The sequence below is a fragment of the Rossellomorea vietnamensis genome, assembly GCF_008180615.1.
Taxonomy (GTDB): Bacteria; Bacillota; Bacilli; order Bacillales; family Bacillaceae_B; genus Rossellomorea; species Rossellomorea vietnamensis_D.
Map to the genome: position 1 here is coordinate 230,687 of NZ_VTEH01000002.1, position 57,671 is coordinate 288,357.

At 43.1% G+C, this 57,671-nt stretch carries 51 protein-coding genes and 1 pseudogene (2 of these 52 running past the window's edge); 19 read left to right on the top strand and 33 right to left on the bottom strand.

Annotated features, from left to right (window positions below; genetic code table 11):
- The 5 genes from accA to dnaE all read right to left on the bottom strand — a co-directional run.
- Window positions 1-57 carry the 5' end (the start) of an acetyl-CoA carboxylase carboxyl transferase subunit alpha gene (accA, locus tag FZC79_RS04420; RefSeq protein ID WP_148945631.1) on the bottom strand. 924 nt of this gene lie to the left of the window's left edge, so the window shows 57 of its 981 coding nt (coding positions 1-57); the start codon lies at window positions 55-57; its stop codon lies off the left edge, out of view.
- Window positions 51-920, bottom strand: coding sequence for an acetyl-CoA carboxylase, carboxyltransferase subunit beta (gene accD, locus FZC79_RS04425; protein WP_148945632.1), 870 nt, complete (start codon window positions 918-920; stop codon window positions 51-53). Before accD ends, accA begins: the two co-directional genes overlap by 7 nt.
- 323 nt (window positions 921-1,243) lie before the next feature.
- Window positions 1,244-1,858 (bottom strand): FadR/GntR family transcriptional regulator, encoded by a 615-nt coding sequence (locus tag FZC79_RS04430; RefSeq protein ID WP_148945633.1) that lies wholly within the window; start codon window positions 1,856-1,858, stop codon window positions 1,244-1,246.
- Between the two features lie 8 nt (window positions 1,859-1,866).
- On the bottom strand, window positions 1,867-3,105 hold the full coding sequence (locus FZC79_RS04435) for an NAD(P)-dependent malic enzyme (RefSeq protein ID WP_148945634.1): 1,239 nt from the start codon (window positions 3,103-3,105) through the stop codon (window positions 1,867-1,869).
- Window positions 3,106-4,490: 1,385 nt separating this feature from the next.
- The gene (gene dnaE, locus FZC79_RS04440; RefSeq protein ID WP_148945635.1) at window positions 4,491-7,844 is read right to left on the bottom strand and encodes a DNA polymerase III subunit alpha; all 3,354 of its coding nucleotides are present in this window, start codon (window positions 7,842-7,844) and stop codon (window positions 4,491-4,493) included.
- 208 nt (window positions 7,845-8,052) lie between these two features.
- On the opposite strand from dnaE, the gene FZC79_RS04445 reads away from it, so the two are divergent.
- The 3 genes from FZC79_RS04445 to FZC79_RS23955 all read left to right on the top strand — a co-directional run bounded on the left by FZC79_RS04445 (window position 8,053) and on the right by FZC79_RS23955 (window position 9,369).
- The gene (locus FZC79_RS04445) at window positions 8,053-8,388 is read left to right on the top strand and encodes a YtrH family sporulation protein (RefSeq protein ID WP_148945636.1); all 336 of its coding nucleotides are present in this window, start codon (window positions 8,053-8,055) and stop codon (window positions 8,386-8,388) included.
- The gene (gene ytrI / locus FZC79_RS04450) at window positions 8,385-8,891 is read left to right on the top strand and encodes a sporulation membrane protein YtrI (RefSeq protein WP_148945637.1); all 507 of its coding nucleotides are present in this window, start codon (window positions 8,385-8,387) and stop codon (window positions 8,889-8,891) included. The genes FZC79_RS04445 and ytrI overlap by 4 nt, the downstream gene beginning before the upstream one ends.
- 355 nt (window positions 8,892-9,246) lie before the next feature.
- Window positions 9,247-9,369 carry an NADH-quinone oxidoreductase subunit K gene (locus FZC79_RS23955; protein ID WP_148945799.1) on the top strand — a complete coding sequence of 41 codons (123 nt, stop codon included), beginning with the start codon at window positions 9,247-9,249 and terminating at the stop codon, window positions 9,367-9,369.
- Window positions 9,370-9,754: 385 nt separating this feature from the next.
- Here FZC79_RS23955 and FZC79_RS04460 read toward each other — a convergent pair whose 3' ends face one another.
- Together FZC79_RS04460 and FZC79_RS04465 are read right to left on the bottom strand one after the other, a co-directional pair.
- The gene (locus tag FZC79_RS04460; RefSeq protein WP_148945638.1) at window positions 9,755-11,731 is read right to left on the bottom strand and encodes a stalk domain-containing protein; all 1,977 of its coding nucleotides are present in this window, start codon (window positions 11,729-11,731) and stop codon (window positions 9,755-9,757) included.
- A 1,062-nt stretch (window positions 11,732-12,793) separates the two neighbouring features.
- Window positions 12,794-13,732: a DHH family phosphoesterase gene (locus FZC79_RS04465; RefSeq protein WP_148945639.1), complete on the bottom strand. Its 939-nt coding sequence runs from the start codon at window positions 13,730-13,732 to the stop codon at window positions 12,794-12,796.
- Between the two features lie 112 nt (window positions 13,733-13,844).
- Here FZC79_RS04465 and FZC79_RS04470 point away from each other — a divergent pair, with 112 nt between their 5' ends.
- On the top strand, window positions 13,845-14,150 hold the full coding sequence (locus FZC79_RS04470) for a YtpI family protein (RefSeq protein ID WP_148937930.1): 306 nt from the start codon (window positions 13,845-13,847) through the stop codon (window positions 14,148-14,150).
- Window positions 14,151-14,382: 232 nt separating this feature from the next.
- Here FZC79_RS04470 and FZC79_RS04475 read toward each other — a convergent pair whose 3' ends face one another.
- From FZC79_RS04475 to ald, 4 genes are all read right to left on the bottom strand, one after another.
- On the bottom strand, window positions 14,383-15,702 hold the full coding sequence (locus FZC79_RS04475; RefSeq protein ID WP_148945640.1) for a CBS domain-containing protein: 1,320 nt from the start codon (window positions 15,700-15,702) through the stop codon (window positions 14,383-14,385).
- Between the two features lie 83 nt (window positions 15,703-15,785).
- Window positions 15,786-16,031, bottom strand: coding sequence for a hypothetical protein (locus FZC79_RS04480; RefSeq protein ID WP_148945641.1), 246 nt, complete (start codon window positions 16,029-16,031; stop codon window positions 15,786-15,788).
- 279 nt (window positions 16,032-16,310) lie between these two features.
- The gene (locus FZC79_RS04485; RefSeq protein WP_148945642.1) at window positions 16,311-16,991 is read right to left on the bottom strand and encodes a metal-dependent hydrolase; all 681 of its coding nucleotides are present in this window, start codon (window positions 16,989-16,991) and stop codon (window positions 16,311-16,313) included.
- 557 nt (window positions 16,992-17,548) lie between these two features.
- The gene (ald, locus tag FZC79_RS04490) at window positions 17,549-18,667 is read right to left on the bottom strand and encodes an alanine dehydrogenase (RefSeq protein WP_148937937.1); all 1,119 of its coding nucleotides are present in this window, start codon (window positions 18,665-18,667) and stop codon (window positions 17,549-17,551) included.
- Between the two features lie 713 nt (window positions 18,668-19,380).
- Between ald and FZC79_RS04495 the strand changes: the two genes are divergently transcribed.
- Together FZC79_RS04495 and FZC79_RS23960 are read left to right on the top strand one after the other, a co-directional pair.
- Entirely contained in the window at window positions 19,381-20,715 is a 1,335-nt protein-coding gene (locus FZC79_RS04495; RefSeq protein WP_148945643.1) for a purine-cytosine permease family protein, read from the top strand.
- Window positions 20,716-20,846: 131 nt separating this feature from the next.
- Window positions 20,847-21,017, top strand: a pseudogene (locus FZC79_RS23960) (stage II sporulation protein P); the annotation flags it as partial.
- A gap of 51 nt (window positions 21,018-21,068) precedes the next feature.
- Here the strand turns inward: FZC79_RS23960 and FZC79_RS22965 are convergent.
- Window positions 21,069-21,227 (bottom strand): hypothetical protein, encoded by a 159-nt coding sequence (locus FZC79_RS22965; protein ID WP_187442643.1) that lies wholly within the window; start codon window positions 21,225-21,227, stop codon window positions 21,069-21,071.
- Between the two features lie 108 nt (window positions 21,228-21,335).
- On the opposite strand from FZC79_RS22965, the gene FZC79_RS04505 reads away from it, so the two are divergent.
- The gene (locus FZC79_RS04505) at window positions 21,336-21,782 is read left to right on the top strand and encodes a universal stress protein (RefSeq protein WP_148945645.1); all 447 of its coding nucleotides are present in this window, start codon (window positions 21,336-21,338) and stop codon (window positions 21,780-21,782) included.
- A gap of 427 nt (window positions 21,783-22,209) precedes the next feature.
- Here the strand turns inward: FZC79_RS04505 and FZC79_RS04510 are convergent, their stop codons facing one another.
- The 6 genes from FZC79_RS04510 to FZC79_RS04535 form a co-directional block, all read right to left on the bottom strand.
- Window positions 22,210-23,049 carry an EcsC family protein gene (locus FZC79_RS04510; protein WP_148945646.1) on the bottom strand — a complete coding sequence of 280 codons (840 nt, stop codon included), beginning with the start codon at window positions 23,047-23,049 and terminating at the stop codon, window positions 22,210-22,212.
- A gap of 347 nt (window positions 23,050-23,396) precedes the next feature.
- Entirely contained in the window at window positions 23,397-24,584 is a 1,188-nt protein-coding gene (locus FZC79_RS04515; RefSeq protein WP_148945647.1) for an acetate kinase, read from the bottom strand.
- A 314-nt stretch (window positions 24,585-24,898) separates the two neighbouring features.
- Complete coding sequence (locus FZC79_RS04520) at window positions 24,899-25,885, bottom strand: class I SAM-dependent methyltransferase (RefSeq protein ID WP_148945648.1); 987 nt, start codon at window positions 25,883-25,885, stop codon at window positions 24,899-24,901.
- A gap of 323 nt (window positions 25,886-26,208) precedes the next feature.
- On the bottom strand, window positions 26,209-26,709 hold the full coding sequence (tpx, locus tag FZC79_RS04525) for a thiol peroxidase (protein ID WP_148945649.1): 501 nt from the start codon (window positions 26,707-26,709) through the stop codon (window positions 26,209-26,211).
- A gap of 232 nt (window positions 26,710-26,941) precedes the next feature.
- The gene (ytfJ, locus tag FZC79_RS04530) at window positions 26,942-27,427 is read right to left on the bottom strand and encodes a GerW family sporulation protein (protein WP_148945650.1); all 486 of its coding nucleotides are present in this window, start codon (window positions 27,425-27,427) and stop codon (window positions 26,942-26,944) included.
- Between the two features lie 101 nt (window positions 27,428-27,528).
- Window positions 27,529-28,236 carry a DUF2953 domain-containing protein gene (locus FZC79_RS04535; protein WP_252183243.1) on the bottom strand — a complete coding sequence of 236 codons (708 nt, stop codon included), beginning with the start codon at window positions 28,234-28,236 and terminating at the stop codon, window positions 27,529-27,531.
- Window positions 28,237-28,394: 158 nt separating this feature from the next.
- On the opposite strand from FZC79_RS04535, the gene FZC79_RS04540 reads away from it, so the two are divergent.
- A complete protein-coding gene (locus tag FZC79_RS04540) occupies window positions 28,395-29,180 on the top strand; it encodes an SRPBCC domain-containing protein (protein ID WP_148945652.1) in 786 nt (261 codons plus the stop codon).
- Window positions 29,181-29,217: 37 nt separating this feature from the next.
- Window positions 29,218-29,655 (top strand): SRPBCC family protein, encoded by a 438-nt coding sequence (locus FZC79_RS04545; RefSeq protein ID WP_148945653.1) that lies wholly within the window; start codon window positions 29,218-29,220, stop codon window positions 29,653-29,655.
- A gap of 151 nt (window positions 29,656-29,806) precedes the next feature.
- Here FZC79_RS04545 and FZC79_RS04550 read toward each other — a convergent pair whose 3' ends face one another.
- Together FZC79_RS04550 and sppA are read right to left on the bottom strand one after the other, a co-directional pair.
- Window positions 29,807-30,319, bottom strand: a complete 513-nt coding sequence (locus tag FZC79_RS04550) for an RDD family protein (protein ID WP_148945654.1) — start codon at window positions 30,317-30,319, stop codon at window positions 29,807-29,809.
- A 20-nt stretch (window positions 30,320-30,339) separates the two neighbouring features.
- Window positions 30,340-31,350, bottom strand: coding sequence for a signal peptide peptidase SppA (gene sppA / locus FZC79_RS04555; RefSeq protein WP_148945655.1), 1,011 nt, complete (start codon window positions 31,348-31,350; stop codon window positions 30,340-30,342).
- A gap of 209 nt (window positions 31,351-31,559) precedes the next feature.
- Between sppA and FZC79_RS04560 the strand changes: the two genes are divergently transcribed.
- The 6 genes from FZC79_RS04560 to FZC79_RS04585 all read left to right on the top strand — a co-directional run bounded on the left by FZC79_RS04560 (window position 31,560) and on the right by FZC79_RS04585 (window position 37,735).
- On the top strand, window positions 31,560-32,360 hold the full coding sequence (locus FZC79_RS04560) for an NAD kinase (protein ID WP_148945656.1): 801 nt from the start codon (window positions 31,560-31,562) through the stop codon (window positions 32,358-32,360).
- A 1,228-nt stretch (window positions 32,361-33,588) separates the two neighbouring features.
- Window positions 33,589-34,314 carry a hypothetical protein gene (locus FZC79_RS04565; protein WP_148945657.1) on the top strand — a complete coding sequence of 242 codons (726 nt, stop codon included), beginning with the start codon at window positions 33,589-33,591 and terminating at the stop codon, window positions 34,312-34,314.
- 12 nt (window positions 34,315-34,326) lie between these two features.
- Window positions 34,327-34,716 (top strand): GntR family transcriptional regulator, encoded by a 390-nt coding sequence (locus FZC79_RS04570; protein ID WP_148945658.1) that lies wholly within the window; start codon window positions 34,327-34,329, stop codon window positions 34,714-34,716.
- Window positions 34,713-35,585 carry an ATP-binding cassette domain-containing protein gene (locus FZC79_RS04575; RefSeq protein WP_148945659.1) on the top strand — a complete coding sequence of 291 codons (873 nt, stop codon included), beginning with the start codon at window positions 34,713-34,715 and terminating at the stop codon, window positions 35,583-35,585. Before FZC79_RS04570 ends, FZC79_RS04575 begins: the two co-directional genes overlap by 4 nt.
- Window positions 35,578-36,513, top strand: coding sequence for an ABC transporter ATP-binding protein (locus FZC79_RS04580; protein ID WP_148945660.1), 936 nt, complete (start codon window positions 35,578-35,580; stop codon window positions 36,511-36,513). The genes FZC79_RS04575 and FZC79_RS04580 overlap by 8 nt, the downstream gene beginning before the upstream one ends.
- A complete protein-coding gene (locus tag FZC79_RS04585) occupies window positions 36,506-37,735 on the top strand; it encodes an ABC transporter permease (RefSeq protein ID WP_148945661.1) in 1,230 nt (409 codons plus the stop codon). Before FZC79_RS04580 ends, FZC79_RS04585 begins: the two co-directional genes overlap by 8 nt.
- A 254-nt stretch (window positions 37,736-37,989) precedes the next feature.
- Here the strand turns inward: FZC79_RS04585 and rarD are convergent, their stop codons facing one another.
- From rarD to FZC79_RS04625, 8 genes are all read right to left on the bottom strand, one after another.
- Window positions 37,990-38,925 carry an EamA family transporter RarD gene (rarD, locus tag FZC79_RS04590; protein ID WP_148945662.1) on the bottom strand — a complete coding sequence of 312 codons (936 nt, stop codon included), beginning with the start codon at window positions 38,923-38,925 and terminating at the stop codon, window positions 37,990-37,992.
- Between the two features lie 695 nt (window positions 38,926-39,620).
- Window positions 39,621-41,219 (bottom strand): amidohydrolase, encoded by a 1,599-nt coding sequence (locus FZC79_RS04595; RefSeq protein WP_148945663.1) that lies wholly within the window; start codon window positions 41,217-41,219, stop codon window positions 39,621-39,623.
- A 184-nt stretch (window positions 41,220-41,403) separates the two neighbouring features.
- Complete coding sequence (gene mbcS, locus FZC79_RS04600; RefSeq protein ID WP_148945664.1) at window positions 41,404-42,987, bottom strand: acyl-CoA synthetase MbcS; 1,584 nt, start codon at window positions 42,985-42,987, stop codon at window positions 41,404-41,406.
- Between the two features lie 295 nt (window positions 42,988-43,282).
- Window positions 43,283-43,822 (bottom strand): hypothetical protein, encoded by a 540-nt coding sequence (locus FZC79_RS04605; protein ID WP_148945665.1) that lies wholly within the window; start codon window positions 43,820-43,822, stop codon window positions 43,283-43,285.
- A gap of 320 nt (window positions 43,823-44,142) precedes the next feature.
- Complete coding sequence (locus FZC79_RS04610; RefSeq protein WP_148945666.1) at window positions 44,143-44,349, bottom strand: alpha/beta-type small acid-soluble spore protein; 207 nt, start codon at window positions 44,347-44,349, stop codon at window positions 44,143-44,145.
- An 85-nt stretch (window positions 44,350-44,434) separates the two neighbouring features.
- A complete protein-coding gene (thiI, locus tag FZC79_RS04615) occupies window positions 44,435-45,646 on the bottom strand; it encodes a tRNA uracil 4-sulfurtransferase ThiI (RefSeq protein ID WP_148945667.1) in 1,212 nt (403 codons plus the stop codon).
- The gene (locus tag FZC79_RS04620) at window positions 45,643-46,791 is read right to left on the bottom strand and encodes a cysteine desulfurase family protein (RefSeq protein WP_148945668.1); all 1,149 of its coding nucleotides are present in this window, start codon (window positions 46,789-46,791) and stop codon (window positions 45,643-45,645) included. Before FZC79_RS04620 ends, thiI begins: the two co-directional genes overlap by 4 nt.
- 374 nt (window positions 46,792-47,165) lie before the next feature.
- Window positions 47,166-47,852, bottom strand: a complete 687-nt coding sequence (locus FZC79_RS04625) for a glycosyltransferase (protein WP_148945669.1) — start codon at window positions 47,850-47,852, stop codon at window positions 47,166-47,168.
- A 405-nt stretch (window positions 47,853-48,257) separates the two neighbouring features.
- On the opposite strand from FZC79_RS04625, the gene brnQ reads away from it, so the two are divergent.
- Window positions 48,258-49,592 (top strand): branched-chain amino acid transport system II carrier protein, encoded by a 1,335-nt coding sequence (gene brnQ / locus FZC79_RS04630; RefSeq protein WP_148945670.1) that lies wholly within the window; start codon window positions 48,258-48,260, stop codon window positions 49,590-49,592.
- A 43-nt stretch (window positions 49,593-49,635) separates the two neighbouring features.
- Here brnQ and ezrA read toward each other — a convergent pair whose 3' ends face one another.
- Window positions 49,636-51,333, bottom strand: coding sequence for a septation ring formation regulator EzrA (gene ezrA / locus FZC79_RS04635; protein WP_148945671.1), 1,698 nt, complete (start codon window positions 51,331-51,333; stop codon window positions 49,636-49,638).
- Window positions 51,334-51,557: 224 nt separating this feature from the next.
- Here ezrA and hisJ point away from each other — a divergent pair, with 224 nt between their 5' ends.
- On the top strand, window positions 51,558-52,349 hold the full coding sequence (gene hisJ / locus FZC79_RS04640; RefSeq protein ID WP_148945672.1) for a histidinol-phosphatase HisJ: 792 nt from the start codon (window positions 51,558-51,560) through the stop codon (window positions 52,347-52,349).
- Here hisJ and refZ read toward each other — a convergent pair.
- Complete coding sequence (refZ, locus tag FZC79_RS04645) at window positions 52,344-52,991, bottom strand: forespore capture DNA-binding protein RefZ (RefSeq protein WP_148945673.1); 648 nt, start codon at window positions 52,989-52,991, stop codon at window positions 52,344-52,346. The genes hisJ and refZ overlap by 6 nt on opposite strands.
- Window positions 52,992-53,230: 239 nt before the next feature.
- On the opposite strand from refZ, the gene FZC79_RS04650 reads away from it, so the two are divergent.
- On the top strand, window positions 53,231-53,710 hold the full coding sequence (locus FZC79_RS04650; RefSeq protein WP_148945674.1) for a GAF domain-containing protein: 480 nt from the start codon (window positions 53,231-53,233) through the stop codon (window positions 53,708-53,710).
- An 18-nt stretch (window positions 53,711-53,728) separates the two neighbouring features.
- Here the strand turns inward: FZC79_RS04650 and FZC79_RS04655 are convergent, their stop codons facing one another.
- Complete coding sequence (locus FZC79_RS04655) at window positions 53,729-53,968, bottom strand: hypothetical protein (protein WP_148945675.1); 240 nt, start codon at window positions 53,966-53,968, stop codon at window positions 53,729-53,731.
- A gap of 62 nt (window positions 53,969-54,030) precedes the next feature.
- Between FZC79_RS04655 and FZC79_RS04660 the strand changes: the two genes are divergently transcribed.
- Window positions 54,031-54,540, top strand: a complete 510-nt coding sequence (locus FZC79_RS04660; protein ID WP_148945676.1) for a cupin domain-containing protein — start codon at window positions 54,031-54,033, stop codon at window positions 54,538-54,540.
- Window positions 54,541-54,577: 37 nt separating this feature from the next.
- Here FZC79_RS04660 and FZC79_RS04665 read toward each other — a convergent pair whose 3' ends face one another.
- Both FZC79_RS04665 and megL read right to left on the bottom strand, forming a co-directional pair.
- Window positions 54,578-56,113, bottom strand: coding sequence for an FAD-dependent oxidoreductase (locus tag FZC79_RS04665; RefSeq protein ID WP_148945677.1), 1,536 nt, complete (start codon window positions 56,111-56,113; stop codon window positions 54,578-54,580).
- Window positions 56,114-57,354: 1,241 nt separating this feature from the next.
- Window positions 57,355-57,671, bottom strand: partial view of a methionine gamma-lyase gene (gene megL / locus FZC79_RS04670; protein ID WP_148945678.1) — the 3' end only. It continues 871 nt past the right edge of the window; the window shows 317 of its 1,188 coding nt (coding positions 872-1,188); its start codon lies off the right edge, out of view; it ends in the stop codon at window positions 57,355-57,357.

Here is a 57,671-nt window from a genome sequence, read left to right on the forward strand (position 1 = left end):
TGCTATTTTATTCCTTAACTGTATAACAGGCTTTTCAAATTCCATTTCACTTACCATGTCAGTTCACCGTCCCATTGATGAATCTCCAATATAGTCGAGATCTTCTCCTTTAAGTCCAGACGTGAAATGACATCATCCAGCTGCCCATACTTCAAAAGGAATTCCGCCGTTTGGAAGTCTTCCGGCAGGTCTTCTCTGATTGTTTGTTCAATAATCCTTCTTCCGGCAAAACCTATTAAAGCTCCCGGCTCTGCAAAATTGTAATCACCAAGAGATGCAAAGCTTGCAGAGACCCCGCCGGTTGTCGGATGGGTCATGATGGAAATAAACAGCCCGCCATTATCACTGAACCGTTTTAATGCGACAGACGTCTTGGCCATCTGCATAAGAGATAAAACACCCTCCTGCATTCTTGCCCCGCCTGATGCTGTGAAAATGATGAATGGACAATTTCTTCTATCAGCCTCTTCAATTGCTCTGGTAATCTTTTCACCCACAACAGAGCCCATGCTTCCCATTCTGAAGCGGGCATCCATAATCGCAACGATTGTCTCGCAGCCGCCCACTTTCCCGGCACCTGTTACCACAGCCTCATTGATATTGGTCTTTTTACGGTCTTTCTCCAATTTTTCTATGTAATCAGGGAAATTCAAAGGATTTTCCGAAATAAGACCCGCATCAAGTTCTTCAAAGCTTCCCTCATCTATGAAGCTGTCGATTCGTTCAAAAGCATTCATGCGGTGGTGATAGTCACAATGCAGGCAGACATTCATGTTTTTCTGCAGTTCTTTTGTGTACATTATTTTTTTACAGTTCGGACACTTCGTCATGATTCCTTCCGGGACATCCTGTTTAGCCGCATCAGAGGGAATGGTGGCATACTTCTTCTTTTTTGTCTTAACAAAAAGATCTTTAAGCAAAAGGGAAACCTCCTTATTCATTCTAGTATGAGTACCTGCCCCTTAAGGGCGAATAATCTGACATGCTTCAGTAGTTCGATTTAAGGCGGTGAATGTATCTGATGACTTTTGGATGCCAGGCGGACAACCCGGTTTTAATGTCCTTCATGAATAGAAAGAATGTCCGGTCAAAACGCTTAACCAACCATGATCATCCCGGGTTAAATCGGACTTGCTTTCATACACTCTACATCAATACAATCAAAAATGATGTAGGAACATGTCGGCATTTTCTCGACAATTTTCTACTCTGTTATTCTATAATCACGCTTGATTTCTTTTGTTCATGTTTTCAATCTATAATATAATTCCCACATTTCATCTTCTTGTTTTTCAAGAAGGCATTTGACAAGCTCCACACACACTTTCATTTTCTCATCGTCCATCAGCACTGCTTTCTCTACCATTGCCCCATATTGGGACAAAATGTACCAGATCTTTCCCGCCAAAAGATTGCCAGAATGATGGATAAGCTCCCGTAGAAAGCTGTCCACTGTTCGAAATTCTCTAGCAGCCAGAGAGTCTTGAATCCCTTCCATACTGATTCCGGAGTCCAAAATGGTTCTCAGGCTTTCTTTTTCAAGCCACTCTTTCGTCAGCAGAACATCTCCTTTTGCCTGGCCGTCCTTAAGAATGAATGTCCCTAGCAGCTCTACTAAATGATGATTGCGGAAGTCTTTTAAAAAAGTCCCTTCGCCGCGCCTTGTTTCAATAAGGCCCAGCAGCTCCAAGGCCCTTAAAGCTTCTCGAATTGAAGAACGCCCAGCTTTCAGGCGTTCTGACAACTCTCTTTCGGAAGGAATCTTATCTCCCGGCTGCAAGCCATCGTGGGAAATCATTTCCCTGATTCTATTGACAATTTCAATGAATACCTTTGAATTAGGTTTTGGTGAATCCATCTGCTGGGTCATTCACCCTTTCCGATTACTGCCAGCTTCTCAGTTTTTCTCCGCACTTCTTCCGGGTCGACTTTCTGCCTGGCAACACCTGTTTCCATTGCAGCCTGGGCCACAGCGGCCGCTACAGCCGGTGCAACACGCGCATCGAATGGTCCTGGAATGACATAATCCTCATTCAAGTCCTTTTCGTCTACAAGCCCTGCAATAGCTTCTACGGCGGCCTGTTTCATTTTTTCATTAATATGAGTAGCACGAACATCGAGCGCACCCCTGAAAATTCCCGGAAAGGCAAGGACATTATTGACCTGGTTAGGGAAATCGGACCGGCCTGTCCCCACTACCTTAGCCCCTGCTGCCTTCGCATCCTCCGGCATGATTTCCGGCACAGGATTTGCCATGGCGAAAATGATAGGATCCTCGTTCATAGATCGTACCATCTCTTCATTAAGAGCGCCTGCTGCGGAAACACCGATGAACACATCCGCGTTTTTGATCACATCTTCCAAGCTGCCTTCAATACGATTACGGTTCGTAAACTTGGCTACCTCATCCTTAATATCATTCATACCGTTTGGACGGCCTTCATAAATTGCTCCTCTTGTATCACACATCACGATATCGCGGACACCGTAATTATGAAGAAGCTTGATGATGGCTATTCCTGCTGCGCCTGCCCCATTGGCAACCACTTTGATCTCGGACATTTTCTTTCCAACGATTTTTAAGGCATTCACAAGACCTGCAGCCGTCACAATTGCCGTACCATGCTGATCATCGTGAAAAATGGGAATATTGGTTTCTTTCTTCAAGCGCTCTTCTATCACAAAACAATTCGGAGCGGCTATATCCTCCAAATTCACTCCGCCGAATGTCGGTTCCATTAATTTAACCGTTTCGACAATCTTGTCCACATCATTGGTATCAAGACAGATTGGAAAAGCATCCACTCCTGCAAAGCTCTTGAACAGCACCGCTTTTCCTTCCATCACCGGAAGTGCGGCTGCCGGGCCGATATTGCCAAGCCCAAGCACAGCCGTGCCATCGGACACGACCGCTACCATATTGCCTTTCATCGTATATTCATAAACCGTTTCCGGTTTGTCATAAATAACTTTACAAGGTTCCGCTACACCCGGGGAGTAAGCCAGGCTTAAATCTGTTGCATTTCTGACCTCGACTTTTGATTTCGTTTCCAGTTTTCCTTGATTAATCCTATGCATGTGCAGCGCTTCTTCGCGTAATGACAAGCTGGTTCACTCCTTATGTATCTGCATTATGGTAAATATATTGTTATGAAATTCTTCAACTCGGGGGTGGTCTGACCACCTATTTCCCTTTAAACAATATAATAAATGCTTAATGAAGTAAAGGAAATACTATTAATTTACTTCCAGCTTTTACTCAAACCAGATCTTAAATTATGCTTTCAAATACCCACCCGGACTGTTTTCCTCAATGCACTCCTTCCTAAAAGGCAAATAAATGTGTATATCAACAAAACACCACGATGATCTAGTGATGCAGCAACCGAAATGGTTGGATAATTTGCAGAATAAACAATGTTAAAATGGTCAGTGGTTGATGAGTGTTTATTGATTTCCACTCCAGGTGCGTGACTCCGCGGGGCGTGCGGTGAAGTAAAAGCGGAAGCGGCCGTTCAGCGACGTACAGATTTTGGGGCTCTCGTATGAGATAAAGGAATCACGAAGAGCAATAGCGATTCGATGATGACTTATCTTTATAAAGTGGAAAGGCCCCGCTCAGCGGCGTACGGACTGGACTGACTCCGCATGAGATAAAGGAAACACAACGAACGTAGTGAGTTGATGTTGACTTATCGCAAGGAGGAGGCAGGGAAGTACGCTAGCCGTTGGGGCCTTGCAGCTAGATTAGCAAGGAGAGAGACCGAAATCTGCTAGTCGCTGGCCGCTGGAGCTGGATGAGCCTCCTCGGCTTCGCCTGTATAAAAAATGGAAGCACCTTGGTCAGCCCCGACAGGCAAATGTTCTCAAGAGAAAAAAAGGCGATCTATCCTTTTATTCTCTTGAGGTTATTTGACCCCGAGGGGCTAGGCGCTGGAACTAGATTGGGGTCTCACCTGTCTTCAAAAGTGGAAGCACCTTGGTCAGCCCAGACAGGCAAATGTTCTCAAGAGAAAAAAAGGCGGTCTTCCTTTTTATCTCTTGGGGTTATTTGACCCCGAGGGGCTAGGTGCTGGAACTAGACGTACGCTAGTCCCGCAGGAGGTCAAGCACCTTCCATTCCAATCAAATCATTGCTAGTTTTTTATAGTTAACGGCACTCAGTTCAGTTATATTAATATTGGGATTAAAAGTGTATGGGCAGTTGCGCACGGATTTTGAAGAACAAAAAGCTCTGTCATTTGCTATTTAGGAAGGCTCTTGTATTACCAATAGAAAAGGTTCCCCGGGAGAAAAAAACTATTAAATCAAGAAAAAAGGAGTGTCAAAATCGATACGATTTGGCACTCCTTTTGATGTAATTTTGAATTTTGTACTCGAAAGCGGAACCCGTTAATGATCTGGCAGTGTTTTGTTTGCCGGGCAATACCCTGTTATTTGGGATTATACGCTACATTCCTCCTGCTTGAACTGCCGTGTAAGGAGTCTATTCACTTCAGGACTGTATTTCTCTCCCCTAAAGTTTCCTTCAATTCACGCAGGCATTCAGCCGATGGATTCACCCACTGGTTATTGGGAAGCTGGACCGTTCTGTTTTCTCCATCGAAATGGATGATCACAGGTATCCTGCCTTTATGCTTCTTCAGTATTCTCTTCACAGCTTCTATGGCTTCCCCGGCGGAGTGATTCACCTTCAGATAGAGCCTCTTGTTGATTTCAGAGGAAAGGGACTTTACCTCCTCTATGGAAAATGCCTTGTTGACCAGCAGCTGCATTTTATCATTTCTTTCTTCAACAGAGCCCTCGAGCATCAGAATGTTTCCTTCTTTGATCAATGCTGAATTCTGCTTATACGCATTAGGGAAAACAACGCCTTCCATTTCGCCGCTGGAATCACTTACTGTGATGAAGGCCATTACCTCGCCTTTTTTGGTCCTGATTGTTTTCAATGCCGTAATATACACTCCTGCCCGGATGTTTTTATTTCCGGCTTCAAGGTCAAAAAGGTCTATGGCAGACATGTCTTTGAAAAGGTCTTCATAAGGTGTAACAGGATGATCGGACAAGTACAGGCCAAGCACCTGCTTTTCGTACTCCAATTTCTTCTCAAGAGGCATGCCTTCGACTTCCGTGTACTTCGGTTTAAGGAGGAAAGCTTCTTCTTCCTCGAATAGATCATAATCCTGATCCTGGGGACGGACCAATTCTGCGTGCTCTATGGCTACATCAAGACTTGCCAGAAGTGTAGATCTGTCTTCACCGAAGTCATCCAATGCACCTGAAAACACAAGAGCTTCAAGTGTCTTTCGATTGACGGCTTTCACTGATACCCTTAAGCAGAAATCAAATAAGTCTGGAAAAGGCTTTCCCTGCCGCTCCTTGTATATTTCCTTCAGTGCTGCGGCACCTACGCCCCTGATCGCTCCCAGGCTGTAACGGATGCCCCCTTTTTCTACTTTGAAAGGAAACTGGCTGAGATTAATGGATGGCGGAAGGATGTCAATATCATTCTGTTTCGCTTCACGAATATACTGGGATACCTTCGTGTCATTCCCAACCACCGATGTAAGCAGTGCCGCAAGAAAGTATGAAGGATAGTTTGCTTTCAAGTAGGCAAGCTGGTAGGCGATCATACTGTAGGCAACTGCGTGTGAACGGTTAAATCCATAATTGGCAAACCGGACAATCAAATCATATATTTCCTCTGCGGTTTTGAATGTGTACCCTTTCTTTAGTGCTCCATCAATGAAATGCTTTCGTTCACTGTCCAGGACATCCCGCTTCTTCTTGCTGACCGCCCTGCGAAGCAAATCGGCTTCCCCTAATGTAAAACCGGCCATTTTGGAAGCGATCTGCATAATCTGCTCCTGATAAACGATAACACCGTATGTGAGGCCGAGGATTTCGTTGAGATCCTCATGGGGGTAGTTAATACTTTCCTCTCCATGTTTTCTGGAGATGAACAACGGAATGTTTTCCATGGGACCCGGCCTGAATAATGCATTGACGGCCACAATATCCTCGAAGGAGCTCGGCCTCAATTTTACCAGGACATTCTTCATCCCATCCGATTCCAGCTGAAACACACCATCTGTTCGTCCCTGACTCAGAAGCTGAAAGGTTTTTTCGTCATTCTTCGGCAGTGCATCCAGAGAAAGATTTTTCCCCGTTCCCTTTCTGATGGAGGTAACGATCCTGTCCAGAATCGTTAAATTTCTCAGACCGAGAAAATCCATTTTTAACAGTCCGATCTCTTCCAATATCTCCATAGGGTACTGAGTCAGGTGGACATTCCCCTGGCCTGCCTGGATTGGAATCAAATCCACAAGGGGCCTCTCACTGATGATGATCCCGGCAGCATGGGTAGAAGCATGGCGTGGAAGTCCTTCCAGTTTAAGAGCCGTGCTGAATAACCTCTGCTTGTGCTGAGATTCATTGATAAAATCTCTAAATTCCGCTGACTCGTCGTACGCAGATTTCAAGGACAAGCCATGGCGCGAGGGAACGAACTTCGACAGCTGTTCCAGTTCCTTGGAATTATAACCGAATACCCTTGCTGTATCTCTCAGGGCCGCTTTTGCCGCAAGTGTCCCGAATGTGATGATCTGCGCCACATGAAGATCTCCGTATTTTCGGTGCACGTATTCAATGACCTCTTCCCTCCTATAGTCGGGAAAATCAATATCGATATCAGGCATGGAAACCCTCTCCGGGTTAAGGAACCTTTCAAATAACAGACCATGGACGATCGGATCCACGTCGGTAATCTTAAGAATATAGGCAACAAGGGAGCCTGCAGCAGATCCCCTTCCCGGACCCGTTAGAATATGTTGCTCACGCGCAAATTTCATGAAGTCCCACACAATCAGGAAATAATCACTGAAATTCATTTTTTGAATGATTGAAAGCTCATATTTCAGCCTGTCCGTATATTCGCCAGCATTCTCCAGTCCCCGTTCCTTAAGCCCCTTCAGGCAGACCTCTTCTAAATAGGGGTCAGCTGATTGACCAGAGGGCAAAGGATACTTTGGCAGAAGGTTTTGGTTAAAAGCTATCTCTACATTACATTCATTCGCGACATTCATCGTATTTTCCAGAGCATCGACATGGCGCCCGAACAACTCCAGCATTTCATCCTTGCTTTTAAAGTAGTACTGATCACTCTCAAGGATTTCGCGGTCATCATCGGCCAACTTGACTCCGTCCCTGATTGCCAAAAGACATTCCTGTGCGAACGCATCGTCTTTTTCAACAAATTGGACATCATTGGTTACAACCTGTTTGACTCCATATTTTTCCCCTAATTTTTGAATGCCTTCTTCTATTGTCCGTTCATCTTGCAGTCCGTGATTTTGAAGAGACAGATAAAAAGAATCCTCCCCAAATATCTTCAGCATTTTCATAAAGGCTTCCTCTGCTTTTTCATGGGACCCTGCAAGCAATTGCTGTTCTATTTCTCCTTTGATTCCTGGAGTAATCCCGATCAAGCCCTCTCTGTACCCTTTCAGCCATTTATGGGGAATTCCTTCCGGGGACTTTGTTCCGATTACACTTGAAATCTTCAAAAGGTTACGATATCCAGCATTATTTTTTGCAAGCAAAATAAGCGGAAAGCTTCCCTCTTCATTTTCACTCATTACATCTACGGTCATTCCAATGATAGGTTTGATGCCGTTCTTCCGGCACTCCTGATAAAACGGAACGACTCCATACATCACATTTCGATCTGTGATGGCGATTGCACGATACTGATGCTGTACAGCTTTATGTACAAGCGATTTGACCGAAGCTGTGCTCGACAATAAACTGAAAGCGCTTGACACCTGCAAGTGGACAAACGACATGAGCACTCACTCTCCTTTTCACTTTCTCCTCCTTTCATTATAAGAAACTATGAGGAAAAAAGAAAATATGTTCGCTTTTTTTCCTGTCTCTTATTCTTCATATATGAGCGGCACGTCCCATATATATGTAGAAAGACTTTTTTGGCCAATAGCAGCCAGTGATTCATTCAGGTGTAGAAGAAAACTACTATTTTCGGAGTTGATTAGAATGGCTGAAGCTTTCTTCCCGGAGCTTTTCAAAAGTTATTTCATTGCAATGGGGGTTCTGCTGGGAGGCTGTCTCCTGGGAGGACTGGCAGCATTCATGACGGGCCAGCCGCTCCTTACGGAAATTTCCAGGCTTTCCAGAATACTGAGGATCTGGGCCATCATCGCGGCCATCGGTGGAACCTTTGATACTCTTTACAGTTTTGAAAAAGGATTCCTGAACGGCGAGACCAAAGAGGTATTCAAACAGTTCCTCCTGATTCTTTCTGCAATGGGAGGGGCTCAGACGGCAGCACTGTTTATTTTCTGGCTGACACAGGAGCATATTTCCTCATGAGAATTCCTCCGTATTACAGGCAGCCCGCTTGGCAGAGATTCTTTGCAGGAGCCCTTATTGGCGGCGTCATCAGCTGGATCATTTTCTTGTTCATGTTCGGTGTCCTTCAGGAGGAGCAGACCTTCCTTATAGAAACGCAGCAAAAAACAATAGAAGACTTGGAAGTGGATCTTTCTCATTGGCAGGAGGATTTTAAAGAGCTGAATAAAGAAAACAGCAAGCTTCTGACCATCCAGGATATCAAACTGGAAATTGTCAATGCAAAACAATACCGAATTGATGATTCACTCAGCATCTTTGAAGCAGAGGAAGAAATTAAATCCGACCTCAGCCCCCTGCTTGCAAAAGACTTGGATTCTGTTTATAAAAACAAGGATCTTGTCAAAAAAACAATCGAAAACAAAACTCTGCGAATCAATGATAAGAGGTACAAAGTAAAAATAAAGGAAATCTATTTTTATACCGTTATCCAGATTTTCGTGGAACTGGAGTATGACGGGTAGTAAAGCAGATATGACCCGTTTGGTGGCGGGTCTTTTTTTTATGGAAGTTAATAAACGCTTTGCGTGGCAACCTTATAAGCTTTTTGGGATGCTGTTTAATGTTGTTTTGTATGAATAGGGCGTTTAGAAATTAATCACCATACTCTAGGGGAATTGAGGCTGGGACAAAAACTAGCCGAAAACAAAAATAAGAGTCTCTGATCATCAAAAAAGATGGTCAGAGACTTTTTTTCATTAGTGTTTGATGTGACTTAATTTTTTTATTATTATTAATACTGGTAAGTTATAAACCGGGTGGAACTGCTCCTATTTTAGACAAGTAATATGAAATAGTAGTTGATCCAATCTTCAGGCACTGGCTTTAACAGCCATTGTATTGGGGGAGATTGTCACAGCTGTCATGTTGGCGTTGGTAATCAAGATACATAAAAGGTTTGGAACGTTAAATGTTGATGAGGTTCGAAGATTGAGAGGATAATTTTATTTACTGGAGTTTAATAAAGGAAGCGGCTGCCTAGGTTATCATGTTACCTTTATTAACTGCCTTTTTTCTTAGAATACCAAGTTGTATTTTTTAAAGACTCTAGAAGCTACAGCAACATATCTCAATAAAACTAAATAATAATAAATTTACTATCTATGGATGTTCCAAAAATACATTTCCATTTTATGAGCACTGACTCCGACTAATCAAGAAGTGATTGTCACTTCCAATTGTTTTAAAAATAAGTTTAAACAAGCCCGTTATTAAGCAATCGTTGCTTAGTGACGGGCTTGTTGTTGTATTTATTTTGCTTAGATTCAGTGGAAACTTGGATCTTAATTTACTGAAAACACCTAATCTACTGTCTCAAAAAATGTGGCTAGGGAGTAATTGTAACTTTTTTTGTTGCATTTTCATAGGAGATACCTGTTTGCAGTTGTTCTGATATGAATCTTATAGGAACCATTGTTGTTCCATTTATTACAATTGGTGTTGTATCCAGTTTTATTTGCTTACCATTGATTTTTGCATAGGTTTGATTAATGACTAGGACGATTGTTTGTTCTTCACTTTCTATTGTAATAGATTTATTCTGACTGTTCCACTTCACCTTTGCGCCCATTTGTTCACTTATAAACCGAAGTGGAACTAGTGTACGGCCATTTAGTATTTGCGGTGCGGTTAAGAGTCTAACAGCACCATTTTTTGTGTATGCTTTTGGCTCATTTATATAAAGAATACTTTCACTATTGGATGGTGAGGGCTCCTCTCCAGTTTGAAAAACAACACTTTTTTCGATTGCTTTTCGTCCCTGTGAATCATAAACAAACGTCTGGAGTTGATGCTTTCCGCTCTGTAGTTGATTTGGATTAATTTCAATCGAATACGGAAAAGAATTACTTTGACTAACATGTTTTCCATTTAGTTTAAATAAGACCTTCGAAATATTCGGATCATAGGTTTTTGCCCAAGCGTATATGGTTGTCGGCTTTCGAATAACTTCATTTTCCAATGTCACAATGCTTGGTAATTCAGTGTGTTTCGTGGTGGCAAAGGGGCCGTTAACAACGTCCTCAAGATAATATTCATCTCCTATTAACGCAGAATATTCGTCTAACAGCTTTTGATTGTCCGTTAAGCTGTAATTGTTCAGCATACGATCGGCACTGTGTGAACTTATCAATGTATTTAAGCTAAACCATTGGATTGATTTTACCCTTGGGTATTTAAGCATTGCGCCGTGATAAAGCATTTTCATTTTGTTAATTGCAAAGTCGGTCGTGTCCATATCACCTGCTTTACTGTAGGTTGTTGCTCCATATTCGCTAATCATAATAGGCTTACGATCTGCATATTCAGTGTAAAGATCATCGAGTGAATCGAGTGGATTGACGTGTTCAGCAGACTTACTCACATCACCATTGAAAAACATTACACTGTAAATACTTGCACCTACCCAGTCAACATAATCATCCCCTGGGTAATATTCGTTAATCGTTCGTTTTGGGTTGGCGGAAGGTGACCAGACCATTGCAACATTATAAGCTTCTTCGGCCATTACTTGTGAAACAGTTCGGAATGATTTTATATACTCTGATGGATTACCATTCCACTCAACCCAGTTTCCATTCATTTCTCCAGCAAAACGAAGGAAGATGGGTGTATTTGTAGCGGCTGCATCACGAGCAAACTTACGAAGATACGCATCATCCTTTACAGGTCCAAGTCCATTGTTAGGTTCGAGAGCAATATGCAAAGCTGCGCCTGTATCTTTGACAGATTCCGCCCATTCAGTTGGAAAAGAGTCCCCGTAATTCCAATATCGAAAGTATGTAGCATGGTTTTTACTTGTTATGCGATTAAATTCGCTGTATTTTAGATTGCCAAATTCTTTGAGTGGTTCGTCTCCATTAATAAACGCACCGATATACATACCTGATTCTGGTTCATACTTAGCGAGAGGTTTTGTACCAACGGTTTTCGCATGTTCCAAAGAGTATAATTCAAGTTCACTGTTTAACTTATCAGCCTTGTTCTTGACTGCATGATAGGTATTCAAGTCACCGTTTTTCAAGCCGATTTTATAATGAATCGCTGCCTCGGTATAAAGGGTATCAGCAGCTTTTTGGAATTGGTTGTTTGCTTCATAAGCATCTGCAAGTGCTCGATAATAGGAAGCGTTATTCGCTTCTGTTGCTGCTCGCTTTAAGTATGGTATAGCGTCAGCTGGTTTGCCTTTTTCTAAGAGTTCTATTCCCTTTGTATAATCTATCCAGGAATTTGCTTCTATTTCTTGTGTTCCTATAAAAAAACAAAAGAGAAGAGCTGTAATGACAGTTAAATAGATTTTTTTCATTAATAATCCCCATTTCTTTATTTTACATTGATTATACTACATTCGGCACCTCTGAATACCAAAAAGCGGGTATTATGTAATTAAAAGGATCCATAACTGAAGAAGGCTCAATAATAGCATTGAAATACAGTTCATGACCTCGTTGAACAAATTCCTCAAGAATCATTTGCTTATTAAGTCGACAGCCAATATTATTTTCTTGAGGAGTAATCGTTAAATCCAGGGTCAAAATAATCTAATCTGATTCATGATAAAATTTTCAAACATAAGGACACTTCCGGTGGCTATTGAGTGGTAACTCTAATTTTATCAGAGGTTATCCTTTTATTTGCACAAAAAGTTTTTCTCTTCATTATAAAAAGAGTCCGTGAGAAGGTTGCACCATCTCACGGACTCTTTTCATTTATACACTAGTTTTGTCCCAGCCTCGTTTATTCGCTAATCACCATACTATTAGGCGTTTTTCTGATTATAATAGGGTGTTTACTCGCTAATCACCATACTATAAGACGTTTTCCTGATTATACTAGGGTGTTTACTCGCTATTCACCATACTATAAGACGTTTTCCTGATTATAATAGGGTGTTTACTCACTAATCACTATACTATAAGACGTTTTCCTGGTTATAATAGGGTGTTTACTCGCTATTCACCATACTATAAGACGTTTTCCTGATTATACTAGGGTGTTTACTCGCTATTCACCATACTATAAGACGTTTCCCTGATTATACTAGGGTGTTTACTCGCTATTCACTATACTATAAGACGTTTTTCTGATTATACTAGGGTGTTTATCGGCCTGTCAGGGGATTGACCTAGGCTTCCACTTTTAATACAGGCTGGGCAGAAGGAAACTCAACACTCTCCAAGCGGCATTCCTACTACATAAAATGCGGAGGAGGGGAAAACAGCATAAAAACAGCAATCTTTTAGAATACAGACTTTAGAAAAGCTGGCTGCTTCTCTTTTTTTGTGCAGTCGCAATTCTCCAGAAGCCCCCGGCTAAATAAAACAGAGGGGCATCGCAAAGCGAATCCCCTCTTCTGCTCTTCATTAAATCAATTCTCTGCACAAACCTGCATTAAGTCTTTCAGAACTTCTTCTTTTTGTGCCCAGTCAAAAATGGAAGCTCCCGCCGCCAGAGGATGTCCGCCACCATTATACTTTTTGGCGACCGTATTGATCACCGGGCCTTTTGAGCGGAAGCGCACCCGGATTTGGTCCTCCTCTTCTATAAAGAAGACCCATGCCTTGATTCCTCTTACGTTTCCAAGCGAGCTTACGAGAAGGGATGCTTCAGCTGGGACGAGGTTGAATTGCTCGAGGATTTCCTTCGTAATCGTCATGCAGCCGACATTATTCTGGAGCATCTCATAGTTTTGAAGGACATATCCTTCTAATTTCAGCACCTGGGGATCGGCTTCATACATTTTGTTATAAAGCTCGTTGCGGTCAAAATCATAACGGATAAGCTCCCCTGCCACATCAAATGTACGCTGAGTCGTGCTCGGGTATAGAAATCTTCCAGTATCGCCGACTATTCCCCCATAAAGCAGCCTTGCCGCTTCGTCAGTCATTTTAAGTCCCTTGTCTTTCCCATGTTGATAAAACAGGTAGATCATTTCGCTGACCGAGCTTGCCTCTGTATCCACCCATAGTAAATCACCATATGGATCTTCGTTTGGGTGATGATCAATTTTGATGAGCTTATCACCAAGTTCGTATCTTTCATCGCAGATCCTTGCTGAGTTGGCGGTATCACATACAATGATTAAAGCTCCTTTGAAGACACTATCTTCAATCTTGTCCAGTCTTCTGAGATAATGCAGGGTCGGTTCTTCTTTTCCAACTGCATAAATATTCTTTTCCGGAAAGGACGCTTTCAGGATTTCTACAAGCCCCCCTTGCGACCCATAAGCATCCGGATCAGGTCTTACGTGGCGGTGCACAATGATGGTTTGATATTCTTTAATCATCTCGATAATTTGATCTTTCATGGTAAACTCCTTTTAGACATAAAAAGTTCATTTGGAATCCATCAGAAATACCGTTAGAATAGTAAACGGAGATTCATGAATTCAACCAACGATATTTTGGAGGATATAAGATATGCCCGTTTTAGTATTTTTAATCATTCTTTCATTTTCTTTTTATTTTTACTATAAAGTTAAATCCGTAAGAAGCAGCAGATTCATCGAGAAAAAATGGCTTTCAGGTAAATCCAGCATCGCTCTGGGACTTTTTGTCGCCTTTTTCGGAATCAATCAGCTGTTTCTATTCCAAACCACTTTCACCTATATCATCGCTGCACTGTTTATCCTGATCGGGTTGGGGAGTGCCTGGATGGGCTGGAAAGTATACAAGCATTTTCTGCCTCAGGCTGTGAAGGAAGCACAGGAACTGGACAACCAGTAACGGCTATTAAAACCTGCATTCAAATGAATGCAGGTTTTTTTATCGCTTAGGTTTTGGGTGAAGTAAGATTGCCTGCCGGGCCTGTTCAGGGCGCTTGGGCTTTTGATCCGGCCAGCTTCAGCCCCTAGTCCCTCGGGATCAAATAACCCCAAGAGAATAAAAAGAAGACCGCCTTTTTTCTCTTGAGAACATTTGCCTGCCGGGCCTGTTCAAGGCGCTTTCGCTCTTGTAATTAATGTTTATCTATCAGCTGACAGATCATCATGGCTTTTCCTACTAAAACCGTTTCATGGTAGACTTCCACGTCGACTTTTCCGAACTTACGCCCTACATCAAGTACTTTTGGTCGGATGTCTATCACACTTTCCATTTGAATGGGCCTGATGAAATACACGGTCATATTTTCAACAACCAGATCCCCTTTTTTGTAGTACTTTAACGCCCTGTTGGCTGCTTCTGTCACTAGGGTTGTAAATACGCCATAGGACATGGTTCCAAGTCCGTTGGTCATTTGCGGTGTGACTGGGAATTGGTAGCTTGCCTCAGCGGAATCCTTCGTATCGGAAGTTGTCATATTGCTCGTAATGTTGTCATCAATTGTTTCCCCGACCTGCGGCTGGCGCTGGATCATTTGCATTGCTTTTAAAACATCCTGGCGGCTGATGATTCCCTGCAGCCTGTTTTGGTCGTCAACCACCGGAAGGACTTCGATGCCTTCCCAGATCATCATGTGGGCTGCAGAAGCCACGCTGGTATTTGCTCTGACGGTTATAGGCTTTTTCGTCATGACCTTCTCAATGGCAACACTCTTCTCCTGGCCCATCACGTCTTTGGATGTCGCCATACCCAGCACCTTCCTGTTCCGGTCAATGACAGGAAAACGGCTGTGGAAGGTGGATTGATTTTTTTCATACCAATCTTCCAAAGTATCACCAACTTGTAAAAAAGCCGTCTGATCTTCTGCAGTCAAAATATCTTCCACCAATACGATATCCTTCTTGATCAGCTGGTCATAAATCGCACGGTTAATCATAGCAGCAACAGTAAAAGTATCATAACTCGTCGAAATAACAGGCAATTCAAGCTCATCTGCAAGTCGTTTGACACTTTCCTCAGTATCAAATCCTCCTGTGATCAACACAGCGGCGCCAGCTTTCAAGGCAAGCTCATGCGCCTTTGTCCGGTTACCGACAATCAGCAGGTTCCCAGCTTCTGTGTAACGCATCATAGCCTCAAGCTTCATCGCACCAATGACGAATTTATTGAGCATCTTATGAAGCCCAGTTCTCCCGCCAAGAACTTGTCCATCAATAATGTTCACCACTTCTGCAAAAGTCAGCTTTTCAATGTTCTCTTTTTTCTTTCTTTCAATCCGGATGGTCCCGACTCTTTCAATAGTACTTACATATCCTTTTGTCTCAGCATCCTTGATCGCCCTGTATGCCGTACCTTCACTGACACTTAAGGCCTTGGCGATCTGTCTCACGGATATTTTTTCTCCAATGGGGAGTGTATCAATATACTCGATTATTTGCTCATGTTTAGTTGCCAAGCTTTTCACCCTTCTTATAGTGCCTGAAATAGTATCTTAATTATAAAGTGAAAAGCTTGGTGTTTCAATTTTCTCCTGAATGTTCAGCCAAAAGAACGAACCTTTCTGACCTCTTTCTTCTTTTTCAATTGCTTTCCTTGCTGCTTCACTGTCCGCGGGGCAAAGAGCATTCCCGATAAATTACCTGCTATTACAATGGCTGCAAAAGCGAGCCAGCTGATGGCGAACCAACCTGACAACCCTTCTGCAAATACATTTAATCGGGGAACGGCATAATAGAGCATCATCCCGGCCAGCAACAAACAAATCAAATAACGCTGCTTTTTCATATACTTCCTCCTTTTACTAGCATGTTTAATATGTATGCGGGACAATCCCTTCTCATTATTTTTTCTTTGTGGAGGTATCACTTTAAGCCATGGCAGGTTCCCTCTTTTGTGCCTGTCTCAATCCCTCTTTTTGAGCCTGGCTCAGATTCCACCTTTTGAGCCTGGCTCAGATCTGCCTTTTCGAACCTGGCTCAGAATTTCCTTTTTGAGCCTGGCTCAGATACACCAAAATACAAAAAAAACACTGACCCGTTAAAGGATCAGCGTTCTTCCTAATAATTATAGCTCAATGGCATCCCCAGCAGTCATGACTTTTCCTTCTTGTCCTTTCAACATGGAAACAAATTTTTCAGGATCCTGTTTGATTGGCGGGAATGTGTTGTAATGAATCGGAACAACTGTTTTAGCGTTTATAAATTCTGCTGCCAGAACGGCATCATCCGGTCCCATTGTGAAGTTGTCTCCGATTGGAAGGAAGGCAAGATCAATGGTGTTTCGCATACCTATCAGCTTCATATCGGAGAAAAGGGCCGTATCTCCAGCATGGTAGATTGTTTTCCCTTCTGCCGTAAGCAGGATTCCAGCCGGCATTCCTGTATAAATGATCTGTTTGTCTTCTGTTTCATAGGAAGATCCGTGAAATGCCTGCGTCAGCTTCACTCTTCCGAATTCGAAGTCATACCCTCCCCCGATATGCAGCGGATGGGTATTCACTCCCTGCCAGCCTATGTATGTAGCCAGTTCAAACGGAGCCACTACAAGGGCGTCATTTTTCTTCGCCAGCTCGACTGTGTCGCCGACGTGGTCATTATGACCGTGGGTAAGCAGAATGACATCAGGCTTTTCATTTTCCACTTTCAAGTCAGTGAGTTCGTTACCGCTGATAAACGGATCGATCAGAATCGTATGATTTTCTGTGACTACTTTAACAACTGAATGTCCATGATAAGAAATTTTCATTTAATAGCCCTCCTGTAAAATAGTTTGCTGTGCTGCCAGTGGATTCTGCCAGATAAATAGTCATCTGATTTTCTGTCTGGCCAAATCTCCATTAAGCATAGCTTCTACAATACTTAGTTCTTGATTGACAGCCCATATCCTTCTTCCACCCTCCCTTCTTTTTTACCCTGTATTCTCATCTTTTAAAAGTAAATGAAATAGAGGGAAAAACTCCCCTTAATTAATGGATAGTACTGAAAAACAGCTTAAATAGAGGGTGAATTTCCCCTTATTTGATTTAAAAGACTAAAAAATAGATAATTCAACCTTGAATAAGGGGAAATTCTCCCCTTATTCACCAGCAAAATGTGCTCATAGCATTAGTTAACGGTAAAATCTCCCCTTATTTTCTCCTGGTTACTCCGCCCGCAAAATTGAACCGCCGCTCCCGCTTTTATGAAAAAGCTGATGATCACCGGCCGCCACATAGGTGTGCACTGAAGCGAAAACCATCTTTTTTTGCGAAAAATACCGAAAAAAAAGACTGTCCCATTTTCACGGGACAGCCTTCGTATTCATTAAATTTGATCAAGCAGTGTTTTTGTATCAGAATAGTCAAGGTCATGAGCTTCTGCTACTGCTTTGTAGGTTACATATCCGTTCAATGTGTTGATTCCTTTTAGCAATGGTTCATTGCCAAGGCACGCTTCTTTGTAACCTTTGTTTGCAATTTGGATCGCGTAAGGAACCGTCACATTTGTAAGTGCGATTGTTGATGTACGAGGAACGGCACCAGGCATGTTCGCTACTGCATAATGAACTACTCCGTGCTTCACGTAAGTCGGATCATCATGAGTCGTGATGCGGTCCGTTGTTTCAAAAATTCCTCCCTGGTCGATGGCGATATCCACCACAACAGAACCAGGCATCATGGATTTGATCATGTCTTCTGTTACAAGCTTCGGTGCTTTTGCCCCAGGGATCAACACAGCTCCGATAACAAGGTCAGATTCAGCTACAGCTTTTTCGATATTCAGCGGATTGGACATCAATGTCTGGACATCGCTTCCGAAAATGTCGTCCAGCTGGCGCAGACGTTCAGGACTTAAATCGAGGATGGTTACTTGCGCACCAAGACCTACAGCCATTTTGGCAGCATTAGTTCCTGCTACACCGCCTCCGATAATTGTTACACGGCTTCGCATTACTCCTGGAACTCCTGATAGAAGGATTCCTTTGCCGCCATGAATTTTTTCAAGGAACTGGGCTCCGATTTGTGTAGCCATTCTTCCTGCGACTTCACTCATAGGCGTCAATAATGGCAGCGTGCGGTTCGCTTCAACTGTTTCGTAAGCAATCCCGACTACTTTATTGTCAATTAGTGCTTTCGTTAATTCAGGCTCTGGAGCCAGATGTAAATATGTAAATAGGATTAATCCTTCACGGAAATACGAATATTCGCTTGGCAGCGGTTCTTTTACCTTCATGACCATGTCCATGGACCATGCTTCAGATGCGCTTCCAACAATGTGACCTCCAGCGGCTTTATATTGTTCATCAGTAAAACCAGAGCCGAGGCCCGCCCCGGATTCAATATACACTTCATGGCCGAACTGGGTAAGGTTTACCACTCCTGCCGGTGTCATTGCCACTCGGTTTTCATTGTTTTTTATTTCAGTTGGTACTCCGATACGCATTAAAAAAACCTCCTCATTTCAAATCCATATGTAAAACTTCTTAACTAATATAACACTATCATTCTTAAATTGCACAACAATTTTATAGGAAATGTAAGCATTTACATTTAGACAGAAAAGCCTGAATTTTCCCTATCTATATACGGGTAATTCGTTCATGAAAAAACCTCTTGATAACAAGCCGCCGACTGTCTTCAGGATACTCATCTTTCTTTAAAAATGGCTGTTTCCTTATAGATTGTGGCTTTTTTAAACAAAATGGATTTCCGCTCCATGCGGACGACTCCGCGGGGCGGGCGGTGAGCCTCCTCAGCTTCGCCTGCGGGGTCTCACCTGTCCCGCTAGTCCCGCAGGAGATCGTACGCCTTCCGCTTCAATCCTACTAAGTAAAGGGGGATAAAGGTAAAAGCACATTCAAAATCAGCAATTAGTTAGCAAACAACCTTTAGAATAGACTGTATTCGCATTTGATTGCTTTCTGCAGTCTAACTGGTTAGCCGCTCATTTCTTTTGGCTGTCAGAATAGAATTACGTTTTCTTACGTAATTAATATAAAATAGCAACAAAGTATACGAAAAGACCTTTTAAAATTAAACGACTTACCACTGCAGTTCCTTCATGCAATTTAAGTTATTAAACTTCAAGTCTTCACTTTTGCTCCGCTTCCTTTACAATAGAATAGAATTACTTCGAAGATAGAAGGAGTCCTCCAGATGAAAAAACCGATGATTGAAAGACTAGGATTAGAATCTGTCCCACAGCATTTAAAAACCACCACTTGGTTTGAATATTTCATCATTCAGCTTGCTTTCTCTGTTAATGCGGGGAACTTTCTGGTTCCTGCATTAGCTGTAATGGAAGGCGGGTTGTCCATGATATGGGCCATAGTCAGTACGCTACTTGGAGGGAGCATCGCGTTTTTGTTTGTCTCTCTCCTTTCTCTGCCAGGCGCAAGATACGGCCTGCCTGCCCAGTATGTCATTCGGTCCATGATTGGCACAAAGCTTTCAAGGCTGGTTGCATCCCCTGTCCGGTCCCTCACTTCCTTGTATTGGTTCAGTGTTCAGACAATTGGCGGTACTTTGGTGGTCTTGTCACTTGTAAAAAAAGCGACTGGGCTCGATCTTCCTCTGGTTCCGATTGCCATCTCACTCGCATTGATCATGACGATTCTGGCTTTAATTGGATTTGAAGCAGTCAAGAAGGCGACGAAGATGTTTATGCCTTTCCTTTTGATCGGACAGGCAGCCATACTGGTCATCTTCATTACCACTGCAGCAGAAGGAATAGGAAGCAATGTCCTAGTTGCAGGAGGAGGTTTCTCCTTTGGCCCGTTTGTGTTCTTTGCCAGCCTGGCCTTTGTTCAATATGTATCCGGAGTAAGTGCTTCTTCAGATATAACACGATATGCTAAATCAGGAAAACAAGGGTTCTGGGGACTGTTCTCCGGTAATGTGTTCGGATTTTTCATGACAGCACTGCTGGGAACCTTCAGTGCCGCGCTATTTCAAAACTCCAATCCCTTTGTTGCCGCAACAGAACAAACCGGGTCGACTCTGCTGACCATCCTGATTGGAATCTGCGCTATGGTCTCAATGATATCGATCAATCTCAGTAATGCATACACGGGTGGCTACAGTCTGCTTAACGCCGTCCCTTCACTGGGAAGAGTGAGAAGCGCACTAGCTTTCGGTGCAGCCGGAATCGTACTGAGCTGTTTTCCAGCACTTGTCGATAATGCGAAAGACTACATTTCCCTGCTCGGCGCGTTCGTCATTCCCCTCTCAGCAGTCATTGCGGCTGACTATCTGTATATCAAGAAAGCGAGGATAGCCGAGGAAGACCTCATAAAGATTGCTTCTGGTGCCTTTCAATACAATGTCAAAGCAGTCTATACACTGGCTGCTGCGCTGGTGATTTACTTCTTGATTCCAGAAGAATGGTCGCCTGGGTTTATCAGCTTTTTGCTTACTTTTATGATGTATAGCTTTGTTTCGCATCAGTCTAATAAGAATACCGTGGAAGGCCAAAGCCGTCATGCTCTGTAAGCATGGCGGTTTTTTACCACTTTAGATTAAGAAGGAGAACATAATGGGAAGATTGCTTTTTTTGTTGCTTCCAATATAGATAATATTGATGAAGCGGTAAAATTTACTGAAGCAGTGTTCCCGGGCTTTCCAGGGGAGTATTTATTAAAAATATTGGTTCAAAGCAATCCACCTACAACCAGGACCTGTTTAATCGCTCATTGTCCATAAATATCGGCGGCGCAGAAAACACTCTTGAAGAGGAGTACAGAACGGCAGATATCCTGGCGGAGGTACTTGCTGAGATCCATTCAGAGAACTAGAAGTGCAGTGAAAATGCTGTCCAGAGTATCTATCGGGACAGCATTTTCTCATTACTTCTTCTCTTCATCTTGAAGGCTGCTTGAACTAAGAGGTCCCGCCTCGCCATCATGAAGACCCGATTCATAGGAATCCATGATTTGAGCAGACGTTTGCTCTGCCGCTCTCTCATCATAAAAACTTTGCTGTGTTACTCTGTTCTTTTTATCCATGGTTTAATGTCCTCCTTAAACGGAAAAATAACTACTAATAGCTTTTGAAATTTTGTAACAGTTATTATAGGAAATATATAGTAAAATGAAGTTAAGGAGGGATGAGCCATGACTTTGAAGTATAAAAACATACTTGTAGCAGTTGATGGATCTAAAGAAGCTGAATGGGCATTTACAAAATCAATCGATATTGCTTTACGTAATGAAGCGAAACTCTCGATCCTGCATGTAATTGATGCGAGATCCTTTGCAACGGTGGAATCCTATGAACAGTCAGTAGGTGACCGAGCTGACCAGTATGCAAAAGAATTGATGGAATCATATAAAGAGCAAGCTCACCAAGCAGGTGTTACCAATGTCGATACCCTGATTGAATATGGATCCCCTAAAGTCATCATTCCAAAAGATGGAGCGGAAAAAGTCAGTGCGGACCTGATTGTCTGCGGAGCCACTGGGCTGAGTGCCATGGAGAGATTCCTGATAGGAAGCGTCTCTGAGCATATTACCCGCTCAGCGAAATGTGATGTTTTAGTAGTCAGGACTGACGATCAGTAATATTAAAATGCTGAAGAGGCCGTTTTGGAAATGACAGCCAATGTTCCAAAGAGAAAAAAAGGCAGTCTTCCCTCTTATTTGTTACCCGAGGGGCTGTATTTAAAACCGCTAACCAGTTCCAATCCACTATTTTAACTTTCTTGTCTTTTCACAAAAGGCCCTTTTCTTAAAGATCTTGCTTATGGATACTTTATTATCCTCCTCTCCATTTTTCGTAAGAGGATTGGAACGGAAGACGTACGACCTCCTGCGGGACTAGCGGGACAGGTGAGACCCCACAGGCGAAGCCGAGGAGGCTCAACGCCCGCCCCGCGGAGTCGTGCGCCTGGAGTGGAAATCCATTGCTATTAAAAAAGCCACATTTTTTGTGAAAACACCCTAACCAAAAGACCAACCTGCAGCCGGTTGGTCTTTTTTTACTTACAACTTATCCATCACTGCGCTTTCTTGATAAGTAACGATATTGATAATACTTCTCTGCAAAATCATTCAATTTTCTAGTGTATTGATAATTGACTCCTGCCCCTACCGCCATGCTGATCAGCGGGATCCCAGACAGGCGCTTCTTCCTGAACATTGTAATGACCGTCCCCTTGAGCATATGCTTTAAAGGACCTTCCATCCAGGTATAATCTGTAAGCTTCTCAGTACCATTGTAAAAATAATCATTTTCTTTCCGTTCAAGATCTTCCATTAATTCTTCCCAGGCTGCAGCCCTCAATCTGGCAGGAAGGGTGGCTGCATGGAAAACCTTCAATGAAGTCATCATCTCAAAAGGTGTTTGAACATCGAAACCGTACGAAATCGCAATCAGCTGCACAGAACGCAAATTGATTACGGCCATTGCCGGCAAATCCGCCCCAATTGCGGCCGCACCTCCAGTACCAGTCAGTCCGCCCTGTATAAACGAATAAAATTGGTGCCTGCCAGAATGCTGCATGGCTATATAATGAAGCTGATCGATCGTTAAAAAATGCAAATCCTGAATAGTCTCGACCTCCTGGTTGAAGGCACGGGCCGTTTTCAAAATGCGTTCACGGGCATCATTCTGAAGCTGAGAACCCTGCAGCAAAGAATGCAAATGAAATAACCACCCATCAAGCTTTTGAAAAAACTGCTCCTGCACATCGACTGGAAGCGTGGAAAATGCACCATCAAGCCACTTCACATATGTATTCTCAAGATCATTTGCCTCATAATCATAAAGGGAATCCTGCCACAGCCGAATCTCCTCCAGCACGTTTTCCTCTCTTTGGGACAATTCCATCGACCTCAACTCCTTATCAAGACATGATCTCCTTTAATATACCATACTGGCTGGATTACTCCTACATGGATTAGGAATTGTTTCAGAATACATTGATTTTTCACTCATGCTTTATCGGCAAAGTTCTGACAGAACCGATTTTCTTCTTTCTGAATTCCATCCTGCCTGTACGCCCTTCTGACGACATCGATTCTCTAATCACCAGATTCTTTGCTGTCCGAACATCTTCTATTAGCACACAACACAAAAAGAGGACAAAACCATAAGCGGTCTCGTCCTCAATTTTCATAAAATTATTCTGGCTCTTAGTCTAAGCACCTGCTAGAGGAGCCTTCATTAAGTTAGAATCAAACAGTCAAACGCTGAACATCACGGGCGATCATAACTTCTTCGTTCGTCGGGATGATCATGACTTTAACAGGAGAATGAGGGTAGTTGATGAACGTCTCTTCTCCTCTTACTTTGTTTCTTGCCGGATCCCAGTAGATGCCCATGAATTCAAGGCCTTTTAAGACTTTTTCGCGGACGATCTGGCTGTTTTCACCGATGCCGGCAGTGAAGATGATGGCATCGACACCGTACATGCGGGATGCGTAAGAACCGATGTATTTATGGATGCGGTTTGCGAATACTTCCAATGCCAATTCAGCACGTTCGTTTCCTTCTGCCGCCTGTCCTTCGATGTCACGCAGGTCACTGGAAAGACCGGACACTCCAAGCATACCTGACTTTTTATTCAGTACATCCAGTACCTCATCTGCTGTCTTGCCTGTTTTCTCCATGATAAACGGAATAAGGGCAGGGTCAATATTACCTGACCGAGTTCCCATTGCAACACCTGCAAGAGGTGTGAAGCCCATGGAAGTATCGATTGATTTTCCGCCTTCGATTGCAGCGATACTCGCACCGTTTCCTAAGTGGCAGGAGATCAGTCTCAGCTGCTCTTTTGGACGGCCAAGCATCTCTGCTGCACGCTCAGAAACATATTTATGGGAAGTTCCGTGGAAGCCATATTTACGGATTCCGAAATCCTCATAGTAGTCATATGGCAGGCTGTAAAGGAATGAGCTTTCCGGCATCGTTTGGTGGAAAGCTGTATCGAAAACAGCTACTGCAGGAACATTTGGCAGTACACTTTGGAAAGACTTGATTCCAGTGATATTGGCCGGGTTATGAAGCGGAGCAAGTTCAGAAAGCTCCTCGATTTTTTCAATTACTTCGTCTGTAATTATAACTGAATCATTGAACACTTCGCCGCCATGGACCACACGATGGCCGATCCCTTCGATTTCATCCAGGGATTCAATGATGCCTGCAGAAGTCAATTTGTCCAGAAGCATTTTAACGGCTACTTCATGATTCGGAATATCCGTTACTTCTTCCTGTTTTTCTCCGTTCACTGAAATGCTGAATACAGAGTCGTTCAATCCGATTCGTTCAATTAGACCTTTAGTAATAACCTCTTCTTGAGGCATTTCGAAAAGCTGGAACTTTAAAGAAGAGCTGCCAGCATTGATTGCGATCATTTTTGCCATTTATTTTCCGCTCCTTTTGTCTTGTCAATCTGGTGTTGGTGCGTTCTATCATAGTTTGTTCATTTCATGACTTTATATCTCTCAATTTTTCATTTAATCACTGCTTGTTTGCCTTTTCAAGGGTAAGCTTCCCAGGTAATCGTTTACATGCCGAAATAAATATTTTCAGAAAATAGTTTTAAGCCGGAAAGCTTTGCAAGTGCTTAAGCAATGATGCTCTGTTTCTTTCCAATATGGTACATTCTGATTGCCAGTTCCATAAAAAAAGGCAAAGTCCAATAACCATTGCGACTTTACCTAGTTTTTGCTTTCCCTTATTTATTTTCTTTAAACCATTGATCCATCTTCGCCAGCATATTTTCCATCGCTTTTGGATTAGAAAGAGACGGCATATTCGCCATCAGTACTTCTTTCGGCGGTTTTACATCCTCTTTCTTCTTTTGAAGAATCAGAATGCTTTTGGCAGAATGCTCATTTTTGAAAAGAGACATCGGCAATTGCAGCAAACCCTGGATGTACACATGCTTTTTAAAATAACCGTGCAGTTTTTTGGCTTCTTCCGACTCGAATAAGTGATTCGGCACCAGGAAGAACAAGTAGCCCCCAGGCTTCGTATGCTTGACGCTCTGCTCGATAAAAAGGTGATGAGAGTAAGCATGTCCTTTATCACTTTTCAATTCATAGTCGGCAGCCCTTAAATCGTTAGGATAGTAGCCGACTGGCAGGTCACTGATGACAAGATCCACCGGGTCAATGAAGAGCGGTTCGAGTGAATCCTGGTTGAACAATTCCAAAGGATGCTTCTGCAGGTTCGCTCCAATGTAGGCCAGCTTTACTAAAAGGTCATCGACGTCTACTCCGACAGATGAGACTTTCTTATCTGCAAGCCCATTAAGAACGGTTGTCAGCAGGTTTCCTGTCCCAATGGCCGGGTCCAGAAGACGCAGATCTCCGCTTCCTTTAGTGAATTTTCCCGTTAAGTAGCTGAGGAACATTCCAATCGCATCAGGAGTCATTTGGTGATTAGGCTGGGAGCTTTCCTTCATGCCCTTAAGGATCGCAAGCTGCATCGCTTTGCGTATCTGCTCTTTTTCCATACTTTCAAGACCGGCATCGCTGTATTTCTTTTGAAGTCTTTTCTTGGTCAGTTCGGTCAGCTCATCTTGCAGGATATCTCCATGAAAAAGATTTTCCCCGCTTTCTGCAATGGCTTCCAGATATGTACACGATAATTCCTCTTGCAGTATTAACGCTGTATCATCTAATACATTAAATAAATTTTCTATTGGAGAAACCGTCATGTGTCTCTGTCTCCTTTACTATTGATTCTTTCTCTATTTTACCTTTGTCTGCACGAGTGTCAAAGAAGGGCACTTGTTATTCAGAGAGGAATGGCCGATTATAACCCGATAACCAACTTGATAAGGGTGATGGTTTGGGTGAGCCTGGCTCATTTTCCACCTTTTGAGCCTGGCTCAACTCCCACCTTCTGAGCCTGGCTCATTTTCCGCCTTCTGAGCCTGGCTCAATTTCTACAATCAGTTTCTTTCCTCTAACCAAAAAACAGCCCTGAAGGATTGCTCCAGAGCCGGTCTTTTCATCCAATATCACCAAATAAGATTGATTACTGAGCGTTTTTCACCGCTACGATTGCTGCATCGTAATCAGGATGGTTTGTTGCCTCACTCACGTATTCAGCATGAGTCACTTTATCATTGCTGTCGACCACAAATACGGCACGGGCAAGCAGGCGCATTTCCTTGATATGAACACCGTATGCTTCACCAAAAGACATGTCACGATGATCAGATAAGGTTTGTACATTTTCGATACCGTTCGCCCCACACCAGCGTCTTTGAGCAAATGGCAGGTCAGCGGAAACCGTCAAAACTTCTACATTTTCAAGTGTTCCTGCTTCCTCGTTAAATTTACGAGTCTGTGCATCGCATACTCCCGTGTCTATAGATGGCACCACACTGATTAAACGAACTTTTCCCTTTGTATCATTAAGAGATACTTCTGAGAGATCGTTAGCTAGAACTGTGAAATCCGGTGCAGCATCCCCTGGTTTTACTTCATTTCCTAAAAGTGTTACAGGATTATTTTTAAATGTAATTGAAGCCATATTGAAATACCTCCTTCGTTATGTATGAATCTCTTTAATCGTACCCAACCGATTCAAGAGAAATCAACTAATATGATTGTGTTTGTCTATTATACAGCGATTTCCCTGCTGATAACTATAATATGTAATCCGGCAGCCTGCCTATGTGTATGGGTAGCTGTAAACAATAATGAGGACTGATCATATATCCTTCAAAGCCGGAACCTGATCAGTCCTTTTTCATGCTATTAAATTAGAAGTCAAACGATTGATTCTGGCCATTATTTTGATTTTGGTTCTGGTTCTGGTTCTGCTGTCCCTGTCCATTGTCCTGATTATTTTTCTTCATCATTCCCTGAATCTTTTCCATGACACCAGGTGCGAGGTCGAGAATTTTTTCAAGCAGATGAGTATTTTCATCAAGGTGAAGCATTTTGATTCCTTTTGAACCCACGATCAAGAATGCAATTGGTGTGATGGAGACCCCGCCACCGCTACCGCCGCCAAACGGCTGCTCCTTCTTGGCTTGCTTGCCGTCCTGGCCTTCTTTATCTCCCTTGCCGTTGATAATGAACTCGCTTCCTCCTGCGGCAAAACCGAAACCGACTTTCGAAACGGTTAAGATTACACTTCCATCAGGGGTTTCAACCGGGTCTCCGATAATCGTATTAACATCGATCATTTCTTTAAGATTTTCCATTGCTGTAGTCATAAGTCCTTCGATTGGATGATCAGACATAAGATTACCTCCTAAATGTTATGTACAGACTCTTTACCGCTTTAAAGCAGCACAAGGGACAGTCCCTATTAGCGCGGCAGTGCAGCAAAGCGTTTGTCTTGTTAGACTGATTGATTTTTTTCTGAAACTACGGACAGCGGCTTGGTTTGGAACTTCGGTTTTCCGCCTTTCCAAAACTTGATCAATTTGATTCCTGCTAATATAGCATGCCCGACCCGAAAAGTTATGATACATGAAAATTCCGTCTGAATGAGCGCTTTTTGAAATGAAGGAATGACGGCAAGCTGCGGTTTGGATTGAAGCTGCATATAGTTGCTCATCACGCCAATCACCCCTCCCTTCGCCCCCCACATCAGCCCAGTCATCGTCCCGGTTGATGCAGCATCTCCTGTGCCGAAGACAGTCTGCCATTTCACATTGTCGACTTTAACTTTTTTCATAAAACTTCTGACAATCCGGTGAAGCCCGGCTACATGCTGAAGGAGTTCCCGGAAATCCTTAATGGATGACAGCATCTCTTCAGGGGTTTCCTTTTTGACTTTGTCTTTTTCCTTCCCTTTTCCTTCACTGCCTTTTTCCGTTTTTTCCTCAAAGACAATGTTGGGTCCATCATCATCCAGCTTGACCATCGGGACTTCGATTTTGTATTTAATCAGGCCGAACCAGGCCCTGAATCTTATGATGAAATGGTCGTTGTCATTTCCATGATAAAGTGAAACTGTAATCGTCAGCTTGGTAATCAGGATGATGATGAATAAAAATAAAATAAGAGCTAGAACTACAATCAGTGTGATGATCCATCCATTCACTTTTTTCACAACCTTTCAATTAGTAAGTATTAGCTACTTTCTTCCAAAATAAACCTTCTGAGTTTGCAGGAACTTTGGAAAAGGCTGATTGCTTTTTACCGTTATTCATGTTACCTTTTAGTCACATACTAATTTTTTCTATTAGAGAGGATCTTTTCATGGAAGACCATTTGTCCCCATTATTCAAGGCATTATCTCATCCAATAAGAAGACGGATTCTTGATATTTTGAAAGATGCACCCTCGACAACTGGCGAACTCAATGATCAGTTTCCTGAAGTCTCTCGATATGCCATCATGAAGCATTTGACCGCACTAGAGGAAGGAAACTTGATTCTTTCAAGAAGAAAGGGCAAATACAGAGTAAATTTCTTAAATGCTGTTCCCCTTCAGGAGATGCATAATCGCTGGGTGGGAAAATATATGGAGCGGGCTGCATCCTCACTTCTTAATGTAAAAACAGCTGCAGAAGATACAGGAGGAGACAAGACAATGAAACCTGCCGGACAAAACAAAGTTTTTCAAATTGAGCAAGAAACACTTATTAACGCCCCTCGCAATCAAGTCTTTAAAGCTTTAACGGAAAAAGTAGAAAGCTGGTGGGAATTCCGTATAGCACCTGAAGGAAAACCATCAACACTTTCCTTGGATCCAGTCCCGGGCGGGCAGTTTCTAGAAAAATGGGAAGGCCAAGGAGGAGCCGTCTGGGGAAATGTATATTACGTAAATGCCCCTGAAGAGATCAGAATCCAAGGGCACCTCGGGATGCAGGGAGCTGTCAATAGTGCCTATACCTATCGTTTAACCGAAGAAGATGGTACAACCTCACTTCAGCTTTCCCATACAGCATCCGGACTAATTGAAGAAGAATGGGAAGACAGCCACAGAAAAGGCTGGGAATACCTTCTGGGAACGCTGCTGAAAAATTTTATCGAAGAACAATGATAATCTCTGTAAAATTGAGTGTGATGGAGGAACAAACATGATAAACGTTGTGACAGAAACCATGATCGAAGCACCAATATCCAAAGTAGCAGCCTACGCATCTGATCCTGAAAATGCACCTCAGTGGTACAGCAACATATCAAGTGCTGAATGGGTGACACCGAAACCTCTTCAACTCGGTTCTCAAATTGCTTTCAAGGCTGAATTTCTCGGACGCCAGCTTGCTTACACTTATGAGATAGTAGAACTTATTCCTGAAGAAAAGCTGGTCATGAAGACAGCACAGGGGCCCTTTCCAATGGAAACGACCTATAGCTGGAGAGCAATAAATGAGAGGCAGACTATGATGAGTCTTCAAAATAAAGGAGAGCCTTCCGGTTTCTCAAAGTTGTTTGCTCCCTTTATGGCACCTATGATGAAAAAGGAAAACAAGAAAGACCTCGCGAAAATCAAGTTAATTTTAGAGGGCATTTAACTATAAAGGCATTTTCCGTACTGCTAATATCCGAAATTAATTAAAGCCATTATTAAAAGAAGCAGCCGTCACAGCGGCTGCTTCTTCCTTTTTCCTGTTATTCATCGGGCATCCGCCATGTCTCCGAAACTGCGGAGTGTAAATCCCATCTTTAGGCACTTACCGGTTTAAACAACGCTGCCCGTTTTTCCCGAATCACGGTAGTATCCGCAAACAAATCATGAATTCCCTGCTTCTTGTTCGTAAAGGCCACAACGATATATAAAACAAAGAAACTTGCAGAGATGAATCTCCCAATCAATTCCCTGAAGAGAATCGTGCTCCATTGCAGAGGTTTTCCATCCAATTCAATGACCTTCAAGCCAAACGCCATCTTTCCAAGCGTCTGTCCGAAATACCTGGTCATCAGTACAAAGTAGCCGTAAAAGATGATTGCACTAAAGATAGAAATCGGCGCAAACATATCATCCTTCACGAGGGACAAATCCATTGCCCGGAATATTGGATAGACAATCAGTCTTCCTATACTTGAAATCACGATCAAATCCAGGAGATAGGCCCAAAATCTCATCCAGAAACCACCGAGTTCAACTATTCCCAGATCGGACTCTTTCTTTTCCTGCACGGTTGCTGCAAATTCATCCTGATTTTCAAACTCACTCATGAACGGCACCTCCTCTTAAGTTATTCCGCATAGAGATACATCAGGCGCGGGGAATTTGGCTGAGAAAGAATTTTCATTAATGCCGCTGCCTGGATATCTCCTCCAGCCAGCCTTTGGGCACCCATATTTAATAAAGAACCAAACCCGCCATCACTCGTATACTCGATTACCTGGGCATTTTTAAGTTCAAGGTCTTTCTTCATTTCCTGAATGACATCTTCCACATATCCAAATCCATCAATCAAATTGTTTTCTTTTGCCTGAATTCCATCATACACTCGTCCGTCCGCAATTTGTCTTACCTGTTCTTCAGACATTCCGCGACCTTCAGCGATGACATCGACAAATCCTTCATAGGAATTATTGACCATGGACTGCAGGATTTCCCGCTCTTCTTCCGTCATTTCTCTCGTCGGGCTCATGATATCTTTGTGAGGACCACTTTTGATTGTGACAAAATCAACTCCGTATTTTTCAGCCAGCTCAGAGTAGTTGACACTTTGCATGATAACACCCAGTGATCCTGTGAGCGTTTCTCTGCTGGCAAAAATTTTCTCTGCCGGTGCAGAAATATAGTAACCGCCTGAGGCAGCCATGGATCCCATTGAAACATAGATTGGTTTCTCGTATTCTTCTTGTATCTCGACAAGCTGTTCATGGATTTGGGCACTTTCCACAACGCCCCCGCCAGGAGTATTCACTTTCAGGATGACCCCTTTGATGCTGTCATCTTCCTGAACTGTTTTCAGCTGCTCCATGAAAATTTCATGATTATATCCGGGGCTTTCAAAGATGGAAGCTGCCGTATTAACATCCTGGATGACACCATCCACTTCTAATACAGCAATTCGTTTACTGCTGCTTCCGTCTTCAATAACCTCTTCAATGAAAGGATTTTCCGTACCGGCAAACATTTCTTCAAAAGCTGCGCTAAAGTCATTTGACGCTGCAGAACTCGCAAAATTGACTAAAACGGAAAATAAAAATAATCCGGCAGCTATTCCTAGAGCCGTCCAACGTTTTCCACTCATATGTAGTTCCTCCTTTTTTCTCTTCATGATGCATACGTACATCGCTATCATAAAGTTTCACTATCATGATAAAATAATCATAAGAATCCGCCTCATAGAAATTCACCAAGAGAGCAGCACTTTGCATATAATCACTATTCTAGCAAAATCTATCGTGATTGGAAAAATTTCGTCCGAAATGGATGACTAATTTTTGAGGAGGCAATAACATGAATGAAAGACGCAACCTATACTTTTACACGCTAAAAGACGAAGAAACACTCCAAAAAGTAGAAGAGTTATCTCAACTTGCCCAGAAGCACGGCTTTACTATTGTTAAAAATGCCAATGATGCCAACATCGTTGTCAGTGTCGGAGGAGACGGAGCATTCCTTCAGGCCGTCCGCAACACAGGATTCCGCCAGGATTGCTTATATGCAGGAATCTCAACAACCGGAAGCTTAAGTATGTATTGTGACTTCCATATAGATGATACGGAAAAGATGATCAAGGCAATGACAGAGGAGCAAATCGAAGTCCGCCGTTACCCGACAATCGATGTATCGGTCGATGATGAAGCAACTTTCAAATGCCTGAATGAATTCAGCATCAGGTCTGGCATCATCAAGACCTTCGTAATCGAAGTACATATTGATGACCTGCACTTCGAAACCTTCCGCGGAGACGGAATGGTTATCGCCACTCCGACAGGAAGCACTGCTTATAACAAATCAGTGAATGGAGCGGTCGTCGATCCGATGCTGCCCTGCCTGCAAGTAAGCGAACTGGCGTCATTGAACAATAACCGCTACCGCACACTCGGGTCTTCTTTCATCCTCAGTGGGAACCGCAAGCTGAAACTTGAAATTGTCCAAGACGGCAATGACTATCCTTCTATGGGAATGGATAATGAAGCACTGGGAATCCAGCACGTCAAACAAGTCGAAATTACCTTAAGCGAAGAAAAAATTAAAACCGTTAAACTTAAAGATAACTCCTTCTGGGAAAAAGTGAAGAGAACGTTTTTATAATAGGCTCTTTAGTAGACTTTGTTGCTAAATAATATTAATTCCCCTTCTCCGAAATTATCCTGGTAAGCTAGAAAGAAAAGCTGCTCTTTCCGTTTTAAGAGAAAGAACTAGTGATTCGGGGATATTCGAAACAGACTTACCAAAAGGAAGAATGGGGTTTAATATGTCAAGACGAAAAAATGCTCAGCTTATAATGAGGGCACTGAAAATATAAAGAATTTTAGAATCTAATTCTCTCTAACAAAGAAAAAGTCAACCTTGCTTCCTTAAATCGAAGGAAAGGTTGACTTTTTTTTGAAAGCATTGAGTGTGCTGCTCTTTGTTTTTATAGTACTTTTTTCGAATATTTTCCTAGCGCTGGAAAGGGACTTTCACAACTTGTTGATTGTAAAGTATTGATTCAAGGATTTGGAATATGATAAGTGGTACCTATCAGCCAGTTTCAGTACTTTGGCTAGTCATTTAGAGGGAAAATTTCCCCTTAAATACTAAAAAGCATGTGATATTAGCTTAAATAGAGGGAAAAATTCCCCTTATTTGGCTTATATGATGAAAAAGCAGGTGCTGTTTCTTCGTATAAGGGGAAAAACTCCCTCTATTCACTCCAAAATGAGCTTAGAAATTGAAAATAACGGGAAAATCTCCCCTTATTTTTACGGCTGGATCCTTAATTAAGGAAATGACATGCCGTTCTTGCTTAAAGCCCACTCCACCGGGGGGCACCCCTAGTGGAAAGGTGCATCTTAAACATATATCAACACTCTTTTATAATACTTGAAGCGAAAAAGGCAGGATCGTTCTTTCAGGGGAACGGTTCTGCCTTTTTAAGTTTTTGTTGGACTTTATCAATAGCCTCTTTAAAGACTTAGCATTTTTTCGTGAATTTTTTTCTAAGGTTCTGCAGTGTACAAATGACTGTATTCTTTCCAAACCTCAGCAACCCTGATTGGGAGCCGGTTCTTTACAGAGCATCATCTTATCCATATAACCCTAAACTTCCATCCTGGCCCCGCCATTAAGTCATCATCTCCAAAACGTCAAACCAACATCCCCTGACATAACCATTTTTACTTAAATCTTCGTCAAAACCTGTTTGTTCAGCTTTATAAGTATATTTTTTAAAATAGCCCCTTCTTTTTTTCCAGTTGAAAAATTCCACCAGCTGTTTTATAATGTGTATATAGACATACACACTTATACACTTGAAAATGGAAAGGAGTTTTCAAACATGGATACGATACGTAAAGCGCTCTGGCTGGCAAGGCTTGAAATGATTGTTTCAAGAAAGCACTACCTTAACCTGGTTTTGATTACAGGTATTTACACATTTTTCTTTCAACTGACAATGCCGGCTTATCTGGAAGAAAACATCTTTGTATTTGATGTCTTTCTAATTATTTACCTTATGACGATCACCTTTTCGACCAAGCCAAAAGGCTTTCAATATCAGAAGATGAATGACGAGTTGTATGCCTCTCCTTATGCAGTGATGCTCAACCAGCTGCCAATCAGGCGCAATGTTCTTGTTTTAAGCCGTTTTATCTTACCTTACTTTGCTATTTTTGCAAGCATCCCAACGGCCTTGACAGCAACATATATTTTTTCTCCTGAACTGCAGGATGCGATTGGTCCGCTTCAGTTGATTTCTCTGATAGTCATCTGGTTGTGTTTCAGTTTTTCCTTAGGCGGCATTTTCCCTGCCAGTGAACCTGGTGATGAGATTAAACGGTTTACATTTGTCTGGTCATTCGCTAGCATAATCATATTTTTCGTGTCGCTGTATCTGATTTTTCAGGTATGGCTGGATACCGGCTTTTTCAAGTGGACGATCTATTTGGCAAATGAATATACCATTCTTTCAATAATTGTCTCAATTCTTACAGCGAGTGTTGTGACCTGGTACTGGTACCATCATGCTCTGAAACAAATCCAAAAAATTGATTACTTACAATAAAGGAGGGCTGATATGAATCTTCCAATCCGGCTTTCAAAGTCCTCAAGGGAACCGATTTATCATCAAATCGAGAACCAAATCAAAGCATTGATTGCCAGCGGACAATTAACAACAGGAGATCCCCTCCCCTCAATCCGGTTGATGGCGAAGGAGTTGGAGATCAGTTCCATCACGATTAGAAGAGCCTATCAAAACCTTGAGTATAGTGGATTCATCCAAACCTCTCAGGGAAAGGGAACATTTGTAGCAGAGGTGGATCCTGATAGGAAATCAACAATGGCCAGCCAGGCAGTTGAAGAGGCGATTCTAAAAGCAATCACCACGGCAAAGCAGCATGAACTGACGAATGAAGAAATCATCCGCATGGTGGAAACCCTGCTTCAAAAGGAGGAAAACCAATGACTTTTCCATTAACGATTCAAAATATCGAAAAATCCATTGACGAATTTCAATTGAACATACCGGAACTTACCATTGAAGAGGGAACCATTACAGCAGTTGTCGGAACTAACGGAGCCGGCAAGAGCACTCTCTTCAAAATGATGATGAATCTTGTTAAACAGGATAACGGAGAAATTAAAGTGTTCGGTCAGCCAGTCAGCGGCGAAGATGACAGCTGGAAGCGCTATATTGCTTATCAGGCTCAGACGATGATTGGCTGTGACCCTTTTACTGGTGAACAGCTGCGCACATTGATGGCAGAGATCTACCCATCCTGGGACGAAGCGCTGTTTAGAAGGTTTTGTGAAAAGCTCAATATTCCGTTAAATAAGAAGGTGCAGAAGCTTTCCCCAGGTGTGAAGACGAAGTTAAACCTTGCACTCAATTTTGGCAAGAATACTCCGCTTATGATTCTTGATGAACCGACAGCTGCAATGGACATTCCATCGAGAAACTTCTTCATTCAGTTCTTACTCGAGCTGATGGAAAATGGCGATAAAACGATCCTGATTGCATCCCATCAGGCAGATGATATTAAAAAACTGGCTGACTACCTTGTATTCATTAACAGCGGCCGTGTATCAAAGCTGCTTGAAAAGGACTCACTCGCCTCCTCCTACCGCCTGTTCTGGTTAAAGGAAGAACCTCCAGTGAGCAAGATTCCTGGTGAAATTAAACGAACCTATAAAAAAGTCATTCTATCAAATCAGCCCCAATCCACAATGACTTATCTTTCTCAAAATAACTTGGTCATTGTGGATGAGCAAATACCCGAGCTTGAAGATATTATTCAAGAAATTTTAATAGAAGGAGAAATGATCGATGTCTGATATAGCGCTGACAGTCCAAAGTCTTCAAAAATCATTTAAAGATCAGCAGGTGCTTCATGACGTTTCATTTAATGTGAAAAAGGGTGAAATCACAGCTCTTCTCGGTCCAAACGGTGCCGGAAAGTCAACGACTATCAGAAGTATTATGGGGATCCTCTATCCGGATCAAGGAATAATTAAATTTCATGGTGAAAAAGAAGGTCAGATTCCAAAGCATAAAATCGGCTATCTGCCGGAGGAACGAGGTCTGTATAAAAACGTCAAGATTATGGATATCCTTCTGTATTTCGCAGAGCTCAAGGACTATCCGCTGAAAAAAGCAAAGGAGCGTGCCTTATCTTACCTGAAGAAGTTTGGCCTGGAGGGAAAAGACAAGGTGCCTATCGAAGAGCTGTCGAAGGGGATGGGCCAGAAAGTTCAATTTATCGCCTCTATTATTCATGAGCCGGAGCTGCTCATTCTAGATGAACCGTTTTCAGGTCTTGACCCTGTCAGTCAGGAAGTGTTCAAGGAAGAGATTAGGGAACTTGCCAAAAATGGAACCGCGATTCTTCTCTCCGCACATCAGATGAACCTGGTAGAGGAAATGGCTGACCGGCTGATTATGATTCACAAAGGCAGAGAAGTCATCAGCGGGACCATGGATGAAGTGAAAAAGCAGTATGCAAGCTTTAAATGTACGATTCACGGCAAAAATGATGAGAAAAAACTGCAGGCAATTCCTAGCGTTACACGGGTGGAGCAGCAGGACAACGTTTCAGTCCTTTTTCTGGATCAGAACCTGAAACCGGCAGAGTGGATCCGCAAGCTGCCAGCAGATATTCACATAGATGAATTCAGGCTGGATCGGATTTCGCTTCATGAAATTTTTATTGATGTAGCCTCAGATAGAACACTGGCCACAGAGGAGGAAGAAAAATATGCGTAACAGCTTAAAAGTCGCCCGCTGGGAATTTAAACGGAATGCAAAAAATAAATCGTTCGTTATTTCACTTCTGTTGACGCCAGTGCTTTTCATTCTGTTTTCTACCCTGCCAGCACTGCTATCGGGTTTAGGAAGTGACGAAGAACCTGTCAATGTCTCTGTATCAGATCCTTCAGGCATATGGGCAGAACGAATTGAACCTTATCTCAGCAGTGCTGATCTGAATTGGGAAACCAGCGTTGTTACCACCTCCCCTGATGAATGGAAAAGCGGGTTGGAAGAAGATGAAAGTGCCGTATATCTGGCGCTTGATGAGGCTGCCCTTACTGAAGGACAGATCACCTATTACACAACGGAGGGAACACCTGACTCATTTGAAGGTGAAGTCAAGCTTCTCGCAGCACCACTGCAGCAGCTGAAACTCCAAAATGCAGGATTATCAGAAGAGCAGATGGCTGCCGTAACAAATGGTGTTCAATTCAACGCGGAAGAACTTTCTGGTTCAGAACAGGAATCAGCTGATTCAGGCATAACTGATCTGGCTCGTATCATTCCAGGTGCATTCGCCGGACTGATTTTATTCTCTATTGTCATGACCGGTATGATGATTTTCCAGAGTGCTTCACAGGAAAAGAAGGAAAAGGTTTCTGAAATTGTGCTGTCCTCTCTTGCACCAAGTGACCTGATGCAAGGCAAAATCATCGGTTACTTCTGGCTCGGGATGCTTCAGGTCGGTGTATGGCTCCTCTTTGTACTGCCATTTGTAATCTGGAGATATGATGAACTCCCAATTATGGAAAACCTGTTTGTACCAGAGCTTGCACTGCTGATCGTTATTGCATTGATTGGCTACCTGCTATTTGCCGCCCTGTTTGTCGGACTTGGGGCAACGGTAGAAGACATCAGCTCAACAAGTAATTTCCAGGGACTAATTATGATGCTTCCGTTTTCTCCGGTTATACTGTTTGGACCAGTCCTATCCGATCCTAATGGACTCGCAGCCCAGGTCGGCAGCTATATCCCATTTACATCCCCTGCTGTTCTGATCATGAGATTATCTTTACTCGAAGAATGGCCGTGGGTTGAAATTGGCATTGCGATAGCAATACTGACCCTGTCCGTCTGGCTCGTGATGAAGCTTGCTGGAAAGATATTTGAAGTGGGAATTCTGCTGTATGGCAAGAATGCTTCTATAGGTGAGATAGTGAAGTGGGTTCGTTCATAATCATTGCTGAGGCAGACGTTGTCTCAGCCTTTTCTTGAATTTTTCATGCCCCCCCTCTGTTCTGCTTATCGGGGGCTCAGGAAACCCTATACTAAAAAGCAGGAGAAATTTCCTTCCTCAGTATTCCACCACCCCGCTTAGCATCCAGCAGAGCCTTCGATTTGATCAGTCACAATACACGACCAGTAAGCCCGTAAAATTAAAACAATTCAAAGAGCCGGTACCTTCAATCAGTACCGGCTCACAAACACATCTTACGCACACTTTTCCTGTGCCTTCGTTCTTCGTTTCACTCTCTTCATCCTGGAGACGGAGAAGATAGTCAAAGCTGACCAAATGAACGCGAATGCCACCAGGTGGGTTTGGGTAAAAGGTTCACCGTAGAAGAAAACACCCAGGATCAGTGTCAGCGTCGGAGCAATGTACTGCAGGAATCCGACCATATAAAGCGGGATTCTTTGAGCTCCTTTAGCAAAATAAAGGAGAGGTACAGCCGTCACAGCCCCGCCGGCAATCAACAACCAATCAGTTCCTGCCGACAGATGAAACAAGGAGATGTTTCCCTGGGAGGACAAATAAATGAGATAGATAAGGGCAAAAGGCGCCGTTGTCATGGTTTCAAGCGTCAATCCAATATCCGAATCGACCTTGATGAGCTTTTTCGCCAGTCCGTATAGACCAAAGGAAACAGCCAGTCCTACGGCTATCCAAGGAAATCTTCCATACGACGCAGTCAGAACAAGGACTCCTACCGCAGCCAATATAAATGAGATTACTTGTGCTTTCGTCATTTTTTCTCTTAAAATAAAAACCCCCAGCAATACACTGACAAGAGGATTGATATAATAACCCAGACTTGCTTCTACCATTTGATCGGTATTAACAGCCCATATATAGATAAACCAATTTAAACTGACAAGAAGCGACGCCGTTGCCAAGGCAGCCAGCTTCTTTTTGGTTTGCATCATTCCCTTGATCATTTTCCAGAATTCCGGGAATTTTTTAATGACAATCAAAAAGACAATCATAAACCAGAATGACCAGAATATCCTGTTTGCCAATATTTCATCTGCCGGTACATGATCCAGCCACTTCCAATAAATCGGCAATATTCCCCAGAGAAAATATGAAAATGCAGTATAAATAATTCCCGATTGTTCTTCTGTACGAATGCCGGCCACCCCCTTCAAAAAATATTTCCGTTTTCGAAATAATATTATTATATCTCGGTTACCTCTAAAGGGCAATCTGAATTTTTCTTGCAACTTCTTTAAGAGACAATGATTTAGAATGTGTTTCTGATTTTTCGGACCTCTAATATTCTTCTTATTGTTTAACCCATATTCCTGATTTGCAGGCCGCTATCTTCTTCTTTTCTCCTTTTCATTGGGCCGTATTCCTCATTTACGGGCCGGTATCTTCTTCATTCCACCTTTTCATTGGCCCGTATTCCTCATTTGCGGGCCGGTATCTTCTTCTTTACACCTTCTCATTGGGCCGTATTCCTCGTTTGCGGTCCGGTATCTTCTTCTTTACACCTTTTCATTGGCCCGTATTCCTCATTTGCGGGCCGGTATCTTCTTCATTCCACCTTCTCATTGGCCCGCATTCCTCATTTGCGGTCCGGTATCTTCTTCTTTACACCTTTTCATTGGCCCGTATTCCTCATTTGCGGGCCGGTATCTTCTTCATTCCACCTTTTCATTGGCCCGCATTCCTCGTTTGCGGCCCATATCTGCTTCATTCAACCTTCTCATAGGACCGTATTCCTGCTTTGCAAATCCAGCAAGACATTTTTTACATTACTAATTCAGAATTTCAACCTGGCAGCCCCCGCTTCCACACAAAAAAGGTGCCCAAAACACACGGCACCCCCCGAAAATATTTATGCATTTTTGTAAACAACCGTTTCGTCAACAATGGTCATTTCCACTTCCATCCCCAGAAGTTCATCTGGATCTATCTTAAATAAGTCTTTTGGAAGAACGGTGAAATCCGCTCGGTACCCCTCTTTAATCATGCCATGGTCATGTTCATGATGACAGGCATAGGCACTTCCTTTGGTGAACAAAGAAACAGCTTCATACATAGAGAGACGCTGGTCCTCCATATAGACCGTCTTTTGAGGATCTAAAGGATTGGTTCTCGTTACCGCGGCATGCATGCCAAGCAATGGATCGACTGGCTCAATCGGTGCATCCGATCCGCCGGCACATGGAATCCCTTCATCCAGAAGCGTCTTCCAGGCATAGTTGTATTCCATGTTTTCTTCCCCGACTCTGTCGATCACCCAAGGGAAATCAGAAGGAACAAATCTCGGCTGTATATCAAGAATAAGCGGAAGCTTCTTGATTCTGTCAATCAGCTCTCTGCGGAGCAGCTGTGCATGGATAAAACGGTCTCTTCTTCCGTTAAATGTTGGGTAAGCTTCCACCACATCCAGCACATTTTCAAATGCTTGATCACCTATTGTATGCACCGCAATCGGCAGCCTAAATTCTCTTGCTTTTTTAACGAGTTCGGTCAGTTTTTCCTGTGTATGGATGGCAACACCATTGGTGGATGGATCATCATTATAAGGGTGGCTCAGTAAAGCAGTCCTTCCTCCCAGTGCACCGTCAGCGAATATTTTCATTGCCCCGAACTCTACTAGTGATGTTCCGCCCATAAAAGTATTGCCTGCGTCATTCCAATCTTCGATGACTGCCTGATGGACAAGCAGGTGGGACCTGAATTTTTTGCCATTCTTCTCAATGACATTCAAAAAGGTCTGATAGGTTTTTTCAAAGTTCCCATAATAGCTCAGGTCCTCTGTATGTCCGCCGACGAGTCCCAGTTTCCAGCAATTTTCGATCGCCTTTGTCATGGCTCCTTCAAGATACTCTCCTGTAGGTGAAGGCATGGCATCCACCAGCAGGTCCTGCGCTGTGTCTTTTAAAACACCATTCAGTTCACCAATTTCATTTTTTTCAATAAGTCCTCCAGGAGGATTTTGCGTATCAAGATCAATCCCCGCCATTTCCAATGCGCGGGAATTGGCTACCATGGCATGACGGCAGATGCGTTTAAGAAGGACCGGCTGATCCGGAACGACTTCATCGATTTCCTGCCTTGTTACAACTTCACTATCTTCCCACAAGTTTTCATTAAAGCCCTCACCGATCACCCAGTTTCCCTCTGGAGTAGCAGCGGCTTTTTCTTTAATCGCCTGCAATACCTGTTCCTTGGTATTCATTTTGGAAAGATCCAGCCGAATCAGAGTTTCACCATGACCAATAAGATGCATATGACTGTCGACAAATCCAGGGTAAACGGTATTTCCCTGCAGGTCTACTCTGTCTGAAATCAGATCTGCATATTTTGCTTCCAATTCCTGCACTGATCCCGTTCTTGTAATATATCCATTCTTTGTAAAAACAGCTTCTACTGAAGACCCTTCTTCAGTCATTGTATAAAATTTTCCGTTAAACCATAACGTTCCCATTATAAAAACTCCTTGTCCCAGCATTTTCTATACAAAAAAGGACTGGCTCACCGTCCTGATAGAGGATGTTTCAGAATTCGCTTCTCTATCGAGACCGGGAGCCACTCCCGTCATTTCTGTCTATTCCATTTTACTATAACGCTTTAATACTTTAAAGGATTTCGTTTTCTGAAATATCAAAGCATTAGCTCTTTAATGCTTTTCTTTCATTCTGCCTCAATTCGATTCTCCTGATTTTTCCTGAAGTAGTTTTAGGCAGCTCTTCGAGGAACTCAATCTTTCTCGGATATTTATAAGGCGCTGTCAATTCCTTTACATGTTCCTGAAGATTTTTTACTAAATCTGGACCTTCCTGATTCACTCCATCCCTGAGTACGACAAAGGCCTTGACGATATTCCCTCTAACTTCATCAGGACTAGCAACGACTGCGCACTCTTTCACAAATGGGTGTTTCACGAGTGCGTCCTCTACTTCAAACGGTCCAATCGTGTAGCCCGAGCTGATGATGATGTCATCTCCCCTTCCTTCGAACCAAAAGTACCCTTCCTCATCCTTCTTCGCTTTATCGCCTGTAATGTAGTAATCTCCGCGGAATTGCATCGCAGTTCTTTCAGGATCTTTATAGTAATTTTTAAATAATGCAGGTGTATCTGTATGCACAGCAATATCTCCAACTTCTCCAGGAGCGCATGGATTTCCCTCTTCATCAATAATTTCCACAGAGTTTCCAGGTGTTGGTTTTCCCATGGAACCAGGTTTCAGTTCCATTCCTTTCATGATGCCGACAAGCAGCGTGTTTTCAGTCTGGCCGTATCCATCCCTGACTTCTACATTAAAATGTTTTTGAAAAGCATCAATGACTTCCCTGTTCAAAGGCTCCCCTGCAGAAACTGCGCTATGAAGATGCTGAAGATTGTACTTCCCAAGATCATTCACTTTTGCCATCAGGCGGTACTCTGTCGGTGTACAGCAAAGAACGTTGACTCCATGGTCCTCCAGCATCTGCAGATACGTTTCCGGATCAAATTTACCTTGGTATACCAACCCGGTAGCTCCAGAACCCAGAACCGACAGAAACGGACTCCAGATCCACTTTTGCCAGCCAGGTCCGGCTGTAGCCCAAACGGTGTCTCCCTCTTCAATGCTGAGCCATTTTTTCGCCGCTGTGCGTAAATGCGCATAAGCCCATCCGTGAGTATGCACGACTCCTTTTGGATTTCCCGTAGTTCCAGATGTGTAAGAGAGGAACGCCATATCATCACGCGCAGTATCAGCAAGCTCCATTTCATCAGATGCTTCCGTTTTTAAGACATCTAACGAAAGCCACCCTTCTTTTTCTGCTCCGATTACGAATTTCTTCAGACCTTTGCTTTCTTCCACTTCATCAAACTGATCGGTAAAAGGCGCATAGGAAACAATAGCTTTAACATCTCCATGTTCAATCCGGTACTTGAGGTCTTTTGACCGAAGCATTTCTGAACTCGGGATGACCACTAATCCTGCTTTCAGTGCCGCAACATATGTTTCATAGGCCTCGATCAGCCTTGGAATCATGACGAGGACAACATCTCCTTTTTCCAAGCCATGATTCATGAAGGCGTTTCCAATTTTATTCGCATTTTTCATCAGATATTCATATGTAATTTCTTTCTCTTCCCCTTGTTCGCTTTTCCACAAAATCGCCTTGTTGCCAGGATCACTTGCGAATTTCTCCACTTCACTGACTAAATTGTATTTTTCCGGTGAAAGCAAATCTTCTCTTCTCATGATTCTCCCCCTTTGATGTTCGTTCCACTTTATTATACTAAATTTTTATAATATTTAAAAATATTAATCAAGGGGACTTTAGAACGTTTTTTTGTGTTTATGCAACTTTAGATATACCTGCTCTTCTATTTGGCCTTTCTGTTGTCTTCGGTTTCTCGCTCGCAAGACACCTGAACCCTTTTTGGACCTCCTGGTGTCACTCGTTGCCTCTCCGAAGGACACCTGAACCCCTTTTTCGACCGTCTGGTGTCTCTTGTGTTCTTCTCGAGTGACACCAGATGCCCTTTTCGGCACTTCAGGTGTCTCTCGTTCCCCTCTCGAAGGACACCTGAACCCCTTTTTCGCACTCCAGGTGTCTCTCGTTCCCCTCTCGAAGGACACCTGAACCCCTTTTCGACCGTCTGGTGTCTCTCGTGTTCTTCTCGAGTGACAACAGATGCTCTTTTCGGCACTTCAGGTGTCTCTCGTTCCTCTCCCGAAGGACACCTGAACCCCTTTTTCGCACTCCAGGTGTCTCTCGTTCCCCTCCCGAGGGACACCCGAACCCCTTTTTCGCACTCCAGGTGTCTCCCGTTCCCCTCTCGAAGGACACCTGAACCCCTTTTTCGACCGTCTGGTGTCTCTCGTGTTCTTCTCGAGTGACACCAGATGCCCTTTTCGGCACTTCAGGTGTCTCTCGTTCCCCTCTCGAAGGACACCTGAACCCCTTTTTCGACCGTCTGGTGTCTCTCGTGTTCTTCTCGAGTGACAACAGATGCCCTTTTCGGCACTTCAGGTGTCTCTCGTTCCCCTCTGGAAGGACACCCGAACCCCTTTTTCGCACTCCAGCTGTCACTCGTTCCCCTCCCGAGGGACACCTAAACCCCTTTTTCGCACTCCAGATGTCTCCCGTTCCCCTCCCGAGGGACACCTGAACCCCTTTTTCGCACTCCAGGTGTATCTCGTTCCCCTCCCTAGTGACACCTGAACCCCTTTTTCGCACTCCAGGTGTCTCCCGTTCCCCTCCCGAAATACACCCACACCCCTTTCCGCCCCTCCAAATGATTCTATCCTGAGTCTTCCAACGCCCCCCATCCCCACCCTTTTATGGTGTCTAAAAAAAACCAAAAAAAGGAGCGGGAAAACCCGCTCCTTGTAGCCATATTATTTAGTTGATTACTGTTGGTAGCTTCCGCCGATTTGTTGTTCAGCCATTTGAACTAAACGTTTAGTGATTTCACCACCGACAGAACCGTTAGCGCGTGCAGTTGTGTCTGCACCAAGTTGTACACCAAATTCAGAAGCGATTTCATACTTCATTTGGTCGATTGCTTGTTGAGCTCCTGGAGCTACTAGTTGGTTTGAACTGTTGTTGTTTGCCATGTGTTTTCACCTCCTTGTGAGTATAGAATGTGCGAAAATACATGGCTTCATTCGGATTTATAATTGGTAATTCTTCCTAATGTTTTTACAACAGTTCATCAAAATTGTCTTGTTCTGTCTGCAGCAATCCGCCTTCTATTACTAATGTTTCGGTTTCCTCCACTGCTTTATTGATCAAGGAGTCGAAATCCACAAAGCTTTCATAGAACTGGATTTTTTCCTTTTTCGGCTTGGTTTTCGGAGCTGGCGGCGTAAAGACTGTACAGCAGTCTTCATAGGGAAGTATGGAGATATCATGGGTACCGATTTTCTTTGCAATATCGATGATATCCAACTTGTCCATCGCAATCAGCGGCCTGAGGACTGGTGTGCTTGTCACCTCATTAATGGCAAACATGCTTTCGAGGGTCTGGCTTGCTACCTGCCCCAAGCTTTCACCCGTTACAATTCCAAGCCCTTCACGCTGTTCCCTCAGTTTCTCCGTGATTCTGAGCATCATTCTTCTAGTCGATGTCATTGTATAATTCTCAGGGACCTGACTGTGGACCGTCTGCTGAATTTCAGTAAATGGAACAACATGAAGTTTGATGCTCCCGCTGAAAGCAGATAGAGACTTAGCAAGATCGATCACTTTCTGCTTGGCTCTTTCGCTGGTAAAAGGAGGACTGTGGAAGTGGACTGCCTCGATTTCTACACCGCGTTTCATTGTTAAATACCCGGCAACCGGACTATCCAGCCCGCCTGAAAGCATCAGCATTGCTTTCCCACTGGCTCCAGCCGGCATTCCGGCTGCTCCCGGATAGATTTCACTGGAGAGATAGGCACCCTCTTTTCTGATTTCCACATTCAGCTTGATATCCGGATTTTTGACATTGACTGTCAATCCCTCCGTTTTTTTAAGAACATGGGAACCCACTGCATAATTGATTTCATTGGTATCCAGGTCAAAGGTTTTATCCGCTCTTCTCGCAGACACTTTGAATGTCTGGCCCTCTGAAAATGATTTTTGGACAAGATTAAGAGCTGCCTCATTAATTTCTTCCATGTCTTTACCGGTTTTCACCACCGGGCTGTAGGATTGAATGCCGAAAACATTGGCCAATCTCTTAAGTGCTTCTTCGCCATTGTCACCATTCAGGTAAATATGGAGTCTGTCCCGGGTAGCACTGATTTTGGTATTTGAAAAATCCTTCAGCGTCATCAGGATATTTTCTCTAAGTTTCTTTGTAAACGCTTTGCGGTTCCGCCCTTTTGTCGATATTTCTCCATAGCGGACTAATATTTGATCGTATATCATCTTTTTCTCCTCGTTGTTTCCTCAAGATTTTTCTTTACAGTTTTTAATGCTTCGCACAAACTATCTACTTCTTCTATTGTATTTTCAAATGAAAAACTGACCCGGATGGAAGTGTCCAAAAGGTTTTCAGCCACACCCATACCGAGCAGTGTCCTTGAAGGCACGTTCTTTTTAGAAGAACAGGCACTGGTCGTCGATACAAAGATATCAAACTCTTCCAGGGCATGGACAAGGATTTCTCCGCGAATATCCTGAACCGAAAAATTCACGATATGAGGGGCAGCGGCTTCTGGTGAATGAATAGTAATTCCCTCTATCTCTTTCAGTTGATCCCGCAGATAGGAGTTCAGCCTTTGCATCTTGGCAAGTTCTTTGCCGCTGCTTTCGAAATGCAATCTTAATGCCTTTGCAAAAGAAACAATGCCGCCTGTATTTTCTGTTCCGCTCCTGATCTTTCTTTCCTGTTCACCGCCTGAGAGAAGCGGGGAAATTTCCAAGCCTTCCTGAATATATAACATCCCGGTCCCTTTCAATCCATGAATCTTATGGCCGGAAATAGAGCAAAGATTTACTCTTGACTCATAAAAGGAAAGCGGAACTTTTCCTATCCCCTGGATGTGGTCGACATGAAAGATGATTTTTGGAAATGCATGAAGGGCGTTTCCGATTTCCTCAATGGGCTGAATGCTTCCGACTTCATTGTTAACATGCATAATGGAGACCAAGATGGTTTCATCTTTGATGGCGTCCACGACATCCTCTACCTTGACACAGCCTGTTGAATCAACCGGCAAATAGGTAATAGTGTAACCGAGTCTCTCGAGTTGTCCGCATGTTTCAAGGATGGATGGATGTTCAATGACAGAGGTGATGATGTGCCTTCCTCGATTTCGATATTGAAGCGCTGTTCCTTTCAAGGCAAGATTGTTGGATTCTGTTCCCCCTGAAGTGAAAAACACTTCCGTTTCTTTAATGCCGAGCAAACCCGCAACCTGTTTTCTTGATTTTGAAATCAGGGACTCCACTTTTCCCCCAAGTGCATGAATAGAAGAGGGATTGGCAAAATAATCTTCGTTCACTTTTGTGAAGGCATGGATAACCTCTTTATATGGTTTAGTCGTTGCACTGTTGTCAAAATAAATCATTCTATATACACCTTCTGATGGTTCAGTTTATAAGGACCGTAAATCAATTGTTTACAAGTGATAATATTATCACAAATTTCATATTAAAAAAATTTCATTTAGCAGAAAGACTTCATCTCTTTCTCTCATCATGATGAATCCGGCCTTTTTTACTCTGTTTTAAAAAGTGGAGAGCTTGGTATTTTTTGATTAATAGCTATTATAAAAGCTCTTTTACAGCGGAATCTTCTGCAGACTGATTCCTCCTAAGCTGGAGATTAATATGGATAACTTTGTTAAAAACAAAACCTCTTATGATTTTGTCCTCCAGAATTGCATCCTAATTAACTTATACTTCATTCCACTTCTATAGAATTACTCCTTAGGCGATTAAGTTAAGAGCTTTTCGTAACGAGCGAAGTATAATCATCTGTTTTACAGACTTCAGTTGAATGATAAACATAGTTTGAAGTATTGGTAATCGTATGGGAATTCACATCTGCTCTTCGGTTATTTACAAAATTGTATCTGTCAGTAGCATAAATTCTGTACCCTTTATTTAGGCAGTAATTTAGAAATCGGGTATCTTCTCCTGAATTGACGTTCATGAAACGACACTCTTCCCACAGTTTCTTCCTGAAAGTTAATGTTGCTCCTCGAATGAAGGTTACATACTTATCTTCAAATCCAGGGTAAAAAAGATTTAATGAATTGCTTCCTTCAAAGTAAATAAAAGAAGTACTTTTCCCAACGACAGCCGCCCCTGTTTCCTCCAAAGCATGTAACTGCTGTTTCAAATAGTGTGGCGAGTAATAGTCGTCATCGTCAAACTTAGAGATGTATGGATGAGCTGCCAGATTAATTCCATAGTTCAAGCATTCCCCCAGCGAAGTGTTTTCCGGCAATTGATAGACAGAAACATTAGAGTATGATTCTGCCTTTTCCCGCCATTTATTTATGTCCATATTATCTCTATTTAAAATAATAATTAGTTCTTTCGTTTCCCATTGCTGTCGCCTGAAATTCTCAAACACGTTTTCCATATACTCTTCTCTTATCGTACAGGTAATGATAGAAACCATTGGATTTTTGTCTCCTTTCTAAAAATCAAGCCGCTTCCTTTCAGCATTCACTTTACAATATGCGGCTGCAGACAAACCGTGTAAGGGTTCCATTAAGTATTGGTGCCCTTTTTGGTTTAAAGCCAGATAATCGCTTCACCCCTTTAAAGCACTAAGAGGGACTGTCCCTTTCAACGCTTTAATGGAGCAAAGCATCTTCATTCTTTACTCCAGTGGCTATGAGATGGTCTTCCCTTGACTTGTAAGGTAAGTTGCTTTATTTTGGGTAAAATAAGAAAAGAGATTTTCCAAGGAACTATCATATTATACTGAATTTTTTAACTTTTAATTATTTCGACAATTTACGCTTTTTCTGTGATACTATATAACAGCTTGATTCACCTTGAAGTTTAGGGGGCATGAAATATGAATGAGAAAGCGCTGTCATTTAATTTAATATTCACTGTCGGTCTTATGCTGTTTGCTCTGTTCCTAGGTGCTGGAAACATGATTTTCCCGCCATTTTTAGGTCAGCAGGCCGGAGAAAACGTCTGGGTTGGGATTGTCGGCTTTTTGATTACCGGTGTCGGGCTTCCCCTGATGGGAATCATTGCGATTGCCAAAACGGGTGGAGATCTGCAAACACTGGCAAACAGAGTCAATCCTGTTTATGGAGTAATCTTTACGGTCATCATGTATCTGGCGATCGGTCCTTTCTTTGGGATACCCCGGACTGGGACGGTAGCATACGAAATTGGGGTTACTCCCTTTCTGCCAGACGATATCAATAAATATGGATTATCATTGCTCATCTATACAATTGTCTTTTTCGGACTGACTATCTGGCTGGCTATGAATCCCGCCAAACTCGTAGACAGGATTGGAAAGATTTTGACCCCGGCACTGCTGGTCATCCTCACCATCCTCGTGATTAAGAGCATCCTGACACCTATGGGAGACTTGCAAAGTCCTTCCGGCGCCTATATGGATGGGCCTTTTTTCAAAGGCTTCCTTGAAGGGTACCTTACGATGGATACAATTGCGGCACTCGTATTTGGAATTGTCATAATCAATGCCATCAAGGGAAAAGGCTATGAATCCAAGGCTCTCATTACAAAGGCCTGTATACTAGCCGGTATCATTGCGGCTGCCGGCCTTGCACTGGTATATGTTTCCCTTGGTTATATCGGAGCGACAAGTACAGAAGCAATCGGATTAAAGGAGAACGGGGGAGCCATCTTATCAGGCTCAGCAAAGTATCTGTTTGGGCAGATTGGCGCCATCATTTTGGGACTTGCCATTACTTTCGCATGCCTGACGACTTCCATTGGCCTTGTATCTGCTTGTGCACAGTACTTTTCAAAACTGCTTCCAGTTACTTACCGGTTACTGGTGATCGTCATAAGCCTTTTCAGTATGATCATTGCGAATATTGGATTGACACAGCTGATTTCCGTCTCACTGCCAGTCCTGATTGTCATCTATCCTCTCGCCATCGTGCTCATACTCCTTTCATTCATGCATAACTGGTTCAACGGTTATTCAGGGGTATACATCGGGGCTTTGATATCTACTTTCTTGATCAGCTTTATTGATGGTCTAAAAACCGCAGGAATTGAATTCTCAGGCTTAAACAACACTTTAAGCTTTCTGCCTCTATTCACTGAGGGGGTCGGCTGGCTGCTGCCGGCGGTTATAGGAAGCATCCTCGGCTTCTTGATATCTACTGGCATAGGAGAAAAAAAGAAACCAGTACAATAAAAAAATCCCGGGCTGGCTTCCGCCAGTACCGGGGTTTTCTTCGTTATCCATTCAGTTCTTCGTTTACAATGCCTTCAATTCTCTTGATGGCGCCTGGTTCGACTTCCTCAATAGCAGTTGCCGCTTGTTCAAGGGCTTCTCTGTAATCAAAACTTCTAAACGCTGATTCTGCTCTTTGAAGCTTTTGGGAGACATCACCATACTTGCTGCGGTAGCGATTTCCATACTGGATTACCTTTTCAGCAAGCATGACGGTTTCAATAAGGTCTGATGTCTTTTTGTAAAAGTGGTCGACCGTATCCACTGCTTTTTCTAAATACTTCTGAACGACAGGCATATTGAGAGGCTTCTCTTCCAATGCTCGGACAACCTCAATGATATTCTTATGCGCCTCTTCGAGAAGGGCATTATAGTCAGTAGGAAGACCCGGTACATTACTTTTGGAAATCATCCGGCTCGCTTCCCCGATTTTCTTTTTAAGCTCCGCGACCTTTTCCTTAGCTTCAATTTCTTCTTTTCGAAGAGCCTGCAGTTTTTCAGAGAAAGCGGCCTGCTCGCTTTTAATCAGTTGAAGCTGCTGATTGATATCCTGCAGCTCTTCGCTTAGATAGGAATAAGCAGACTCGTTTTCATCCACCTTTTCCTGAAGCTGCTGAAAACGTTTAAACAAGGTATTGATTTTTTTATCCAGTCCGACCGGAACCTGCAGATCTTCGTCCCTAAGATGGTAGCCCTGCTGAACGAATTCAGTTTCCAGCTTGATTTCTTTGTTGACTGCTTTAATATTTTCCAGCAACTCGGAAGACTGCTCTTCATTTTGCAGGACAAAGTGCTTTGCAAGAACTTCTTTTTCAAGCAAGTCATACAATTGGTCGACATTTGCCTTCATGCGGTCAACTTCATCTGCTGCCTTATCGGTTTGCAGCTTCTCGAGTGAATCAAGGCAGGCAGCCAATTCTTCCCGCAATCTTGAGATTTCCGTATTAATGCCCAGATGCTTCAATACATATCCTTGAGCTTCCATCTCTTTAAATCCTGCTTCAACTTCGTTCAGCTGAGTTGGAAGTGAGTTCTGGCAGGCTGTCAGCAAATCGGGGATGGATTCCATCTTATTGACGATGTCCTGGATATCAGCCGTTAAGCCGAGGACCAGTTCTCTCGCTTCCAAATAGTTGCCTTCTTCAGTCAGCTTATTGAAATTCTCGATTCTTTCCGACATTTCATCCAGCCTAGCCTCAAGTCCGTATGCTGCTTTTCCATACGTATGGCGGTGGGCAAGCAATGCCTTCCTGCTTTTTCGGAAGCCCTCCCGAAGCTCTTCAATCTCAAGCCTGTTCTTTTCTTCACTGCCGACAAGCTCTTCGACTTCCGAGTGAATCCTTTCCATCTTATCTTCTGTCTGGTTCAGAATTTCTTCTATCCTCGCAAGAACCTCTTTTGCAGAACCAAAGCGAAACTTATCAATATACTCTTCCGCCTCGAACAGGCACTCTTCCACTTGAGGAAGATCTGCTGTGACAATGTCATCCCAGCCTTTGCGCCATTTTTCAAAAAGTTCCTCTGTCTGGCCGGTCATGTTAAGCTGCTTCACCTTTGACAGTTCATCAAGGATGGGCCTGTTCATGATGTCGACCTTCCAGGATTCAAGCCGGTCAACGTGATGGTAGTATTTTCTTCTTATAAAAAAACCAATGATAAATAGGATAATGAATAATATAATTCCTCCGATGATAAATTCCATCGTAAGCCCCCTGCTTCTTCAACTTTATCTGCTCTATGTAAAAACTGTAAAATCTCACAACATAGCTTTTCTTATGATACCATGATAACGACAATTTTTGACGATTTATTTGCAATTTTTCCTCTTCTAATAGAAGTTTTGTTGTAAAAGCTACCTATTTGGCAGATTTATTGGTATTTTACTATTATATATGGATATGACAGTAAAAGGAAATGAGGGATTACATGAAAATCGACGGACATATTCACAGCCCCTATTGCCCCCATGGAACGAAAGATACATTTTATCAGTATATCAACCGGGCCATCGAACTGGGTTACGATCAAATCACCTTCACCGAGCATGCACCTCTTCCGGAAGGATTCGAGGATCCCGTACCTGATAAAGACAGCGGGATGAAGAAGGAATATTTGAAGGGGTACCTCAGGGATTTAGAGGAATTAAAAAAGGAATTTCAAAATAAAATTACCATCAAAAGTGGACTGGAAATTGATTATATAGAAGGATACGAGGAAGAAACCAAACAGTTCCTCGATACCTATGGCCCCCTATTAGATGACAGCCTTCTTTCGGTCCACTTTCTGCTCAAAGACGGAACCTATGACTGCCTTGATTTCAGCAGCGGTAATTTTGAAAAAATGATTGAAGTCTACGTTTCTGTTGATAGTATTCATCAAACCTACTATACAACGGTATTAAAATCAGTCACAGCAGACCTTGGCAACTATAAACCGAACCGGATTGGGCACATCACACTGGCCGATAAGTTCAAAAAGGATTTTCCTCCCAAGGGCTCGTTTCAAAAGAAAATAGACGAAATCCTGAAGGAAGTCGCCAAGCGTGGAATGGAATTGGATTATAACGGTGCAGGATTTTTCAAAAAGGGCTGCGGTGTCTCTTATCCGCCTCCTGAAGTTGCCCGCCAAGCTATGCAAATGGGAATCCCTCTTGTTTATGGTTCAGATGCACATCAAGCAAAGGACCTGAATCAAGGCAGGGACCTCATGAATCTATAAGGTGGACACCCTGGGAACTGCACTCCTGATCAACAGGCATTGGTCGATCCATTGCTCCAGTGATGTAAAATACCGGTCCACAAAGTGCTGTTCCTGAGGAAACACATGCCATACTTCCCTTAGATATTGGCTGTTGAGGAATGGCATGGACATCATCGACTTCAACTGTATAATAAATATGCTTACCGGCATAGACGTGAACCGATTTTGATCGAGTCCCATTTCAAAAAAGCGTTTCAGTAAGTAGCGCTCTTTCATTAAGTAAGAAGAAATTATCTCGCGGACAACCTGGGAATCGATGGAGATTTCCCTCCAGACAAAACGAGCGAGAAGGTGGTTTTCACTTTGATACTGAAGAACATTGAAAACAGCCCTCTTCAAACATTCATCTGCAGGGGTGTAATCCAATTTATCAGCTTCCCTTTCAAGACACTCTAAATATGACTCAAAAAATCGGGTGAAGCAGGATTCAAGCAATCCCTGTTTGCCGTTAAAATGGTAGGAGATATTGGCAGCATTGACCGATGCTTTTTTGGCAATATCCCTCACTGACGTACCGCTGTATCCTTTAGTATTAAATAGTGAAACAGCCGATAAGAGAATATTTTCTTTTGTCAGTCCTAGCGCAGCAGGTTTTCCCATGTTCTCACTACTTTCGAATTTATTAGTTGAATCACCTATTGAAATATGCTAAAAATGGTTCATCAGGATGGTCAGCAGACTAGCGGCATTTTAACAAAGTAAATCCGTTTCTTAACTAACACATTCGAGATGGCAGCTGATATTCCTTTATGTATTTCTCGACACTTTCCTGCTCAACTTGTAGGAATTCGTGGAATGAAAGCTATTTAAATCAAAACCTGTAGAAATGAGGGAGTTCCATGTTTCAAACTTCTATGTACCGAGGTACCCGCGAAGAAAATTACGACCTGGTCATCAAGCAATTGCATGCCCTGTTAGAGGGAGAAAACAACAAAATTGCCAACTTGAGCAATGCGTCTGCTCTGCTCAATCAATTTCTGGACCGCATCAACTGGGTCGGCTTTTACCTCATGGAAGACGGCGAGCTGGTTCTGGGGCCATTCCAAGGACTTCCTGCCTGTGTTCGAATCGCAGTCGGCCGAGGGGTTTGCGGCTCTGCAGCAAAAGACCGCGAGACTTATTTAGTAGAGGATGTCCACGCTTTTCCTGGACACATCGCCTGCGATGCAGCCTCCCAATCTGAAATCGTCGTGCCCATCATTAAAGATGGTGAGTTGATCGGTGTCCTGGATATCGACAGCCCTGAAAAAAGCAGATTCGATGAAACAGACAAAATTAAGCTTGAAGCATTTGTATCTGCATTAGTTCAATATATTTAATGAGCAGAAGCCGGGATTTTAGATTCCGGCTTCTTTTTGTGTTTTTTCTCGCATGCATCGTGTGTCTGTAAACCAGGTGGCAAGGATGAGGTAACTCTTATTCCATCTTGCAGTGTGATTACTTCGGAAAGGAAATAAATATGGATTTGATTTTTCGGGAAGGTTCTCTGCCCCCATCTGACTTGCATCAATTATTGAATTTCCTGATTCCATGCAGCCAGCACCCGCCATCGCCCTGTCATTCATAAGCCTCGTCAAAGTTTATCCTCTCCTCCAAAGGGAAAATTCAATAGTATACAACACTTCAAAGGAGGATCAGTATGCAAAACAAGAATGTAGAAACGTTATATTTTGAAGAAAGCGGCTCGATCCCCAACAATCCTTCTCTGCCAGTTCTTTTTTATAAAGGTGCTCTCAAGGATGATCCTGAACAGGCAGAACGTATTTTCAATGACAATAATTGGAGAAACAGCTGGCAGGGCGGTGTATTCGACTATCATCACTTCCACAGCAATACCCATGAGGTTCTTGGGGTAGTCAGCGGCTCCGCAAAGCTGATTGTCGGAGGAGAAAGCGGAAAGACAATGGAAGTGAAGCCGGGTGATGTAATTGTGCTCCCTGCGGGTACCGGGCATAAAAGGTTGAGTTCTACTGAAGACTTCCAGGTTGCCGGTGCTTATCCCAATGGCAAAGATCATAACTTGAAGACGGATGAAAACAATGGAAGAATACAGCTGTTGATTGAAATCAAAGAGGTCGAGGTTCCCTCCCAGGATCCCGTTCACGGAGAAAACGGCCCGCTGCTTTCTCTATGGAAAAAGGATGAATAACTAAAAAACACCCGAGCTTTTCGGGTGTTTTTTAACATTAGTCATAGATCTTTTTCAAAGGTTTGACTGCAGGACCTTCAATTACATCTCCGCAAGCAGAGAAACGGCTGCCATGGCATGGACAGTCCCATGACTTTTCGGCGTTGTTCCACCCCAGTTCGCATCCCATATGAGTACAGGTCGTATCGACAACTGTAACCTCTCCATGGTCATTCCGGTAGGCTCCGGCTCGCTTTCCATCAAGGGTAACCACCCCGCCTTCTCCGTTTTCCAATTCTTCAAGTCTTCTGTCATTCTTATCAAGCTTTCCTTTTACAAACTCCTTGGCAACATCTGCATTCTCTTTAATGAAATTTTTCACGGTTGGATTTGCATTAAAGCGTGAAGGAGCGAATAGTTCTTCAAAGCGGTTTTCCCTTCCAAGTACATAGTCTGTGAGCAGCAATGCGGCGGCAGTTCCATTCGTCATGCCCCACTTTGCATAACCAGTCGCCACAAGAGTGTTTTTCTCATGTGCTGTGACCGGTCCGATATAAGGCACTTGGTCCAACGTGGTCAAATCCTGTGCGGACCACCGATATGGGAATTCTTTTGCCGCAAAATGCTCTACTGCAAAATTCTTAAGGTTTTCATAATGCTCGGTAGTGTCTCCTCCCTGACCGCTTTTATGGCTGTCTCCTCCAAACAAGATCATTCTCTCGCCATTGGAATCTGTAGTATATCTCAGAGACCGCTTCGGCTGATCGGCACTTAGGTACATCCCGTCAGGAATTTCGCTGTCTGTTTTGGCTGCAAGGATATAGGACCTTTCTATATCGAGCCTTGAAAAGTAAAGCCCTTTAAAATCATTGATTGGAAAGTGAGTACTTACAATTACTTTTTCAGAAGTAATTTCCCCTCCATCCTCTGTCAGGACTTCGACAGGGCTGTCACCGCTGACTTTTGTCACTCTTGTATGTTCAAAAATCAAGCCTCCATTCGCCTTGATTTCACCCAGAAGCGGAAGTAAAAACTTCACAGGATGAAATTGAGCTTGATTATTTAATTTAAGTGCGTTCTTCACTTCGAAAGGAAGTTCTGTTTCCGTCGTCAATTCTCCAGGAATGTTCAGCTTCTTATAAGCTTCTGCTTCTTTATTAATTTGATCTGAACCTTTATCTGTTTGAGCATATACATACGAGGGCTGAGTAGTAAATTCACATGAAATGCACAGCTCTTCGGTCAGACTTCTTAAGAACATCATAGCTTCATCATTTGCCTGATAATACAAGGCTGCCTTTTCTTCGCCATGATGTTTGATCAGGTCACCATACATTAATCCATGTTGAGTAGAAATTTTGGCTGTTGTATATCCTGTAGTTCCGCTTATCACTTTGCCGCTTTCGACAAGCGCTACCTTCTTGCCCTCCCGTGAAAGCAGGTAGGCGGCGATAATCCCGGTAATCCCGGCGCCAACAATCGTTACGTCCACCTGAAGATTTTTATTTGCAAGCTTATCATAAGGAAGTCCCCTCTCCTCGGCAGCTTTCCGCCAGTATGAATAAGACTCCTTAGGTATCTTCTGCTCATTCATTTAAGTATTACCTCCCAAATATCTGATACAGATTACTTACCCAATAATACTTAGAAAATGCCTTTTGATATGCAGGGCGGGTTGTTGATGCTGGAATAAAAGGTGCATGAGTCGATCCGAAAAATAAATTTCCATATTTTGAGAGGGGCATCTGGACGATGTCTTTCATAGGCTCTTTTCCTAAACATTGTTGCTATTTAATACTAATTCCGAGGAATATCAATCTCAATAAGGAAAAAATACGGTAATATCGAAAAGAAAAGAGCTGCACTTCCCCGACAAGAGATAAAACTCTTAGTATCCGGGGAAAAATTTGGCTCTTGGGATTTTTCCGAAAGCTGCAACATATGCGAAAATAACCTTTTCATAAAATTGCGAGTTTTCATCTATGCTGCCTGAGCTGGACGGTCAAGCGAGAGACATCATCCCAAGATTTTTCGCTTTTGATGTACCTCGCCGGGCGAGCGAGGGACATCATCTCAGGATTTTTCGCTTTTGATGTACCTCGCCGGTGAGCGAGGGACATCATCTCAAGATTTTTCGCTTTTCATGTACCTCGCCGGGGGAGCGAGGGACATCATCTCAGGATTTTTCGCTTTTGATGTACCTCGCCGGGTGAGCGAGGGACATCATCCCAAGATTTTTCGCTTTTGATGTACCTCGCCGGGTGAGCGAGGGACATCATCCTAAGATTTTTCGCTTTTGATGTACCTCGCCGGGCGAGCGAGGGACATCATCCCAGGATTTTTCGCTTTTGATGTACCTCGCCGGGCGAGCGGGATACATCATCTCAGGATTTTTTGTTTTAGATGTACCTCGCCGGGTGACCGAGGGACATCATCTCAAGATTTTTCGCTTTTCATGTACCTCGCCGGATGAGCGGGATACATCACCTCAGGATTTTTCATTTTTCATGGACCTCGCCTAGCGCGCGACCTACATCTTCTAGAGAAACCACTCTTTTCATATACCCCGCCCAGCGTGCGAACTACACCTTCTCAAGAAATCACTCTTTTCATATACCCCGCCTAGCGCGCGACCTACATCTTCTAGAGAAACCACTCTTTTCATATACCCTGCCCAGCCTGCGAACTGCATCATCTTGAGAATATTCTACTTTGATGTACTCAAACTAAAAAAGCGCACTCCATCCCGTAACACCCCAGCCGAATACCCCGCTTTCCTTCACAAAGGTTCCCTAAACAAATAACCAGAACCCTGGAGGCTCCGGTTAAAATTTTCTATTGTACCTTATTAAGTGCTTGCATTAAGTCATCTCGAATATCTTCCCAAGCTTCAAGCCCTACGGAAACCCTCAAAAGAGTATCCGTTATGCCCATCTTTTCTCTTGATTCTTCTGGAACGACCGCATGTGTCATGGTGGCCGGGTGCTGAATCAGTGTTTCGGCATCGCCCAGGCTGACTGCAATCTTGATCAGCTTCAGTTCATTCATGAATCTCTGCGCTGTTTCTTTTGTTCCTTTAAGGGTGAATGCAATCAATCCCCCCGGTTTGCTCATTTGTTTCTTCATCGTTCCATAATTTGGGTTGTCAGGGT

Bases quoted from the DNA above. Each gene is read 5' to 3' on its own strand.
- FZC79_RS04480 (WP_148945641.1), bottom strand. From the start codon at position 16,031: ATGAAAAAGCAGCGTTATTTGATTTGTTTGTTGCTGGCCGGGATGATG.
- FZC79_RS04505 (WP_148945645.1), top strand. From the start codon at position 21,336: ATGACTTTGAAGTATAAAAACATACTTGTAGCAGTTGATGGATCTAAA.
- ald (WP_148937937.1), bottom strand. From the start codon at position 18,667: ATGCGTATCGGAGTACCAACTGAAATAAAAAACAATGAAAACCGAGTG.
- brnQ (WP_148945670.1), top strand. From the start codon at position 48,258: ATGAATGAGAAAGCGCTGTCATTTAATTTAATATTCACTGTCGGTCTT.
- FZC79_RS04460 (WP_148945638.1), bottom strand. From the start codon at position 11,731: ATGAAAAAAATCTATTTAACTGTCATTACAGCTCTTCTCTTTTGTTTT.
- mbcS (WP_148945664.1), bottom strand. From the start codon at position 42,987: ATGAGAAGAGAAGATTTGCTTTCACCGGAAAAATACAATTTAGTCAGT.
- FZC79_RS22965 (WP_187442643.1), bottom strand. From the start codon at position 21,227: ATGGATAAAAAGAACAGAGTAACACAGCAAAGTTTTTATGATGAGAGA.
- refZ (WP_148945673.1), bottom strand. From the start codon at position 52,991: ATGGGAAAACCTGCTGCGCTAGGACTGACAAAAGAAAATATTCTCTTA.
- thiI (WP_148945667.1), bottom strand. From the start codon at position 45,646: ATGATATACGATCAAATATTAGTCCGCTATGGAGAAATATCGACAAAA.
- FZC79_RS04620 (WP_148945668.1), bottom strand. From the start codon at position 46,791: ATGATTTATTTTGACAACAGTGCAACGACTAAACCATATAAAGAGGTT.
- ezrA (WP_148945671.1), bottom strand. From the start codon at position 51,333: ATGGAATTTATCATCGGAGGAATTATATTATTCATTATCCTATTTATC.
- FZC79_RS04445 (WP_148945636.1), top strand. From the start codon at position 8,053: ATGGCTGAAGCTTTCTTCCCGGAGCTTTTCAAAAGTTATTTCATTGCA.
- FZC79_RS04540 (WP_148945652.1), top strand. From the start codon at position 28,395: ATGGAAGACCATTTGTCCCCATTATTCAAGGCATTATCTCATCCAATA.
- sppA (WP_148945655.1), bottom strand. From the start codon at position 31,350: ATGAGTGGAAAACGTTGGACGGCTCTAGGAATAGCTGCCGGATTATTT.
- FZC79_RS04470 (WP_148937930.1), top strand. From the start codon at position 13,845: ATGCCCGTTTTAGTATTTTTAATCATTCTTTCATTTTCTTTTTATTTT.
- dnaE (WP_148945635.1), bottom strand. From the start codon at position 7,844: ATGTCGTTTGTCCACTTGCAGGTGTCAAGCGCTTTCAGTTTATTGTCG.
- FZC79_RS04570 (WP_148945658.1), top strand. From the start codon at position 34,327: ATGAATCTTCCAATCCGGCTTTCAAAGTCCTCAAGGGAACCGATTTAT.
- ytfJ (WP_148945650.1), bottom strand. From the start codon at position 27,427: ATGTCTGATCATCCAATCGAAGGACTTATGACTACAGCAATGGAAAAT.
- FZC79_RS04520 (WP_148945648.1), bottom strand. From the start codon at position 25,885: ATGACGGTTTCTCCAATAGAAAATTTATTTAATGTATTAGATGATACA.
- tpx (WP_148945649.1), bottom strand. From the start codon at position 26,709: ATGGCTTCAATTACATTTAAAAATAATCCTGTAACACTTTTAGGAAAT.
- FZC79_RS04650 (WP_148945674.1), top strand. From the start codon at position 53,231: ATGTTTCAAACTTCTATGTACCGAGGTACCCGCGAAGAAAATTACGAC.
- FZC79_RS04550 (WP_148945654.1), bottom strand. From the start codon at position 30,319: ATGAGTGAGTTTGAAAATCAGGATGAATTTGCAGCAACCGTGCAGGAA.
- FZC79_RS04585 (WP_148945661.1), top strand. From the start codon at position 36,506: ATGCGTAACAGCTTAAAAGTCGCCCGCTGGGAATTTAAACGGAATGCA.
- FZC79_RS04510 (WP_148945646.1), bottom strand. From the start codon at position 23,049: ATGGAATTGTCCCAAAGAGAGGAAAACGTGCTGGAGGAGATTCGGCTG.
- FZC79_RS04565 (WP_148945657.1), top strand. From the start codon at position 33,589: ATGGATACGATACGTAAAGCGCTCTGGCTGGCAAGGCTTGAAATGATT.
- FZC79_RS04595 (WP_148945663.1), bottom strand. From the start codon at position 41,219: ATGGGAACGTTATGGTTTAACGGAAAATTTTATACAATGACTGAAGAA.
- FZC79_RS04660 (WP_148945676.1), top strand. From the start codon at position 54,031: ATGCAAAACAAGAATGTAGAAACGTTATATTTTGAAGAAAGCGGCTCG.
- FZC79_RS04465 (WP_148945639.1), bottom strand. From the start codon at position 13,732: ATGAAAGATCAAATTATCGAGATGATTAAAGAATATCAAACCATCATT.
- ytrI (WP_148945637.1), top strand. From the start codon at position 8,385: ATGAGAATTCCTCCGTATTACAGGCAGCCCGCTTGGCAGAGATTCTTT.
- FZC79_RS04515 (WP_148945647.1), bottom strand. From the start codon at position 24,584: ATGGCAAAAATGATCGCAATCAATGCTGGCAGCTCTTCTTTAAAGTTC.
- FZC79_RS04665 (WP_148945677.1), bottom strand. From the start codon at position 56,113: ATGAATGAGCAGAAGATACCTAAGGAGTCTTATTCATACTGGCGGAAA.
- FZC79_RS04580 (WP_148945660.1), top strand. From the start codon at position 35,578: ATGTCTGATATAGCGCTGACAGTCCAAAGTCTTCAAAAATCATTTAAA.
- FZC79_RS04430 (WP_148945633.1), bottom strand. From the start codon at position 1,858: ATGGATTCACCAAAACCTAATTCAAAGGTATTCATTGAAATTGTCAAT.
- FZC79_RS04575 (WP_148945659.1), top strand. From the start codon at position 34,713: ATGACTTTTCCATTAACGATTCAAAATATCGAAAAATCCATTGACGAA.
- FZC79_RS04545 (WP_148945653.1), top strand. From the start codon at position 29,218: ATGATAAACGTTGTGACAGAAACCATGATCGAAGCACCAATATCCAAA.
- FZC79_RS04610 (WP_148945666.1), bottom strand. From the start codon at position 44,349: ATGGCAAACAACAACAGTTCAAACCAACTAGTAGCTCCAGGAGCTCAA.
- FZC79_RS04625 (WP_148945669.1), bottom strand. From the start codon at position 47,852: ATGGTTTCTATCATTACCTGTACGATAAGAGAAGAGTATATGGAAAAC.
- hisJ (WP_148945672.1), top strand. From the start codon at position 51,558: ATGAAAATCGACGGACATATTCACAGCCCCTATTGCCCCCATGGAACG.
- FZC79_RS04560 (WP_148945656.1), top strand. From the start codon at position 31,560: ATGAATGAAAGACGCAACCTATACTTTTACACGCTAAAAGACGAAGAA.
- FZC79_RS04485 (WP_148945642.1), bottom strand. From the start codon at position 16,991: ATGAAAATTTCTTATCATGGACATTCAGTTGTTAAAGTAGTCACAGAA.
- FZC79_RS04495 (WP_148945643.1), top strand. From the start codon at position 19,381: ATGAAAAAACCGATGATTGAAAGACTAGGATTAGAATCTGTCCCACAG.